The organism is Stenotrophomonas sp. YJH_SMC_37, from assembly GCF_059370035.1.
Map to the genome: position 1 here is coordinate 114603 of NZ_JCAFTG010000007.1, position 55865 is coordinate 170467.

The 55865-nt window shown below is 67.9% G+C and carries 50 protein-coding genes, 1 tRNA gene and 1 pseudogene (2 of these 52 cut by a window edge); 22 read left to right on the plus strand and 30 right to left on the minus strand.

Annotation, left to right across the window (positions count from 1 at the left end):
* The 3 genes from hemB to AC5P8J_RS11860 form a co-directional block, all read right to left on the minus strand.
* On the minus strand, nt 1-418 hold the 5' portion of the coding sequence (hemB, locus tag AC5P8J_RS11850; protein ID WP_010482215.1) for a porphobilinogen synthase. The gene continues 572 nt to the left of window position 1, outside the view; only the first 418 of its 990 coding nucleotides appear in the window; its start codon is at nt 416-418; its stop codon lies off the left edge, out of view.
* 19 nt (nt 419-437) lie between these two features.
* Nucleotides 438-1355: a bestrophin family protein gene (locus tag AC5P8J_RS11855; RefSeq protein ID WP_495216830.1), complete on the minus strand. Its 918-nt coding sequence runs from the start codon at nt 1353-1355 to the stop codon at nt 438-440.
* Nucleotides 1356-1477: 122 nt separating this feature from the next.
* Nucleotides 1478-1726, minus strand: a complete 249-nt coding sequence (locus AC5P8J_RS11860; protein WP_006475755.1) for a hypothetical protein — start codon at nt 1724-1726, stop codon at nt 1478-1480.
* Between the two features lie 184 nt (nt 1727-1910).
* Between AC5P8J_RS11860 and AC5P8J_RS11865 the strand changes: the two genes are divergently transcribed.
* A complete protein-coding gene (locus tag AC5P8J_RS11865) occupies nt 1911-2369 on the plus strand; it encodes a hypothetical protein (RefSeq protein WP_010482223.1) in 459 nt (152 codons plus the stop codon).
* Between the two features lie 84 nt (nt 2370-2453).
* On the opposite strand, the gene AC5P8J_RS11870 is transcribed toward AC5P8J_RS11865, so the two are convergent.
* From AC5P8J_RS11870 to AC5P8J_RS11885, 4 genes are all read right to left on the minus strand, one after another.
* Nucleotides 2454-4256 (minus strand): DUF885 domain-containing protein, encoded by a 1803-nt coding sequence (locus AC5P8J_RS11870; protein WP_495216831.1) that lies wholly within the window; start codon nt 4254-4256, stop codon nt 2454-2456.
* A gap of 236 nt (nt 4257-4492) precedes the next feature.
* The gene (locus AC5P8J_RS11875; RefSeq protein WP_019661666.1) at nt 4493-5008 is read right to left on the minus strand and encodes a cytochrome c oxidase assembly factor Coa1 family protein; all 516 of its coding nucleotides are present in this window, start codon (nt 5006-5008) and stop codon (nt 4493-4495) included.
* 25 nt (nt 5009-5033) lie between these two features.
* Nucleotides 5034-7259: a S9 family peptidase gene (locus AC5P8J_RS11880; RefSeq protein WP_111099157.1), complete on the minus strand. Its 2226-nt coding sequence runs from the start codon at nt 7257-7259 to the stop codon at nt 5034-5036.
* A gap of 186 nt (nt 7260-7445) precedes the next feature.
* The gene (locus tag AC5P8J_RS11885) at nt 7446-8135 is read right to left on the minus strand and encodes a glutathione binding-like protein (protein ID WP_164144050.1); all 690 of its coding nucleotides are present in this window, start codon (nt 8133-8135) and stop codon (nt 7446-7448) included.
* 110 nt (nt 8136-8245) lie between these two features.
* On the opposite strand from AC5P8J_RS11885, the gene AC5P8J_RS11890 reads away from it, so the two are divergent.
* Together AC5P8J_RS11890 and AC5P8J_RS11895 are read left to right on the plus strand one after the other, a co-directional pair.
* The gene (locus tag AC5P8J_RS11890; protein WP_019661669.1) at nt 8246-8887 is read left to right on the plus strand and encodes a TIGR00645 family protein; all 642 of its coding nucleotides are present in this window, start codon (nt 8246-8248) and stop codon (nt 8885-8887) included.
* Between the two features lie 201 nt (nt 8888-9088).
* Nucleotides 9089-10090, plus strand: a complete 1002-nt coding sequence (locus tag AC5P8J_RS11895) for an energy transducer TonB (protein WP_019661670.1) — start codon at nt 9089-9091, stop codon at nt 10088-10090.
* Between the two features lie 83 nt (nt 10091-10173).
* Here AC5P8J_RS11895 and AC5P8J_RS11900 read toward each other — a convergent pair whose 3' ends face one another.
* Nucleotides 10174-10428 carry a hypothetical protein gene (locus tag AC5P8J_RS11900; RefSeq protein ID WP_134730910.1) on the minus strand — a complete coding sequence of 85 codons (255 nt, stop codon included), beginning with the start codon at nt 10426-10428 and terminating at the stop codon, nt 10174-10176.
* Nucleotides 10429-10506: 78 nt separating this feature from the next.
* Between AC5P8J_RS11900 and AC5P8J_RS11905 the strand changes: the two genes are divergently transcribed.
* Nucleotides 10507-11292, plus strand: coding sequence for a helix-turn-helix domain-containing protein (locus tag AC5P8J_RS11905; RefSeq protein WP_495216841.1), 786 nt, complete (start codon nt 10507-10509; stop codon nt 11290-11292).
* 67 nt (nt 11293-11359) lie between these two features.
* On the plus strand, nt 11360-11788 hold the full coding sequence (locus tag AC5P8J_RS11910; protein WP_495216833.1) for a DUF7832 domain-containing protein: 429 nt from the start codon (nt 11360-11362) through the stop codon (nt 11786-11788).
* Nucleotides 11789-11860: 72 nt separating this feature from the next.
* Here the strand turns inward: AC5P8J_RS11910 and AC5P8J_RS11915 are convergent, their stop codons facing one another.
* Genes AC5P8J_RS11915 through AC5P8J_RS11925 form a run of 3 tightly spaced genes read right to left on the minus strand, consistent with a single transcriptional unit; the run spans nt 11861 to nt 15311 of the window.
* Nucleotides 11861-13045: an ABC transporter permease gene (locus AC5P8J_RS11915; protein WP_019661674.1), complete on the minus strand. Its 1185-nt coding sequence runs from the start codon at nt 13043-13045 to the stop codon at nt 11861-11863.
* On the minus strand, nt 13042-13788 hold the full coding sequence (locus AC5P8J_RS11920) for an ABC transporter ATP-binding protein (protein WP_111099161.1): 747 nt from the start codon (nt 13786-13788) through the stop codon (nt 13042-13044). The genes AC5P8J_RS11915 and AC5P8J_RS11920 overlap by 4 nt, the downstream gene beginning before the upstream one ends.
* On the minus strand, nt 13785-15311 hold the full coding sequence (locus AC5P8J_RS11925; RefSeq protein WP_111103944.1) for an alpha/beta hydrolase: 1527 nt from the start codon (nt 15309-15311) through the stop codon (nt 13785-13787). Before AC5P8J_RS11925 ends, AC5P8J_RS11920 begins: the two co-directional genes overlap by 4 nt.
* A 296-nt stretch (nt 15312-15607) precedes the next feature.
* Between AC5P8J_RS11925 and AC5P8J_RS11930 the strand changes: the two genes are divergently transcribed.
* The 3 genes from AC5P8J_RS11930 to AC5P8J_RS11940 all read left to right on the plus strand — a co-directional run bounded on the left by AC5P8J_RS11930 (nt 15608) and on the right by AC5P8J_RS11940 (nt 18850).
* Nucleotides 15608-16135 (plus strand): DUF1203 domain-containing protein, encoded by a 528-nt coding sequence (locus tag AC5P8J_RS11930; RefSeq protein WP_021203316.1) that lies wholly within the window; start codon nt 15608-15610, stop codon nt 16133-16135.
* 191 nt (nt 16136-16326) lie between these two features.
* Nucleotides 16327-17499: a lytic polysaccharide monooxygenase auxiliary activity family 9 protein gene (locus AC5P8J_RS11935; RefSeq protein ID WP_021203315.1), complete on the plus strand. Its 1173-nt coding sequence runs from the start codon at nt 16327-16329 to the stop codon at nt 17497-17499.
* A gap of 178 nt (nt 17500-17677) precedes the next feature.
* Nucleotides 17678-18850, plus strand: a complete 1173-nt coding sequence (locus AC5P8J_RS11940; RefSeq protein WP_111103948.1) for a lytic polysaccharide monooxygenase — start codon at nt 17678-17680, stop codon at nt 18848-18850.
* A gap of 113 nt (nt 18851-18963) precedes the next feature.
* Here AC5P8J_RS11940 and AC5P8J_RS11945 read toward each other — a convergent pair whose 3' ends face one another.
* Nucleotides 18964-19713 carry a ferredoxin--NADP reductase gene (locus AC5P8J_RS11945; RefSeq protein WP_019661680.1) on the minus strand — a complete coding sequence of 250 codons (750 nt, stop codon included), beginning with the start codon at nt 19711-19713 and terminating at the stop codon, nt 18964-18966.
* Nucleotides 19714-19797: 84 nt separating this feature from the next.
* On the opposite strand from AC5P8J_RS11945, the gene AC5P8J_RS11950 reads away from it, so the two are divergent.
* The 4 genes from AC5P8J_RS11950 (at nt 19798) to AC5P8J_RS11965 (ending at nt 23802) form a co-directional block, all read left to right on the plus strand.
* Nucleotides 19798-20766, plus strand: coding sequence for an ABC transporter ATP-binding protein (locus tag AC5P8J_RS11950; protein ID WP_019661681.1), 969 nt, complete (start codon nt 19798-19800; stop codon nt 20764-20766).
* On the plus strand, nt 20763-21554 hold the full coding sequence (locus tag AC5P8J_RS11955; protein WP_005411568.1) for an ABC transporter permease: 792 nt from the start codon (nt 20763-20765) through the stop codon (nt 21552-21554). Before AC5P8J_RS11950 ends, AC5P8J_RS11955 begins: the two co-directional genes overlap by 4 nt.
* A 386-nt stretch (nt 21555-21940) precedes the next feature.
* Nucleotides 21941-22879 carry a 2-dehydropantoate 2-reductase gene (gene panE / locus AC5P8J_RS11960; protein WP_021202554.1) on the plus strand — a complete coding sequence of 313 codons (939 nt, stop codon included), beginning with the start codon at nt 21941-21943 and terminating at the stop codon, nt 22877-22879.
* 29 nt (nt 22880-22908) lie between these two features.
* Nucleotides 22909-23802 carry a Rossmann-fold NAD(P)-binding domain-containing protein gene (locus AC5P8J_RS11965; protein WP_180832799.1) on the plus strand — a complete coding sequence of 298 codons (894 nt, stop codon included), beginning with the start codon at nt 22909-22911 and terminating at the stop codon, nt 23800-23802.
* 78 nt (nt 23803-23880) lie between these two features.
* On the opposite strand, the gene AC5P8J_RS11970 is transcribed toward AC5P8J_RS11965, so the two are convergent.
* Complete coding sequence (locus AC5P8J_RS11970) at nt 23881-24678, minus strand: TatD family hydrolase (protein WP_329842343.1); 798 nt, start codon at nt 24676-24678, stop codon at nt 23881-23883.
* Between the two features lie 67 nt (nt 24679-24745).
* Between AC5P8J_RS11970 and hrpB the strand changes: the two genes are divergently transcribed.
* Nucleotides 24746-27250, plus strand: a complete 2505-nt coding sequence (gene hrpB / locus AC5P8J_RS11975) for an ATP-dependent RNA helicase (protein ID WP_494540071.1) — start codon at nt 24746-24748, stop codon at nt 27248-27250.
* A gap of 120 nt (nt 27251-27370) precedes the next feature.
* Nucleotides 27371-27760 (plus strand): hypothetical protein, encoded by a 390-nt coding sequence (locus AC5P8J_RS11980; protein WP_019661686.1) that lies wholly within the window; start codon nt 27371-27373, stop codon nt 27758-27760.
* Between the two features lie 90 nt (nt 27761-27850).
* Here the strand turns inward: AC5P8J_RS11980 and AC5P8J_RS11985 are convergent, their stop codons facing one another.
* From AC5P8J_RS11985 to AC5P8J_RS11995, 3 genes are all read right to left on the minus strand, one after another.
* Nucleotides 27851-28390 (minus strand): pseudouridine synthase, encoded by a 540-nt coding sequence (locus AC5P8J_RS11985; RefSeq protein ID WP_026347220.1) that lies wholly within the window; start codon nt 28388-28390, stop codon nt 27851-27853.
* A gap of 107 nt (nt 28391-28497) precedes the next feature.
* Complete coding sequence (locus AC5P8J_RS11990; protein WP_224329425.1) at nt 28498-28749, minus strand: hypothetical protein; 252 nt, start codon at nt 28747-28749, stop codon at nt 28498-28500.
* Nucleotides 28750-28860: 111 nt separating this feature from the next.
* Nucleotides 28861-29718 carry a class I SAM-dependent methyltransferase gene (locus AC5P8J_RS11995; protein WP_483017071.1) on the minus strand — a complete coding sequence of 286 codons (858 nt, stop codon included), beginning with the start codon at nt 29716-29718 and terminating at the stop codon, nt 28861-28863.
* A 169-nt stretch (nt 29719-29887) separates the two neighbouring features.
* Here AC5P8J_RS11995 and AC5P8J_RS12000 point away from each other — a divergent pair, with 169 nt between their 5' ends.
* The 4 genes from AC5P8J_RS12000 to AC5P8J_RS12015 all read left to right on the plus strand — a co-directional run bounded on the left by AC5P8J_RS12000 (nt 29888) and on the right by AC5P8J_RS12015 (nt 34324).
* Nucleotides 29888-30844 (plus strand): aldo/keto reductase, encoded by a 957-nt coding sequence (locus tag AC5P8J_RS12000; RefSeq protein WP_227853730.1) that lies wholly within the window; start codon nt 29888-29890, stop codon nt 30842-30844.
* A gap of 649 nt (nt 30845-31493) precedes the next feature.
* Nucleotides 31494-31565: transfer RNA gene (locus AC5P8J_RS12005), tRNA-Gln, on the plus strand.
* 357 nt (nt 31566-31922) lie between these two features.
* Nucleotides 31923-33047: a slipin family protein gene (locus AC5P8J_RS12010; protein WP_227853729.1), complete on the plus strand. Its 1125-nt coding sequence runs from the start codon at nt 31923-31925 to the stop codon at nt 33045-33047.
* A 56-nt stretch (nt 33048-33103) separates the two neighbouring features.
* The gene (locus tag AC5P8J_RS12015; RefSeq protein WP_019661691.1) at nt 33104-34324 is read left to right on the plus strand and encodes an RtcB family protein; all 1221 of its coding nucleotides are present in this window, start codon (nt 33104-33106) and stop codon (nt 34322-34324) included.
* Nucleotides 34325-34433: 109 nt separating this feature from the next.
* Here the strand turns inward: AC5P8J_RS12015 and AC5P8J_RS12020 are convergent, their stop codons facing one another.
* Both AC5P8J_RS12020 and AC5P8J_RS12025 read right to left on the minus strand, forming a co-directional pair.
* Nucleotides 34434-35339, minus strand: a complete 906-nt coding sequence (locus tag AC5P8J_RS12020) for an NAD(P)/FAD-dependent oxidoreductase (protein WP_021203479.1) — start codon at nt 35337-35339, stop codon at nt 34434-34436.
* Entirely contained in the window at nt 35329-35784 is a 456-nt protein-coding gene (locus tag AC5P8J_RS12025; protein ID WP_021203480.1) for an Rrf2 family transcriptional regulator, read from the minus strand. The genes AC5P8J_RS12020 and AC5P8J_RS12025 overlap by 11 nt, the downstream gene beginning before the upstream one ends.
* Before the next feature lie 183 nt (nt 35785-35967).
* On the opposite strand from AC5P8J_RS12025, the gene AC5P8J_RS12030 reads away from it, so the two are divergent.
* Together AC5P8J_RS12030 and dkgB are read left to right on the plus strand one after the other, a co-directional pair.
* Nucleotides 35968-38088, plus strand: a complete 2121-nt coding sequence (locus AC5P8J_RS12030; protein WP_134730890.1) for a methyl-accepting chemotaxis protein — start codon at nt 35968-35970, stop codon at nt 38086-38088.
* A 246-nt stretch (nt 38089-38334) separates the two neighbouring features.
* Nucleotides 38335-39144 (plus strand): 2,5-didehydrogluconate reductase DkgB, encoded by an 810-nt coding sequence (gene dkgB / locus AC5P8J_RS12035; RefSeq protein ID WP_227853728.1) that lies wholly within the window; start codon nt 38335-38337, stop codon nt 39142-39144.
* Between the two features lie 73 nt (nt 39145-39217).
* Here the strand turns inward: dkgB and AC5P8J_RS12040 are convergent, their stop codons facing one another.
* Entirely contained in the window at nt 39218-39919 is a 702-nt protein-coding gene (locus AC5P8J_RS12040; RefSeq protein WP_227853727.1) for an alpha/beta fold hydrolase, read from the minus strand.
* A 136-nt stretch (nt 39920-40055) separates the two neighbouring features.
* Between AC5P8J_RS12040 and AC5P8J_RS12045 the strand changes: the two are divergent.
* Nucleotides 40056-40252 (plus strand): annotated as a pseudogene (locus AC5P8J_RS12045) (heavy metal-binding domain-containing protein); the annotation flags it as partial.
* A gap of 73 nt (nt 40253-40325) precedes the next feature.
* Here the strand turns inward: AC5P8J_RS12045 and AC5P8J_RS12050 are convergent.
* Together AC5P8J_RS12050 and mgtE are read right to left on the minus strand one after the other, a co-directional pair.
* Nucleotides 40326-43046 (minus strand): bifunctional acetate--CoA ligase family protein/GNAT family N-acetyltransferase, encoded by a 2721-nt coding sequence (locus AC5P8J_RS12050; RefSeq protein WP_227853726.1) that lies wholly within the window; start codon nt 43044-43046, stop codon nt 40326-40328.
* Nucleotides 43047-43175: 129 nt separating this feature from the next.
* Entirely contained in the window at nt 43176-44546 is a 1371-nt protein-coding gene (mgtE, locus tag AC5P8J_RS12055) for a magnesium transporter (RefSeq protein ID WP_021203486.1), read from the minus strand.
* A gap of 344 nt (nt 44547-44890) precedes the next feature.
* Here mgtE and AC5P8J_RS12060 point away from each other — a divergent pair, with 344 nt between their 5' ends.
* Nucleotides 44891-46669 (plus strand): monovalent cation:proton antiporter-2 (CPA2) family protein, encoded by a 1779-nt coding sequence (locus AC5P8J_RS12060; RefSeq protein ID WP_180876357.1) that lies wholly within the window; start codon nt 44891-44893, stop codon nt 46667-46669.
* A 134-nt stretch (nt 46670-46803) separates the two neighbouring features.
* Here the strand turns inward: AC5P8J_RS12060 and AC5P8J_RS12065 are convergent, their stop codons facing one another.
* The 9 genes from AC5P8J_RS12065 to AC5P8J_RS12105 form a co-directional block, all read right to left on the minus strand.
* Entirely contained in the window at nt 46804-50142 is a 3339-nt protein-coding gene (locus tag AC5P8J_RS12065; RefSeq protein ID WP_197575335.1) for an ankyrin repeat domain-containing protein, read from the minus strand.
* Entirely contained in the window at nt 50135-50395 is a 261-nt protein-coding gene (locus AC5P8J_RS12070) for a YcgL domain-containing protein (protein WP_014648833.1), read from the minus strand. The genes AC5P8J_RS12065 and AC5P8J_RS12070 overlap by 8 nt, the downstream gene beginning before the upstream one ends.
* A gap of 160 nt (nt 50396-50555) precedes the next feature.
* A complete protein-coding gene (locus AC5P8J_RS12075) occupies nt 50556-50996 on the minus strand; it encodes a hypothetical protein (protein ID WP_005420284.1) in 441 nt (146 codons plus the stop codon).
* Nucleotides 50997-51057: 61 nt separating this feature from the next.
* Entirely contained in the window at nt 51058-52296 is a 1239-nt protein-coding gene (locus tag AC5P8J_RS12080; RefSeq protein ID WP_134735283.1) for a beta-ketoacyl-ACP synthase, read from the minus strand.
* Complete coding sequence (locus AC5P8J_RS12085; protein WP_021203490.1) at nt 52296-53027, minus strand: 3-ketoacyl-ACP reductase FabG2; 732 nt, start codon at nt 53025-53027, stop codon at nt 52296-52298. The genes AC5P8J_RS12080 and AC5P8J_RS12085 overlap by 1 nt, the downstream gene beginning before the upstream one ends.
* Nucleotides 53024-53479: a hotdog family protein gene (locus AC5P8J_RS12090; protein ID WP_111102288.1), complete on the minus strand. Its 456-nt coding sequence runs from the start codon at nt 53477-53479 to the stop codon at nt 53024-53026. Before AC5P8J_RS12090 ends, AC5P8J_RS12085 begins: the two co-directional genes overlap by 4 nt.
* Nucleotides 53476-54660, minus strand: coding sequence for a beta-ketoacyl-ACP synthase (locus AC5P8J_RS12095; protein WP_021203492.1), 1185 nt, complete (start codon nt 54658-54660; stop codon nt 53476-53478). The genes AC5P8J_RS12090 and AC5P8J_RS12095 overlap by 4 nt, the downstream gene beginning before the upstream one ends.
* Nucleotides 54657-55214, minus strand: coding sequence for a DUF3261 domain-containing protein (locus AC5P8J_RS12100; protein ID WP_021203493.1), 558 nt, complete (start codon nt 55212-55214; stop codon nt 54657-54659). Before AC5P8J_RS12100 ends, AC5P8J_RS12095 begins: the two co-directional genes overlap by 4 nt.
* Nucleotides 55202-55865, minus strand: partial view of an NAD(P)/FAD-dependent oxidoreductase gene (locus AC5P8J_RS12105; protein WP_021203494.1) — the 3' portion only. 587 nt of this gene lie beyond the right edge of the window; 664 of the gene's 1251 nt are visible here — the last part of the coding sequence; its start codon lies off the right edge, out of view — the gene reads right to left on this strand; it ends in the stop codon at nt 55202-55204. The genes AC5P8J_RS12100 and AC5P8J_RS12105 overlap by 13 nt, the downstream gene beginning before the upstream one ends.

Genomic DNA, 55865 nt, shown 5'->3' on the forward strand with positions numbered 1-55865 from the left:
CATAGCCCTTGTCATCGATGATGCCGTCCTGGCCGTGGGTGGTGTATGGGTCCAGCGCCACGTCGGTCATCACCCCCAGCTCCGGGAAGCGCGACTTCAGCGCGCGGATCGCACGCTGCGCCAGACCGTCCTCGGCCCACGCCGCCGACGCATCCAGCGACTTCAGCGACGGGTCGATCACCGGGAACAGGTCGATCACCGGAATGCCCAGCTCCAGCGCTTCTTCGGCCACCTTCAGCAGCTCTTCGATCGACAGCCGCTCCACGCCCGGCATCGACGGCACTGCGGTGCGGCCGGCCAGTTCGTGCACGAACACCGGGTAGATCAGGTCGTCGGTGGTCAGCGTGTTCTCGCGCATCAGGCGGCGCGAGAACTCGTCATGGCGCATGCGGCGCGGGCGGTAAAGCGGGTGGGACATGGCAGGCTCCGAGGAGTGGCTATTGCAACAGGTAGCCCTGCGGCAGCAGGGGTTCGGGCAATGGGCGTTCGCCGAGCGCGTCGAGCTGGTCGATCTCGATCGTGCGCACCAGCGCGTCCAGCGGCAGGTCGTTCGGCTCCAGGCCGAACGGGTCTTCCATTTCTTCGCCCAGCTGGTCCAGGCCGAAGAAGGCATAGGCCAGCACCGCCGACAGCACCGGCGTGCCCCAGCCCAGCGAACTGGCCAGGCCGAACGGCAGCAGCACGCAGAACATCCACGCGCAGCGGTGCAGCAGCAGGGTGTAGGCGAACGGCAGCGGGGTGGTGAGGATGCGCTCGCAGCCGGCCTGGATCGACGACATCGCGTGCAGGCGCTCTTCCAGCTGGGTGTAGAGGATCGGATCGAGCTCACCGCTGCGCAGCGCCTGGGCCAGTTCGGCGGCGATCATCGCCAGCAGCGCGTCGGGCACGTTCTCGCGCTGGCCCAGCTGTTCGCGCTGGCGCTTGTCCAGCCACGGCAGGGCCATCAGCGCCACGATGCGCCCGCGCAGGCGACCGGCCAATGCATGGGCGAAGGCGGTGGTGAGATAGGCGATGCGGCGACGGCGGCCGGTGTCATCGGCCAGCAGCAGGTTCACCTGGCGGGCCAGCGAGCGTGATTCGTAGACCAGCTGGCCCCACAGCTTGCGGCCTTCCCACCAGCGCTCGTAGCAGGCGCTGTTGCGGAAGCTGAGGAAGATCGACAGCACCAGGCCAAGCAGGGTGAACGGCGTGACCGACACGCGTTCGATGCCGGTGGGCGGCGCCAGCTCGACCACCGCGGCCACGGCGATGGACAGGATCAGGATGGCCAGCACCTTGGGCGCGATCGCTTTGACGATCGAACCGCGCAGGATGTACAGCAGTTGCCAGCCGTGGGGACGGGGTCGGATGATCATGGGGCAGCCGCGCCGGGCGCGGATTCACAGGCACGCGTGGGGCTCGCGCAGCCATTCATTGTACGCCCCTGCCCGGCCATGGACCGTGCGCCTGCGACGCCCTGTCGCACCCGGGCGCGGGCTCAGATCACGCCGCCACCCAGGCCGAGGCGGAGGATGCCCACCACCACCACGATGCCGTTCAGGACCAGGCCGGCCCAGGCCCGGCCACGCTTGCTCGGGTGGGTGAACAGAATGCCCAGCGCGGCGATGACCGCGCCCACCGCAGCGAACGGGATCAGGAACCAGTTGCCCCAGCCGAGCAGTGGAATCAGCGCCAGGATCATCCACAACAGCGCCAGTACGCCCCACAACAGACTGATCACGCCCATGCCACTCTCCCGCAGTTGGTTCCTGCCCCAACCATAGACGTTCCCGCTGCCGTCGCCTACTGCCGTTGGCGGGGCTGTCACCCCCGGCGTGCTAGCGTGCTGCCGTGCGTGCCCTGGCCCGGGTGTTGGCGCCGATTCAGAGTGGCCCGCCGATGATCGCAACCAGTCCTACAGGGGTCGTGCCATGAACATCCGTTGGGCCGCGTTGGCGGCCATCCTGCTGGTCGCCGCTGGCTGTGCCAGCACCTCCAAGGTGATGCTGGGCCGCGCCCGCGCACCGATCGATCCGGCGCTGGTGCAGATCTACTCGACGCCACCGGCCGGTTCCCAGGAAATCGCCCAGCTGGAATCGGCGTCCGCCGTCGGCTTCGGCACCCAGGGCCAGACCGATGCCGCCGTGGCCCGCCTGAAGCGCGAGGCCGCCGCGCTCGGCGCCAATGGCGTGGTGCTGATGGGTGTGGGCAGCAGTGGCTCGCCGGTGGGCATGTCGGTGGGCGCCGGCACGTTCGGTTCGCACGTCGGTGGCGGCGTCGGCATCGGTATTCCGACCACGCAGAAGCGCGCCGCCGGCGTCGCGATCTGGGTGCCGAATCCGGCACCGCCGGCGCGATTGCCGACACAGGTGATTACCCCGCAGCGGTGACGCGGCAGCGTCACCGCGGGTAGCGCCGGGCCATGCCCGGCGTCTCTCCCGCTGCGCTCGCCGGGCATGGCCCGGCGCTACCGATTATTTCTGCCGGTACTTCGGCACGAACACCTTGTTCACCGCATCGGCCAGCTGGTCCGGCGGCAGCAGGCCCTGGTCGAGCAGGAAGTTGTTGAACGCAAGGCGGTCAAACTTCGCGCCCAGTGCCAGCTCGGTCTGCATGCGCAGTTCCAGGATGCGGGTGTAGCCGTAGAAGTAGCTGCCGGCCTGGCCCGGCATGCGCACCATGTAGCGGTCCAGTTCCTGGGTGGCCATCGCCTTGGACAGGCCGACCTGCTCCATCAGCACGCGCTCGCCGTTGGCGCGATCGGTCAGGCCGAGGTTGAGCATCGGGTCCAGCATCGCGCGCGCGGCACGAAGCAGGCGGAACTGCAGGGCGATCATCTGACCGTCCAGCGGTTCGTAGGGCACCATCTCGGCCTCGGCATACAGTGCCCAGCCTTCCACGTTCACCGAATTGAACGCGAACATGGTGCGTGCCAGCGACACGCCACGCTCGACCATCGCGGTGAACTGCAGCTCGTGACCGGGGCGGCCTTCATGCGCGCTCAGCGTCCATGCCGCCGCACCGAAGTTGAAGTCGTCGTACTGCGCGCCCGGGCCCGCTGCCGGGTTGCCCAGCGGCAGCACGAAGGTGCCCTGCTGCCCGGTGTTGTTGACCAGCGGTGCCGGCAGGAAGTGCGGGGCCGGGCTGGCCGCGCTCTCGGCGGCCGAGCCCAGGCGCATCTGCATGGCGCGCTGGGGCACGTCGACGATGGCATGCTCGCGGATCAGCGGATCGATCGCGTCGATCACCTTGCGGTAGTGGCCTTCCAGATGGTCGTCGGCGATCTTGTCGGCCTTCAGCGCGCGGATCACCGCCACCGGGTCGCTCGGGTCGGCCACCTTCAGGCCCTTGTCCTTCACCACCAGCGGCGCCAGCTGCTGCATCGCCGAGCGGGTTTCCATGAACTCCAGCTGCGCGCGCTGCATCAGCAGCTTCGGGTCGATGTCGATGCCGACCTGCTTGAGCTGGTAGGCGTACAGCGGCGCTGGCAGGCGCGCATCGGTGCGTGCCTTCGGCAGCACGTCCTTGCGGGTCCAGGCGGCGTAGTCCTTCATCTGCCCGGCCAGGGCCTTCATTGCTTCATCGGTGCCGGCGATCTGGTACTTCTTCAGCAGCGACTCGATGCCGGTGATGTAGGTCTCGACGTTGTCCAGCGACTGCTGCACTTCGATCCTGGTCGGCTGCAGCAGGCTGTCGTCCTTCAAGCGTTCTTCGTAACGCTGGCGGGCCAGCGTGGTGAAGGCGGTGCCGCCCGGCTGCAGGCCGGCATAGGCCTTGAGGCGGTCGATCGCCTTGGCCCGGCGCTCGGCCGGCACCTGGTCGGACAGCAGCAGGTTGAGGCCGCTGAACACGGTCTGCGGCGCATCACTCCACGGCAGCAGGTATTTCTCGTTGAGCTCGCTGCCTTCGATGTTCTGGCTGGCGGCGTGGATCATGATCTCCAGGTCCTGGCGGACGTTGGGATCCTTCTCGGTGGCCAGCTTTGCCTTGAGTTCATCGCGGGCTTTGGCCATCGCGGCGCGATAGCGCTTGCCGTTGTCCGGGCCAAGGTCTGCGACCTTGTCGTCGTAGCCGGGAACGCCGAAGAAGCCGGTTTCCTCCGGCTGGAACGGGCCTTGTGCATCAAGCAGGATCTGCGCCAGTGCATTGCTGCGGGCAACCCAGGCCGGGCTGGCCGGGGTAGCGGCCTTGGCGGCGGGTGCGGCCAGCGCCGGTGGCGCAGACAGCAGCGGTGCGGCAGTCAGGGCCAGGGCAACGGCGAACGCAATCGGCTTCATGGTGCACTCCAGGACGGGGTTGCCCGCACCCTACGCGCTCACGGCGATGGCGACAATCGGCGGGAAGTCATGGCGGCTGGTTGTGCAGCCGGGGCTCCGCGGAAGCCTGCCGGCGTAGAGTCGACTGTCAGTCGACTATCGCGCGCAGCGCGGGGGTTTCGCTATCTGACCGAAGAGCAGTCGACTGACAGTCGACTCTACCCGGTCGACGTCCCGCAGTCGCCTGCCCGGGGAGGTCACAACGCGGCGGTCAGCGGGCATTCGCCGCGATCACGGCAGGCCTGCAGCTCGCACTCCTGCGCAGCCTCATCATCATCCAGCGCCGTCAGGTCGAAGGTCTGCTTGTCTTCGGCCAGCACGTACATCACCGGGTAGTCCCAGACATCGTCACGACGGATGCCCTGCACGAACAACCGCCCGCGTGCCTGCGGCCCTTCCAGCGCAACGGTCAGGCCAACGTCGCGCTGGCCGTTGATGGCGGTCTGCATGCTGCCCAGCGGCATCGATTCGATATGCAGCGGCTCGCCGAAGGCTTCCACCAGTTCGATGCTGCAGCCCGCGCGGCGCAACGCTTCGCGCATCGGTGGACTTTCGCGTGCCGCCTCGCTCCAGCGCAACAGGCTCCAGGTCACCACGCCACCGGCGCCACCCAGCACCAGCACCACCGTCAGCGGCATCGCCCAGCGCCAGTGGCGGCGCCACCATCCGGTGGACGTCTGGCGATGGGCGGGAATCGGCGGTGGCAGGGTCATCGGCGGGCTCCTTCCCGGTTGCGGATCAGGGTTTCAGGCAGCGTCCCAGGAAGGCTTCGGCCACGCGGTAGCGATGCAGGGCATCGGCGCCCGACAGGCCATGCTTGGCACCCGGGTAGGTCATCAGCTCGAACGGCTGTGCACGCTTCTGCAGCGCGCTCATCAGGCTGGTCGAGTTGGTGAACAGCACGTTGTCGTCGGCCATGCCGTGGATCAGCAGCAGCGGCGAGCGCAGGCCGTCGATATGGGTCAGCACGCGCGCTTCGCGATAACCGGCTTCATTGCGTGCCGGCAGATCCATGTAGCGTTCGGTGTAGTGGCTGTCGTACAGGCCCCAGTCGGTCACCGGCGCACCGGCCACTCCGCAGGCGTACTGGTTCGAGGCCTTGGCCAGCAGCATCAGGGTCATGTAACCGCCGTTGGACCAGCCCTGCACGCCAATGCGCGCCGGGTCCACCCACGGCTGCTGCTTGAGCCAGGCCACGCCGCGCAGCTGGTCGGTCACTTCCACCGTGCCCTGCTTCCCGTACAGCGCACCACCGAAGTCGCGGCCGCGACGCGGGGTGCCGCGGTTGTCCAGCGAGAACACCACGTAGCCCTGCTGGGCCAGGTACTGGTTGAACAGGTGATCACCGCGGCCGGGCCAGCTGTCGGTGACGGTCTGGCTGGCCGGGCCGCCATAGACATACACCGCCACCGGGTAGCGCCTGGACGGATCAAACCCGGCCGGCTTGATCAGGCTGTAGTTCAGTGGGGTCTTGCCATCGGCGGCGGTCAGCGTGCCGAACTCGACCGGGCGCTGCGCGTCGCGGTAGCGCGCATACGGGTGCCTGGGATCGGCCAGGTCGTTCTCCACCAGCGTAGCGATCTTCTCGCCATTGGCGCGGAACAGCTCGATCTGCGGCGGCGTGGTGCTGTTGGACCAGCTGTCGACATAGACGCTGGCATTGCGGGCGAACGTGGCGCTGTGCATGCCCGGTGCCTTGGACAGGCGCTGGGGCTCGCCGCCCTGCAGCGATACCGCGTAGATCTGGCTTTCGCGCGAGGTTTCGATGCCGGCGCGGAAGTAGGCCTTGCCGGCCTTCTCATCAACCGCCAGCAGTTCGTCCACCGGCCAGTTGCCGTGGGTCAGCGCGGTGGTCTTGCCCTTGCTGTCGATGCGGTACAGGTGCTGGAAGCCGGTACGCTCGGACGACCACAGCACGCTGCCGTCTTCCAGGAAGCGCAGGCTGTTATGCAGCGGCACCCAGGTCGGGCTGGTCTCGTGGGCGAGCACGCGCTGGCGGTTGGAGTCGAGCGCCACTTCCACCAGGTCCAGCTGCTTCTGGTCACGCGACTGGCGCTGGAAACTCAGGTGCTGCGGATCGCGCCAATCGACGCGGGCCAGGTAGATATCCTGTTCCCTGCCGAGGTCGACCCAGCGCGGCTGCGCATCGGCGGCCGGTGCGATCACGCCCAGCTGCACGCGCACGTTGGCGTCGCCGGCGGCCGGGTAACGCTGCTCGATCACGTCGGTGCGGTCGGCATAGACCTCGTAGCGCTTCTGTACCGGCACCGGCGATTCATCGATGCGGGCAAAGGCAATGGCCGAATCATCCGGCGCCCACCAGTAGCCGGTGTGGCGATCCATCTCCTCATCGGCGACGAACTCGGCCACGCCGTTGCCGATGGTGGTGCTGCCGTCGTGGGTCAGCTGCAGCTGCTTGCCATTGGCCAGGTCGATCACCCACAGGTTGCGGCCGCGGATGAAGCTGACGAAACCGCCCTTGGGCGACAGCTTGGCGTCGGTGGCGAAACCTTCACCGTGGGTCAGCTGGCGCACGGCCGCCTGGCCCTGCTGCTTGAGGTCGTACAGGTAGAGTTCGCCGCCCAGCGGGAACAGCAGGCGCTGCGCGTCCGGCGACCACTGGTAATCAACGATGCCGGTCATCGCGGCGATGCGCTGGCGCTCGCGGCGTGCCTTTTCCTCGTCGCTGAGGGTCTCGGTGCCGGGCAGCACCACCTTGGAATCAACCAGCAGCCGGGTCTGGCCGCTACCGATGTCGTAGGTCCACAGGTCCAGCTGGTTGCGGTCGCTGTCCTTGCCGCGCAGGAAGCTGACCTGCGATCCGTCCGGTGCCACCTTGGGCTTCATCAAGGTCGGGCCGGACAGCGGCAGCGGACCGGTGATGGCTTCCAGGGTCAGCTTTTCAGCGTGGGCAGCGGTTGTGGTGGCAAGCATGAGGGCGAGCGAAGCGAACAGGTGGCGCATGGAGGATCCCGGCAAACGGCAGGTCCGCCCCCGCGATGGACGCGGAGCGGTCGTCCCCCATCCTAACCAAGCCCGTGCGGGAAGGCAGCATGACCTTCTGCCCATAGCAGTGCGGACGAGTGCCGACCAAGGGTCGGCACCCACCACCCGTAGATCCACGTCACGCGTGAATGACGCCGTCCTGGTTCAACGCTGGCCGAACAGGTGCTTGCGCTCTTCGTCGCTGAGCGGCTTGCCGGCGTTGGGGTTCACCTGCTGGCGCAGGGCATAGGCGCGCTGGGTGGCCGGGCGTGCGGCAATCGCTTCATGCCAGCGCTTGAGGTTCGGGAACGCGGCGAAGTCCACCGGCAGCGTGTCGTAGGCGCCGACCCACGGATAGCTGGCCATGTCGGCGATGGTGTACTCATCGCCGGCCAGGAAGGCGTGCTGGTCCAGGCGCTTGTCCATCACCCCGTGCAGGCGGCGCACCTCGTTGTCGTAGCGCTCGATGGCATAGGGAATCTTCTCCGGCGCGTACACGTTGAAGTGGCCCATCTGGCCACTCATCGGGCCCAGGCCCGCCATCTGCCAGAACAGCCATTCCAGGGTGGTCACGCGGCCACGCGCGTCGCTGGGCAGGAAGCGGCCGGTCTTCTCGGCCAGGTACAGCAGGATCGCGCCGGACTCGAACACACTCTGGGGAGCACCGCCATCGGCCGGGGCATGGTCGACGATGGCCGGCATCTTGTTGTTCGGCGAGATGGCCAGGAATTCCGGCTTGAACTGGTCGCCCGAACCGATGTTGACCGGGTGGATGCGGTACTCCAGGCCGGCTTCCTCCAACAGCAGGGTCACTTTGTGGCCGTTCGGGGTGGGCCAGTAATACAGGTCGATCATGGCGGCGGCTCGGGGTGCGGAAAGGAACCTGAAGTCTAGTGCGTGAGTTGGGTTGGCACCGTCATGGCGGGCCGGTAACCTCGCGGCTCCCCCGAAACGCACTGTCCTGCATGAGCCACAGTCCTCGTCCCTTGTCCCCGTTGTCCTCGCTGATCTTCGCCTCGCGCTGGCTGCAGCTGCCGCTGTACCTGGGCCTGATCCTTGCCCAGTGCGTCTACGTGTTCCTGTTCGGCAAGGAACTGTGGCACCTGCTGTCCCACTCGGTGTCGATGGGCGAACAGCAGATCATGCTGATCGTGCTGGGCCTGATCGACGTGGTGATGATCTCCAACCTGCTGGTGATGGTGATCGTCGGCGGCTATGAAACCTTCGTCTCGCGCCTGCGCCTGGAAGGCCACCCGGACCAGCCGGAATGGCTGAGCCACGTCAACGCCAGCGTGCTGAAGGTGAAGCTGGCGATGGCGATCATCGGCATCTCCTCGATCCACCTGCTGAAGACCTTCATCGCCACCAGCGCGTTGAAGGGACTGCCGCTGTGCAAACCGGAACAATGGGCAGCGGCAGTGTCTTCGGCGTCGACCAGTTTCTACAACGCTGGCGTCGATACCTGCACGACCATGACCCAGGAAGGTGTGCTGTGGCAGACCATCATCCACTGCGTGTTCATCCTGTCGGCGATCGGCATCGCCTGGACCGACAAGCTGATGTCCAACGGCCACAGCAAGTCGCACGACAAGGCACACGACCACTGAGGTCGCCGCCGGCCACGACATGATCACTGCGGCCCCACCCGGCCACCACCCCTTGTGCGGGGCGGTGGCCGGGATGCTAGATTGCATCCTCGCCGTTGCCGGCGGTGGCGTCGGGAAACGCCACCCTGCCGCGCCTGGACCACGGGTCCCGGCCATGCATATCAATGATTTACGTCACGTCGTCTTCTAGAGGGGAGCAGGATGTCGCACGTCTCAACGATCACCGCCGCGCGCCGGTGGCTGCCGGTTGCTTTGGCACTGGCGCTGGCCGCCTGCTCGGGCAAGGAAGAATCCGCAGCACCGGCTCCGGCCGCCGCCCCCACCGCCGCTGCACCGGCCGCACCGGTGGTCGCCGCCAAGGTGCAGTCGATGGGCACCGAGCAGCTGCGTGAGTCGGCCAGCCAGGCCCTGCGCGAGAACCGCATGTACGCGCCGGCCGGCGACAATGCCATCGAGTACTACCTCGCCCTGCGCGACAAGACCCCGGACGACGCCTCGGTGAAGAGCGCGCTGACCGACCTGCTGCCCTACACCCTGATCGCCGCCGAGCAGCACCTGGGCCGCGAGGACTACACCGAAGCACAGCGCCTGGTGGCACTGATCGAGAAGGTGGATGCCTCCGCGCCCGCCCTGCCGCGCCTGAAGGACGGTCTGTCCAAGGGCGTGGAAAACGCGGCCAAGCGCACCGAGACCGAAGCGGAGAAGGCAAAGAAGGACGCCGAGGAGCGCAGCAAGCAGCAGATCGAACAGCAGCGCCTGGCCGAACAACGCGCCAAGGAAGCCGACGCGGCCAAGCAGATCGCTGCCCAGCAGGACGCCGCACGCCGCGACAACGAACGCCAGGAAGCCGAGCGCCAGGCCGCCGCACGCCGCGAAGCCGAACAGAAGCAGCAGCAGGCCGCGGCCCAGCAGGCCAGCGCGGCGCGCCAGGCCGCGGCTGCCGCCGCGCCCACCCTGCGCCCGATCAGTACGCCGGCGCCGCGCTATCCGGCCGAGGCACTGCGTTCGGGAACGTCGGGCGAAGTGCTGGTGGAGATCACGGTCGGTACCGATGGCTCGGTGGTCAACGCCCGCGTGCTGCGCGCAACCTCCGGCCGCACCTTCGACCGCGAAGCCCTGAACGCAGTCAAGCGCTGGCGCTTCGAGCCGGTCAGCGCGCCGGTCACCACCCGCCGCACCCTGGTGTTCGCGCCAGGCGGCTGACCGCAGAAAAGGGGACGGAGGGGATTAAGTCGTTTCCGCCCCAAAATGACCACACGGCCCGGCATCTCCGGGCCGTGTCCGCTTCAGGAGAGGCTGTCAATCAGGCGTTGCAGTGCCGGATCGCGCGCGGCCAGCACCTGGAACAGGCCCAGCGCATGCAGGCCCGGCAGCAGCCCACGCAGATCTGCTTCGGCGGTGGCGCGGGTGGCGTCATCGCTGGCGGGGTCCTGCCAGTCACGGACGCTGGCGAGGAAGGCGCCCACGCTGCCCTTGCGCACGATGAGGCCGTTTACCTGCACGTCGTTCTGATGGTCGGGAAGAATGTCCTGGGGCTGCATCGGGGCGGCTCGTGTTGGAATGGGCGCCCAGTGTGGCGCGCGCGGATCGGCGCTTCTGCCGTATAACTGCCAATGGATATGGCAGATCAGACACCGACCGGCTTGATTGATCCGGCATTGGCGGACGCCGACGACGGCCCCATCGTGCTGGCCGGCCAGCTGCGCGTGCCCGGAAGGCGGCGCACCGCGCGCCACCAGCACATGCGCGGCCAGTTGCTGGGTGCCCACCACGGCCTGCTGCGGATCGAGGCCGGCGACCTGCACTGGCTGCTGCCGGCGGGGCATGTTGCCTGGATACCGCCCTTGCTGCCCCACGCCCTGGTAGGGGCAGACGCATTCGATGGCTGGAGCCTGTACGTCCGCGCCGATGCCGGCCTGGATCTGCCGCCGCTGCCCCGCATTTTCCAACCCGATGTGCTGTTGCAGGCGGCGGTGACGCGGGCACTGCGCTGGCCGCATCAGGCACTGGACGCTGCGCAGGCACGCTTGGCCGGCGTCATCGCCGATGAGATCCGTGCCAGCACTCCCTTGCCACTTGCCCTGCCACAACCGCAGGATCGACGGTTGCGGCGGATCGCGGCGGCGCTGGCACGGTCGCCGGACGACCTTCGCAGCGTCGAAGCGTGGGCAGCCACCAGCGGACTGTCCAGCCGCAGTCTCGCCCGCCGTTGGCAGGCCGAAACTGGCATGACCTTGAGCCAGTGGCGGCAGCGCCTGCGCGTGCTGCTGTCACTGCCACGCCTGCTGGCAGGCGAACCCGTGATCAGCGTTGCGCTGTCAATGGGCTACGACACGCCCAGTTCGTTCATCGCCGTGTTCAAGCGCGAGATGGGTGTGACGCCTGCGCGGTATAGAAGAGGCTGATGCATTCGGCACTTCCGCCGCCTTTCCGCACCTCCTAAGCTCGCTGTCGATCTCAAGGAAAGAACAGATGAAGTACGACGACGCCAGCTGGCATTCCGGCGGTGATTTCCCCGCGGATCTTCCTGCAGAGGCTGGGGCTACTCACATCGGCATGTACCTGGCGTGGCTGCTGCTACAGGGAATGGCAAGCGCGGAACTCGCAGAAGACGCAGAAGAAGACCTGCAGGCGCTGCGGGAACGCAGAATGACGCCGGGCCTGTTCCTGCTTCATTGCAGCGACGGAAAATTCGTCGATGACCTGATCAGTGATGAAGCCAACTCGTTCACTGCTGTGTACTACGACCTCGAGAATGGCCAGTATCTCGAAGACTATGAGGCACAGCTGGGGGCCGACGTCATTTCGCTGTACCACGTCGCCGATACCTGGGAAAACTTCGATCGACTGGCACCGGTGATCGCCCAGCGCTTCGCCGCTTGGCAGGCAACACAATCCTGAAAACAACGAGGCCCGGAATGACCGGGCCTCGTTTCATATCCGCCGGGCATGGCCCGGCGCTACCCGTGGCGGTCAGCCGGAGATGGCCAGGCGCTCGTTGTGGTAGCGGCGCACGGCGGCGAACCACAGCATAGCGGCCAGACCGAGGCTGGCACCGAGGTAGATCGCCCAGACCGTCGGGGTGATGGTCTCGTGGCGGATCACCTTCAGCAGCATCTGGTTCTGCGACAGGAACGGCACGGCGTACTGCCACATCTCGCTCTTCAGCGGATAGGCCACCAGGGCGTAGCCAGGCAGCATCGGCAGCAGCATCAGCCAGGTCATGTGGCTCTGCGCTTCCTTCATGCTCTTGGCCGCAGCCGACAGGAAGGTCAGCAGCGAGGTGCCGATCAGCAGCATCGGCAACATCACCAGCAGCATCTGCAGCATCGAGCCGACGTTCATGTTGAACTGGCGGCCGATGTTGCCGGGGGCGATCTGCGCGCTCACCTTGAACGCGACCAGGGTCAGCAGCAGCGACACGAAACCGACCACGCAGGCGGCGGCGATCTTGCCGCTGACGATCGCACTGCGCGAGCCCGGCGTGGCCAGCAAGGGTTCCAGTGACTGCCGCTCGCGCTCGCCGGCCGTGGCGTCCATCACCAGGTAGGCGCCACCGATGAACGAGGTCAGCGTCAGCAGTACCGGCAGCAGCATCGACAGGATCATGCCGCGCTTGGCCTCGGCACTGGCCAGGTCCTGGCGCGCCACGTCCAGCGGGCGTGCCACCTGTGCGTCGATGCCGCGTGCCATCAGGCGCAAGGCACCGACCTGGCCGTTGTAGGTGGCCAGCGCCGCCTCCAGGCGTGCACTGGGTACTTCGGCCGCGCGACGCGTGCTGTCCTTGATCACCTCCACCAGCGCTGGCTTGCCCTCGGCCCAGTCCTTGCCGAACTCATCGCTGATGCGCAGCGCCACATCGATGTCCTGGGTGCGGATGGCCTCGGCCAGGTCCTTCGGTGCCGGTGCGGTGTTCAGCCCCTGCGCGGCGAGGAAGCGCACCAGGTTCGGCGCGTTGTCCGCACCGATGGTCGGAATCTGCAGCGGTTGTTCGATCTGGGTGCGCACCCGGCTCTCGGCCAGCTTGCCCATGCCCAGCAGCAGCACCGGGTACAGCAGTGGCCCGAACAGCAGGGTCAGAAGCAGCGTGCGGCGGTCACGCGACAGGTCACGCAGCTCCTTGCGCATCACCGTCATCAGGGTCGACATCATGCTCATGCGTGCAGGCCCTCTTCGCTGCCGATCAGTTTCACGAACGCATCTTCCAGGTTGGATTCGCCGGCCTGCGCACGCAGTTCGTCGGCGCTGCCGGCGGCCATCACCGTGCCCTTGGCGATGATCACGATGTGATCGCACAGCGCGGCCACCTCCTGCATGATGTGGCTGGACAGGATCACGCAGCGACCCTCTTCGCGCAGGCCCAGCAGGAAGCGGCGCAGCGCGCGCGTGGTCATCACGTCCAGGCCGTTGGTCGGTTCATCGAGAATGACGTTGCGAGGGTCGTGCACCAGCGCGCGGGCAATCGCGGTCTTGGTGCGCTGGCCCTGCGAGAAGCCATCGGTCTGGCGGTCGAGGATGTCACTCATGTCCAGCGCATGCGAGAGCACCTCGATGCGTTCGCGGATGCGCTCGGCCGACAGGCCATGCAGTTCGCCGAAGTAGGCGATGTTCTCGCGCGCAGTCAGGCGCTTGTAGACGCCACGCGCATCAGGCAGCACGCCGAGGTGGCGACGCACCTCCACCGGATTGCGCGCCGCATCGATGCCGTCGACAGTGATGCTGCCCTGATCGGGCGTCATCAGCGTGTACAGCATGCGCATGGTGGTGGTCTTGCCGGCACCATTGGGCCCCAGCAGGCCGGTGATGCGGCCATCCTCGGCGCGGAAGCCGACGTTGGACACTGCCTGGATACGGCCGGTGCGGGTGTCGAAGGCCTTGTGCAGGTTGTCGGCGACGATCATGGTTCCCATCCGTTGAACGAGGTGAACGCCGGCACGTAGCTCAGCGTATCCAGGCAGCCGGCATCCAGCGCCTTGGCATCGGTCGTGTCGATGAACTGGCCGAGCAGCCGCGGCATGCAGCCAGCGGTCAACGTGCCATGGCCCTGCCCACGGGCGACCAGCGCGCGGCCATTGGGCAGGCCCTTGAGGACCTGTTCGGCGTAGCGCGGCGGGGTCACCGGGTCCAGCTCGCCGGACAGCAGCAGTGCCGGCACGTCGCTGCGCAGCGGCACGGCATCGGTTGCCGGCGCCGGACGGTGCGGCCACACCGGGCAGGCCGCGAAGAACGCACTGGCCACCTCGTTGCCAAACAGCCGCTCGGGATCCTCGGCCGGCGCGTGGTAGCGCGGCGCATCTTCGCTACAGATCACCGACCAATGCATCCCGCGGTTGATCTGGAAATCCATGCTGCGGTTCGCACCGCGTGCCAGCGAGGCGAGCGGCGCGTAGCGGCCGTGCGCGGCTTCATCAAGAACCAGCGGCAGCAATGAGGCGTACTGGGGTACGTAGGAAAACGCAAAAGCCAGGCCCACCACGCTGTCCGGTGTCAGCACATCCTTCCGGGTCCCGTAGGTGCCGGGGTCGCGATACTCGACCGGAACCGGTGCACGGCGCAGGGTCTCGACCACGCTGCGCAGCTGCGCACGGGTATCGGTCGGGAAGCGCTTGCTGCAGGTAACGTCCTTGCGGCACTGCGCCGACTGCAGGGCGATCGCGTCCTCGAATGTCCTGGCGAAATCGCCGCCCACCACCAGCTCATTCGGCACCACGCCATCGATGACGATGCTGCGGGTGTGCTGTGGATAGGTACCCGCATAGCGCTGGGCCACGCGGGTACCGTAGGAGCCGCCAACCAGGTTGAGCTGGTCCACACCGAGCGCCGCACGCACCGCATCCAGATCGGCGATCGCCTCGGTGGTGGTGTAGAAGCGCGCATCGGCACGCCCCTGCAGCGATGCGGCACAGCGCTGGGCGTAGTCGCGCAGCGATGCCTCGGAAGGCGCGGCATCCTCGTCCATCGGCAGCTCCTTCCCGTCCGCGCCCAGGCAGCTGAGCGGGTTGGAACCGCCGGTGCCGCGCTGGTCGATCAGGAACACGTCGCGCTGTTTGCGCACCTGGCGCAGTGCAGTATCGACGATGACCGCCACCTCGCTGGCCGCCTGGCCGGGGCCGCCGGCCAGGAAGAACACCGGATCCGGCTGGCTGGCGCCGCTGCTGCCCGATTCCAGCCAGGCGATACGCAGGCCGATCCGGCGACCGTCAGGCTGGGCCCGGTCCTCCGGCACCTGCAGGGTGGCGCACTGCGCCTCCACGTTGGCGCTGGCACCTACCGTGGACAGCGTGCAGGGCTGGAAATCGATCGTGCCGAAGCGGCGGCCGGGTGCGTCAGTGGCGCCCTCGGCGCCGGGTGACGGCGACTGGCTGCAACCGGCAAGCATCAGGCTGGCCAGCATCCCGGCCAGCGCGAGGAGGTGTCTTTGCATCGTGCTCGTTTCCCCTGGAAGACGTTCCTGGCAACCACGACGGGCTGCCGCGGAAGATGTGACCCAACTTACACGGGCAGCGCGCCGACGGCGATGGGCAATGACGAATCCGCCGCCAACGGCGCGCAGACCGGACGGTCCTGCCCCTCGGCCTTGGTCGGCACAGGGCGGCATCGGCGGCGACCCGCAGCGCCCCACGGGCCAGTGCCCCGGCCTGACGGCGATGCGGGGTCTGAAAACGGCGAGCACGGCCGCCGGCGCACGCGCAGAATCCGCCGCAGACCCAGGAGACACCCATGCACACGTGGTACCTCGGTGGCATCGACCATCGCCCCTTCCTGCACCTGTTCGAGATGAGCGACTGCGCGCTCGCTGCGCTCGGCATCCAGCGTCGCTGGGTCGGCGCCAGCGGCGGACATCCCTGCCGGATCAGCCTGAGCGATCCCGCGCCTGGCAGCGAGCTGCTCCTGCTGTCCCACGCCCACCTGCCGCTGCATTCGCCGTACCGCGCCGCCGGCCCGATCTTCGTGCAGCGCGGCGTGACCCGTTGCGTCCTGCCGCCGGGCGAGGTGCCCCCGTATGTGCAGCGCCGGATGATCTCGATGCGTGCCTATGACCACGCCGCGCTGATGTGCGGTGCCCAGGTCTGTGCGGGCACCGAGGTGGGCGGCCATCTGGATGCGCTGTTTGCCGACCCGTCGGTGGCGTTCGTCCAGCTGCACAACGCCGCGCATGGCTGTTTCTCGTGCCAGGCAGATCGGGTGGGTACCGGGACTGCGTCGCGTGATCTCCATGACGTGATCGATGCCACGCCGGTCACGTGACGTCCAGCGCATCCGTTCAGCCCTGCGTGAAGCCTGCGGGAAGGGCTTCACATGCGCAGTCACGGATCGGCACTGCGATGGTTCCGCCGCCTGCAGTGCGACTCGATACTCGCCCTGGTGCCGCCGAAAGTCCGCCGCCCAGCGCAGCGCCTGCGGTCACCGTTCCCTTTCGACGACCACAAGGATGCGCCATGTCATTCCGACCCACACCGCTGTTGCTGGCCACCTCGTTCGCCGCTGCGGGCCTGTGCCTGGCCGGCAACGCGTTCGCCCACGGCACGATGACCACGCCGGTCAGCCGCGTCTATGCCTGCTTCCAGGGCAATCCCGAGAATCCGACCAACCCGGCCTGTGCCGCTGCAAAAGCGATTGGCGGTTCACAGGCGTTCTACGACTGGAACGGCATCAACCAGGCCAACGCCAACGGCAACCATCAGGCCGTGGTGCCCGACGGCAAGCTGTGCAGCGGCAACAACCCGACCTTCCGCGGCCTGGACGTGAACCGCAGTGACTGGCAGACCACGCCGATCCACGCCGATGCCAATGGCAGGTTCACCTTCGTGTTCAAGGCAACCGCGCCGCACGCCACGCGCGACTGGCGCTTCTTCGTCACCCGCGACGGCTGGCAACCGGGCAGCCCGTTGCGCTGGGCCGACCTGCAGGAGTTCTGCACGCTGGGCAATACACCGCTCTCCGCCGATGGCACCTACAAGCTGCAGTGCACGCTGCCGCAGCGCACCGGCCAGCATGTGATCTACAACACCTGGCAGCGCTCGGATTCGACCGAGGCGTTCTACACCTGCATGGACGTGCGCTTTGAAGGCGGCGGCGGTGGTACGACGCCGGCACCGCAATGGCAGGATGCCGGCCCGGTCACCGCCCGCGGTGAATTGCCGGTCGGTACGACGCTGGCACTGCGCGTGTTCAATGCCAGCGGCAACGATGTCGAACGTGTGGAAGCGACGCTGGCCAGCGGCCAGACCTCGGCCGCGCAATGGCCCTTGGCGCTGGCCCGCAAGGTCAATGCCAGTGCCCAGCATGCGCGCGTGGGCGTGCTGGCCAATGGTGCAATCACGCCGACGGCCTCGGCCACCGCCAACCGCGTGTACCTGAAGGATGGCAACCGCTTCCAGCTCGACACGAAGGTGCCGGACCCGGGCACGCCGTCGCCGGGCGGTGATTTCGACCATGTGTACCCGGCCGGTATCGGCGGCTATGTGCCGGGCCAGACCGTGGTGAAGGGCACCGACGGCAAGCTGTACGCCTGCCGTCCGTTCCCGGAGGGTGCATGGTGCAACGTCAATGCCGAGGCCTACCGGCCGGGCGTGGGCGCGGCCTGGCGCGATGCGTGGATCGCGTACTGAGGCAGTGATGCGGGAGGCGGTGCACAATGCACCGCCTTTCGCCCGGATGACGGCACAGTAAGCACCGTGTTGCAGATCGAACACAGCCGCCATCGATTTCAAACTTGTCCGATGTTGCCGGCGCATCTGCATGTGAAGACTCCTTGAGGTTTCCCACACCTCGCAAAGGAGTCTCTGCATGCACCTGTCCCATCGGGCAGTCTTCGCACTGTCCGTCGTCGCCGGCCTGGCCTTGTCCGGCAGCGCCTTCGCCCACGGCACCATGACCAAGCCGCTCAGCCGCGTGAAGCAGTGCCACGAGGGCAATCCGGAAAACCCGACCAACCCGGCCTGTGCCGCAGCCAAGGCCATTGGCGGCGCGCAGCCGTTCTACGACTGGAGCGCGATTGCCCACGGCAATGCCAATGGCAACCATCGCGAACTGGTGCGCGATGGCGAACTGTGCAGTGCCAGCATTCCCAAGTACCGCGGCCTTGACCTGAACCGTACCGACTGGCCGACCACACCAATCCGCGCCGACGCGCGTGGCCGCTACACCTTTGAGTTCTATGCCCCGGCCCCGCATGCCACCCGCGAGTGGAAGTTCTATGTCACCCGTGATGGCTGGCAGCCGGGCAGCCCGCTGCGCTGGGCCGACCTGCAGGAATTCTGCACACTGGGCAACGTGCCGGTGGACGGCAAGACCTACAAGCTGGACTGCCCGCTGCCCAAGCGCAGTGGCCAGCACATCATCTACAACACCTGGCAGCGTTCGGATTCGGGTGAAGCGTTCTACACCTGCATGGATGTCCGCTTCGAAGGCGGCAACGGCGTGATTCCGCCGCCGCAGTGGCAGGATGCCGGCCCGGTCACCGCCCGCGGTGCGCTGGAGGCAGGCACCACGCTGACCCTGCGCGTGTTCAATGCCAACGGCAACGATCTGGAGCGCCCGGAAGTGACCCTGGCCGCCGGCCAGACCGCTCCGGCGCAGTGGCCGATGGCGCTGGCCAGCAAGGTCAATGGCAGCGCCCAGCACGCCCGCGTCGGCGTGATGAAGAACGGCGTGATCACGCCGGTGGCGTCCGCCACCGAGAACCGTGTCTACCTGAAGCCGGGTCATCGCTTTGAACTGGAAACCCAGATTCCGGGTCCGGGCCCGGTCGATCCGGTCGATCCGCCGGGTGGCGATTTCGACTTCGTGTATCCGGCAGGCCTCGGCAGCTACAAGCCAGGCGAGACCGTGGTGAAGGGCACCGACGGCAAGCTGTACGCCTGCCGCCCGTTCCCGGAAGGTGCGTGGTGCAACATCAACGCCGATGCCTATCGCCCAGGCACCGGCTTTGCCTGGCGTGATGCCTGGATCGCGTACTGAGGCATGGCACCGGGGGCGGCGTGATGCCGCCTCCGATTTGCGGGATTGCCGGCCAGCGGCCGGCATTACCAGGGTTCGTGGGGTTGCCGGCCAGCGGCCGGCACTACCCTGGCTTACTTGCTGCTGACGTACTTCTCGCGGCGGATCTGCGGGTTGCCCAGGCCGGCGGCCTTCAGCAGCTCGGCGCAGGCATCGACCATGTCCGGGTTGCCGCACAGGTAGGCGATGTCGGTGGCCGGGTCCGGCGTGAAACCGGCCAGCGCCTGCTGCACGTAGCCGTGCTGTACATCCGGGTGCGGTTCGGCCGGCAATTCGCGCGACAGGCACGGAACATAGCGGAAGTTCGCGTGCTTTTCGGCGAAGCTGTAGAAATCTTCGCTGTACAGCAGCTCGCCCGGGCTGCGCGCGCCCTGGAGCAGCACGATCTGCACATCGCGTTCGGCCATGGCCTTTTCCAGCAGCGGCAGCATGGAACGGTACGGGGTAACGCCGGTACCGGTGGCGATCAGCAGGTAACGGGCGTTGTGGTCACCGGGATTCAGGCAGAACCGGCCATAGGGGCCGGACGCACTGATCTGGCCGCCCGGCTCCAGTGCCTCGAACAGGGCCGTGGCAGCACCACCGGGCACGAAACTGACCGCGATGTCCACCGCCTCGCCCGGGCCCAGCGCATGGTCGTGGATGGTCGCCAGCGAGTAGCTGCGCTTGGTTTCGGTGCCGTCGGCGTAGCTGAAATGGACCTGGATGAACTGGCCGGGCTGGAAATCCAGTGGCTGTCCATCATCACGCACGAACTGGTAGTGGCCGACGGTCGGGGCCAGCATGCGGCAGCCGACCAGCTTGAGGGGGAATTGAACAGGCACGACTTTTCGGGACAGTGTGTAGCCGGGGCAAGCCCTCGGGGTCTTCTATAATAGCCCCTCCCCGCCCCTCTCCAGCGCCAGCCCATGGGCGCGAAGGCTTCGAGCTTGGCATCCCAGAACGATACGGCGCCCGCCCTGCGCGTGCGCGACCTGCGCAAGACCTACGACAACGGCACCCAGGCCCTGAAGGGCGTTTCCCTGGAAGTGGCCCCGGGCGACTTCTTCGCCCTGCTCGGCCCCAACGGGGCCGGCAAGTCGACCCTGATCGGCATCATCAGCTCCCTGGTCAACCTCAGCGAGGGCCAGGTGGAGGTGTTCGGCAGCGACCTGGTGCGCAACCGCAGCGCGACCATGCGCCTGATCGGGCTGGTGCCTCAGGAAATCAACTTCAACCTGTTCGAGAAGCCCTTCGACATCCTGGTGAACTACGCCGGCTTCTATGGCGTGCCGCGCGAGGAAGCCGAGCAGCGCGCCGAAGAGGAACTGAAGCGCGCGCACCTGTGGGAAAAGGCACAGGTGATGAGCCGCACACTGTCCGGCGGCATGAAGCGCCGGCTGATGATCGCCCGCGCGATGATGACCCGCCCGCGCCTGCTGATCCTGGACGAACCGACCGCCGGCGTGGACATCGAGATCCGCCGCGACATGTGGCGCGTGCTGAAGGAGATCAACGGTGCCGGCACCACGATCATCCTCACCACGCACTACCTGGAAGAGGCCGAGTACCTGTGCCGCCACCTGGCGATCATCAACCATGGCCAGATCGTCGAACAGGGGCCGATGCGCACCCTGCTGGCCAAGCTGGACGTGGAAGGCTTCCTGCTGGACATCGACGGTGACCTGCCGGCGCAGCTGCCGGTGATCGAGGGCGCGACGCTGACCGCCCCGGACCCGCACACGCTGGACATCGATATGCCACGCGCGATGGACCTCAACCGCGTGTTTGCGACGCTCAACGCGTCCGGTATCCGCGTGCGTTCGATGCGTACCAAGAGCAACCGCCTGGAGGAGCTGTTCGTGCGCCTCACCGGCAACATGGAGAAGCCCGCATGAGCACCACCGAGCTGACCGACGGCCAGCGCAACCGCATCGCGCTGATGACCATCGTGCGCCGCGAAGTCGCCCGCATCATGCGCATCTGGGGCCAGACCCTGGTGCCGCCGGCGATCACCATGACCCTGTACTTCCTCATCTTCGGCAACCTGATCGGGTCGCGCGTGGGTGACATGGGCGGCTACACCTACATGCAGTTCATCGTGCCGGGCCTGGTGATGATGAGCGTGATCCAGAACAGCTACGGCAACATCAGCTCCTCGTTTTTCGGCGCCAAATTCGGCCGCCACGTCGAAGAGCTGCTGGTCAGCCCGATGCCGAACTGGGTGATCCTGTGGGGCTATGTGGCTGGCGCGGTGCTGCGCGGCCTGATGGTGGGCGTGATCGTGCTGATCATCGCGATGTTCTTCACCCCGGTGCGCATCCCGCACCCGCTGGTGATGCTGACCACGGTGATCCTGGGCGCGACGATCTTCTCGCTGGCCGGTTTCATCAACGCGGTGTATGCGAAGAAGTTCGATGACGTGGCGATCGTGCCGACCTTCATCCTGACCCCGCTGACCTATCTGGGTGGCGTGTTCTATTCGGTGAAGCTGCTGCCGGGCTGGGCCGAGGCGGCCACGCACGCCAACCCGATCTTCTACATGGTCAACGCGTTCCGCTATGGCCTGTTGGGCAGCAGCGATGTACCGCTGCCGGTGGCCTACGGTCTGATGATCGGTTTCGTGGTGGTGCTGACGGCGCTGGCGCTGTGGCTGCTGCGCCGTGGCGTGGGCATGCGCAGCTGAGTTTTGCCTGCAGGGCCTGCGGCCCTGCACCCGCTGAATCAACGTCAACGTCAACTTCAACGGCAAAAGCTGACTATCCGGGGGATGGCGGGGTGGGTCCGGTTGCGGGGGACGCCGTGAATCCGTCCATGGAGGCTCGGTCGCGCCATCCATGGCGCTCACGCCCCCGCAACCGGACCCACCCCGCCTTCGACAAATTCCTGCGATCTGCCGGGGAGCCGTTCTGCGCTGCTGTTGGTAGGTGTCGACCTTGGTCGACACGATGGATCCAAGCCATGCGTGGATGAAGCGATCTCTGTAGAGCCAAGCCGATGCTCGGCTCTTTTTTGCCCGCAATCTCCGGCACAATCGCAGATCTGATTCCCCCAGAAAGCGGTGAACGTGCAATGCGCATCCTGATCCTCGGCGCCGGCGGTACCGGCGGTTACTTCGGTGGTCGCCTGGCCCAGGCCGGCGTGGACGTGACCTTCCTCGTGCGCCCCGCGCGCGCCGCCCAGCTGGACCGCGACGGCCTGGTGATCCGCAGCCCGCTCGGCGATGCCAGCTTCCCCGTGCAGCATGTCACCGCTGATGCACTGCCCGCATTGGCCGCGCAGAAGCCGTTCGATCTGGTCATCCTCAGCTGCAAGGCCTACGACCTCGACAGCTCGATCGACGCCATTGCTCCAGCCGTGGGTGCGAACACCGCCGTGCTGCCGATCCTCAACGGCCTGCACCACTACAACGCGCTGGACCTGCGCTTCGGCCGCGACGCCGTGCTCGGCGGCCTGTGCTTCATCAGCGCCACCAAGGCCCCCGACGGTGCGGTGCTGCACCTGGGCAAGCCGGCCAAGCTCACCTTCGGCGAGCGCGATGGCGGCGCGGCGTCCGCACGCGTGCGTGCCTTCGCCGCTGTCTGCGCGCAGGCCCATCTTGATCACCTGGCGAGCGAACACATCGGCCAGGAACAGTGGATCAAGTACACCTTCCTGACCGCGCTGGCCGCCGCGACCTGCCTGCTGCGTGCGGATATCGGCACCATCGTCGCCACCGATGATGGCGAGGCGATCGTACGTGGCCTGTACGACGAGTGCCTGGCCGTGGCCGAAGCTGCCGGTGAGCCGATTCCCGATGCCGCGCAGGACACCGCGCGCGGCACCCTCACCCAGGCCGGCTCTGCATTGAAGGCATCGATGCTGCGGGACCTGGAGGCTGGCCAGCAGGTCGAGGCCGAGCAGATCGTCGGCGACATGCTGGCGCGTGCACGCAAGGCCGACCAGGAAGCCCTGCTGCTGCAGGTCGCCTACAGCAGCCTGCAGGCCTACCAGGCACTGCGCGGCGCGTGAGCCTCCCGTTGCAGGCCAGCGCGCTGCCTATGCGGGTGCTGATCCTCGGTATGGGCTGGAGCGGATGCGTGCTGGCCCCGCATCTGCAGGCGCGGGGCGTGCACGTCGTCGGCACGGTGCGTAACCCCTCGTCGGCGCCCGACGATGGCCTGCTGCGGCATCAGCTGCACGCTGACTCCCCACCGTCGCCCGCCCTGCTCGATGAGGTCGCGCAGGCCGAGGCCGTGCTGTGCAGCGTGCCGCCAGATGCCGCGGGCGACCCGGCACTGCGCCTGCTGCTGCCGGCTCTGCGGGCCAGCCCGGCACTGCGATGGCTGGGCTATCTGTCGTCCACGTCGGTGTATGCCGATCGGGCCGGCGGCTGGGTTGACGAGCGCAGCGCAGCCGATGCCACCGAAGCAGCCGGCGTGCAGCGCCTGCGTGCCGAAGCGCAATGGCGTGCGCTTGCAGAGGTACGTGGCATCGCTTCGGCGGTGTTCCGCCTGCCCGGCCTGTACGGGCCGGGGCGCAATGCGTTGCTGCAGCTGTCACAGGGCCGTGCCCGCCATGTGATTCGGCCGGGCCTGGCGTTCAACCGCCTGCACGTAGAGGATCTTGCGGCAGTGATCGTCGCGGCGATGCAGCGACCGGTTGCGCAGGGGATATACCTGCCCAGCGATGACGAGCCGGCACCACCGCAGGATGTGCTGGCCTTCGCCGCGAAGCTGGGCGGGTTTGCGATGCCACCTGCCGTGGCGTGGGACGACCCTGCACTCAGCCCGACGCTACGGCGCTTCTACGAGAGCAACAAGCGCATCGACAGCCGTGGCACGCGTGAAGCGCTGGGGTGGGCACCGCGGTTTCCAACGTATCGGGAAGGGCTGCAGGCGCTGGCCGCTTCGCTCGCCGGGCATGGCCCGGCGCTACCGGACAGCGCTTTGTAGAGCCGAGCCCATGCTCGGCTGCTCTTTGCGTCTTTCGCGCTGCGCGCGATAAGCCGAGCATGGGCTCGGCTCTACGGATCAACCGGCGTTGGGCAGGCGGAAGAACGCACGCGTCGCCGCAGTCGCATTGGCCGCCGTCACTGCAACGTCCTCGCCACGGTCACGTGCCAGTTCTTCCACGATATGCGAGAGGAACATCGGTTCGTTGCGGCGGTCCTTCGGCATCGGCTTCAGCGTGCGCGGCAGCAGGTACGGTGCGTCGGTCTCGATCATCAGGCGGTTGGCCGGGATGTTCTTCACCAGTTCGCGCAGGTGCGCGCCACGGCGCTCGTCACACAGCCAGCCGGTGATGCCGATGTACCAGTCCTGATCCAGGTAGTCGAACAGTTCGTCGCGTTCGCCGGTGAAGCAATGCACCACCGCCGGGCCGATGCGGCCTTCGAAGTTCTTCATCTGTGCCATGAAATCGGTATGCGCATCGCGCTGGTGCAGGAACAGCGGCTTTCCATTCTCAGCGGCCAGCTGCAGCTGTCGCTCGAAGGCACGGTGCTGCGCCGGGCGCGGCGAGAAGTCACGGAAGTAGTCCAGCCCGCACTCACCCACCGCCACCACTTCCGGGTGGTCATGCAGCGCGCGCATCTCGGCATCACATTCCTCGGTGTACTCCACCGCGTGATGCGGGTGCACGCCGGCCGTCGCGTACAGGAAGCCCGGACGCTGCTGGGCCAGCTGCACCGCCAACGGCGAGTGCTCGCGGCTGGCGCCGGTGATGACCATCTGCACCACGCCGGCCTGGCGCGCGCGGTCCAGCACGGCGTCACGGTCGCGGTCGAAGGAATCGTGGGTCAGGTTGGCGCCGATATCGATCAGGTGCATGGTCATCGCGGGGGAAAAGTGCCCGCGCATTGTACCTGCGCCCGCCGTGGCCCCTTATCCTTTGCACATGAACGCCCCGCTCTTCCCGATTTCCCCGCTGCTGCCGCAGATCCAGCAGCACCTGGCCGTGCAGCCACGGCTGGTGCTGGAAGCCCCGCCCGGCGCCGGCAAGACCACCCAGGTACCACTGGCCCTGCTCGATGCACCGTGGTTGCAGGGCCGGAAAATCATCCTGCTGGAGCCGCGCCGGGTGGCCGCGCGCAGCGCCGCGCTGTTCATGGCGCGGCAGCTCGGTGAAGAGGTGGGTGGCACCGTCGGCTATCGCATCCGCTTCGAGAACAAGGTCTCGGCGCGCACACGCATTGAAGTCGTCACCGAAGGCATCCTGACCCGCATGCTGCAGGACGACCCGATGCTGGAAGAGGTCGGTGCGATCCTGTTCGATGAGTTCCACGAGCGCCATCTCAGCGGTGACCTCGGCCTGGCGCTGGCGCTGGACGTGCAGGCGCAGCTGCGCGATGACCTGCGCCTGGTAGTGATGTCGGCCACGCTGGATGGCGAGCGCCTGGCACGCTTCCTCGATGCGCCGCGGCTGAGCAGCGAGGGCCGCAGCTACCCGGTGACGGTCAGCCATTTCCCGGCGCGCCGCGATGAGACGCTGGAACTGCAGGTGCGCCGCGCGGTGCAGCAGGCCCTGGCCGATCACCCCGGTGACCTGCTGGTGTTCCTGCCCGGCCAGCGCGAGATCGCGCGCGTCCAGGCCGGCCTGCAGGAGTCACTCGATGGCAACGTCGAGGTGCTGGCGTTGCATGGCGAGCTGCCGGTGGAACAACAGGCGCGCGTGCTGCAGATGGCCAGCGATGGCCGCCGTCGCGTGGTGCTGGCGACCAACGTGGCCGAGTCGTCGGTGACCCTGCCCGGCGTGCGCGTGGTGATCGACAGCGGCCAGGCGCGCGAACCGCGCTACGACCCCAACAGCGGCTTCACCCGGCTGGACGTGGTGTCCATCGCCCAGGCGTCGGCCGACCAGCGCGCCGGTCGCGCCGGTCGCGTGGCCGAAGGCGTGGCCTGGCGGCTGTGGCCGCAGTCGCAGCGATTGGAGCCGCAGCGCCGCGCCGAGATCGACCAGGTGGAACTGGCCGGACTGGCGCTGGAACTGGCCGCGTGGGGCAGCAGCGACCTGCGCTTCCTCGACCCGCCACCGGCCGGCCCGATGGGTGCGGCGCGCGAACTGCTGCAACGCCTGGGTGCACTGTCCAGCAGTGGCGCGATCACCGCACTTGGAAGGCGTGTACTGGCACTGGGTACGCACCCACGGATGGCGGCGATGCTGCTGGCAGCACCCGATGCCCGCGCGCAGGCGCTGGCCGCCGATCTGGCCGCCCTGCTGGAAGCGCGCGACCCGCTGCGCCAGGGCGGTGACGCGCTGGCGGCACGCTGGCGCGCACTGGCCGCGTTCCGCAATGGCCGCATACCGGGCGATGCCAACCGCAGCGGGCTGGCCGCCATCGATGCCGCCGCCAGGCAGTGGCGTCGCCGCCTGCGCTGCGAAGCCACGCCGCCGGCCAGCATCGAGGCCCATGAGCTGGGCGACCTGCTCGCGCACGCCTTCCCAGACCGGATTGGCGTCCAGCATCCCAGCGATCCATTGCGCTACCTCCTGGCCAATGGCCGCAGCGCGCGCCTGCACGAGCTGAGCGACCTGCGCGGCGAGCCGTGGCTGGTGGCCAGCGAACTGCGCTTCGAGGCGCGCGATGCGCTGCTGCTGCGTGCCGCACCGGTGGATGAAGGCCAGCTGCGCAAGGCATGGCCGGAGCGCTTCGTCACCGAAGACGTGGTGCGCTGGGACAGCGAGCGCCGCGCCCTGGTGGCCCTGCGCGAGACCCGTTTCGACCGGATCGTGTTGGACAGCCGCTCGGCCGGCCGGGTCGATCCGCAGCACGCCGCGCAGGCGCTGACCGATGCGGTGGCCGAGCTCGGCCTGCAGGCGCTGCCGTGGACCGAAGGCCTGCGCCAGTGGCAGGCACGGGTGGAATCGCTGCGGCGCTGGATGCCCGAGCTCGGCCTGCCCGACTGCAGCGACGACGCCCTGCTGGCCACGCGCGCACAATGGCTGCAGCCCGCGTTCGCCGGCAAGACGCGACTGGATGCGCTGGACGAATCCAGCTTCGGCGAAGCGCTGAAATCGCCACTGGAGTGGCCACAACGGCAGCTGGTCGAGCGTCATGCGCCGACCCGCATCACCGTGCCGTCCGGACTGGAGCGGCCGATCACCTATGCGCTGGACAGCGAGAGCGGCGACCCGCTGCCGCCGGTGCTGGCGGTGAAGCTGCAGGAACTGTTCGGCCTGGCCGACACGCCGCGCATCGCCGATGGCCGCGTGCCGCTGACCCTGCACCTGCTCTCCCCCGGCGGCCGCCCGCTGCAGGTCACCCAGGACCTGCGCAACTTCTGGGAAAGCACCTACGCCGAGGTGAAAAAGGAAATGAAGGGCCGTTATCCGCGCCATCCGTGGCCGGATGACCCGTGGACGGCCACGGCCACGCATCGGGCCAAGCCGCGCGGGACGTAGCCGGACCCTGCCTGATCCTGAATGGCTGCGGTAAAGTCACACCGCGTGCCACCTCGACTGACATACCGTTTACGGACAACACGCGACACTGGACTTCGACCCGAGGCAAAGGACCCCCGCATGAGCAAGCTGACCGTAATCACCGACCGCGCTCTGGAGCGCGCCCTGGACCTGGCCCACAGCGCCGGCGACGGCCTGAAGAGTGCCGGTGGCAGCCTGCGCCACCTTGGGCCGCAGGCCAGTGACTGGATCAAGACCGGCGCGGCGCTGGGTGCCGTCAAGACCGGTGGCAAGGTGGCCACCAAGTTCGCCCGGCGCAACCCGGCGGTGACCATTGCCGCCGCTGCGGTGGGTGTCGGCCTGCTCGGCTATGCGCTGTACCGCAAGCAGCAGAAGAAGAAGGCCGCCAACGGCCACGTGGTGAATGGCCAGGCGCAGCGCATCAATGCGCGTGACCGCCGCAACGACACCGTGGTGGACGAGCACAGCGATATCGGCAGCGACGCCTAAGTCTGCCGGGGTCGGCTTCCTTCCGCAGGAACTGAGCCCATCAGCCCGCTATGAGGGCCGGATACCGTAGGGTATCCGGCCCTTCCTGTTTCAGCCGATCTGCCGCCACTGCCCCGGCTGCAGGTCGTCCAGGCGGTAGGGTCCCATCGACACGCGGACCAGCCGCAGCGTCGGCAGGTTCACCGCCGCGGTCATCCGCCGCACCTGGCGGTTGCGGCCCTCGCGGATCGTGATCGCCAGCCAACTGTCGGGCACGGTCTTGCGGAAGCGCACCGGCGGATCGCGTGTCCACAGCGACGGCGCCGGATCGAGGCGCTCGATCTTCGCCGGCAAGGTCGGTCCGTCATTCAGCTCCACCCCATCGCGCAGCCGTTGCAGCTGCTCATCGCTGGGCGTGCCTTCCACCTGCACCCAGTAGGTCTTGTCGGCCTTATGCCTGGGATCGGTCAGCTTGTGCGCCAGCGTACCGTTATCCGTCAGCAGCAGCAGGCCTTCGCTGTCATGGTCCAGGCGACCGGCGGCATACACGCGCGGCGGCAGGCCGAACCCGGCCAGCGTCGGCCGCGGCGGTACGCTGCGGTCGGTGAACTGGCAGAGCACGTTGAAGGGCTTGTTGAAGGCGATCAGCATTGCGGGCACGACGGGCGGCAGATGGCGCATTGTCCCATGCCGCGCAACCTCGGCCGAGCGCGGCCCCGGTGCTGCCGGGCATCACGCCGGCCGAGGCTGCGGCGCGATCAACCGAAGACCTTCCACTCCAGCAGGAAAGAGCCCAGCACCAGTGCGATGCCGCACGCCGCGATGACATTGGCCCGGCGCCGCAGGCGAACCGGCGGCGGATTCATGGCACGCGCACGCTCCTCCAGCAGCGCACCGGCAAACAGCACGGCAAACCCCACGGTCGCCACCAGGTCGTAGGCATGGCCACCGTAGAACACGAAGTCAATCAGCCGCGCCAACACCAGCACTGCAACAGCGATATAGAACACCTTCTTCAACTGTCCACTCCATTGGCAGCAGGGCCGGGCCACGCCCGGCGGATACACGTTACGTCCATTGTGACGCCGCAGCGCTCACCGGGCGCAGCCCGGCGCCGCCCGCTACGGCTTGATGAAGCGCAGGGTCATGCGGTCGCTTTCACCGATCGCCTGGTACTTCGCATCATCGGCCTTGTCGTGCTGGTTGGTCGGCGGCAGCGTCCACACGCCGTTCGGGTGGTCCTTGGTGTCGCGCGGGTTGGCGTTGACCTCGCTGCGTGCATCCAGCTTGAAACCAGCCGCCTCGGCCATCGCGATCACCTGCTGCTGGCCGACATAGCCGGTGTCATCATCGTCGGCTACGTCGGCCTTGGCACGATGCTCGACCACGCCCAGCACGCCGCCCGGCTTGAGCACGTTGAAGAAGCCCTGGAACATGCCCTGCGCCTGGCCGGCCTTGCGCCAGTTGTGCACGTTGCGGAAGGTCAGCACCACATCGGCTGAATTGGCCGGGCCGAACACCGGCTTGGCCGGATCGTAGGCGACCACGGCAGTCTTGCCGAACTGTGCCGGCGCACCGGCGTACTTCTTCTCCAGGCTGTCGCGGCTGCGCTGCTGGTAGTCACGGCCGCGGCCTTCGGGCACCGCCATCGGGTCGACCACGGCGGCAACGTAGTGGCCCTTGTCATGCAGCAGCGGCGCCAGGATCTCCGAGTACCAGCCGTTGCCGGGGGTGATCTCGATGACGGTCTTTTCCGGCGTCACCTTGAAGAACGACAGCGTCTGCGCCGGATGACGGAAGCCATCGCGCTTGACGTTGTTGGCATCACGGGTCGACGCCTTCACCGCCGCATCGATGGCCGGCGACACCTCGATCTTCGCCGGCGCGACCGTGGCCGGTGCGGCGAACGCGGGAACAGCAGCAAGCAGGGCCGAAGCAAGCAGCAGTCGGCAACCACGCAGGGACGAAGCAGGCATCATCGGAGTGACTCCAGCGGAAGATGCGGCGAGACTAGCAGCCGCGGCGTCCCAGGTGTTCACAAAACGTTAGCGGCGTGCGCGGCGCGGAACACTGTTTTGTGGTCACCGCCGCAGCACGGTCACACTACGCGTTCTATTCTGGAGCACTTCCCCCAAGGAGTCCGTGCCCATGACGGTAACCCGCGAACTGGGCCGTTCCGGCCTGCATGTACGTCCACTCGCCTTCGGTGGCAACGTGTTCGGCTGGAGCGCCGATGAAAAGGCCAGCTTCGCCCTGCTCGATGCCTTCGTCGACGCCGGCTTCAACCTGGTCGACACCGCCGATGTGTATTCGGCCTGGGTGCCGGGCAACGCCGGCGGCGAATCGGAAACGCTGATCGGCAAGTGGTTCGCGCGCAGCGGCAAGCGCGACAAGGTGGTGCTGGCGACCAAGGTGGCCAAGTGGGCCGAACGCCCCGGCCTGACCCCGGACAACATCAATTCGGCGGTCGAGGATTCGCTGCGCCGGCTGCAGACCGACGTGATCGATCTGTACCAGGCCCACGAGGATGACGAGTCGACGCCGCTGGAAGCCACGCTGGCCGCGTTCGGCCGCCTGATCGAGGCCGGCAAGGTGCGTGCGATCGGTGCTTCCAACTACAGCGCCACGCGCCTGGCCGATGCGCTGAAGGTGTCCACCGACTACAAGTTGCCGCGTTACGAAACCCTGCAGCCGGAGTACAACCTGTACGACCGCGCCGGCTACGAAAAGGAACTGGAACCGCTGGTGCAGCGCGAGCAGATCGGCGTGATCGGCTACTACGCGCTGGCCAGTGGCTTCCTCAGCGGCAAGTACCGCACGCCGGCCGATGCGGCCAAGAGTCCGGCACGTGGCGAGACGGTAGTGAAGCGCTATCTGAACCCGCGCGGCCTGCGCATCCTGCAGGCGCTGGATGACGTGGCCAGCAAGCACGGCGCCAGCGCCGCACAGATCGCGCTGGCGTGGCAGATCGCGCGGCCGTCGATCACTGCGCCGATCGTCAGCGCCACCAGCGTCGAACAACTGCACGATCTGCTGGCAGTAGCCAACGTATCGCTGAGCGTGCAGGATGTCGCGCAGCTGGATGCCGCCAGCGCGGAAGCCTGAGGGCCGGTAGTGCCGGCCGCTGGCCGGCATTGCACGCATACCGAAGAAAATAATTGAACAAATTGGTTGCGCGCGACTAAATCGTGGTTTATCGTGCGCACCTCGTTTCAACAACCACTGGAAACTTCCCTTGAACGCGCATTCCGTCGCCACCGCCAAACTGCTGCCATGCCTGCGCATGGACGTGCTGGCGCGCGCGTTCGGCAAGGAAGACCAGCTTACAACGGCCTGATATCCGCCCTGCGGAGATCGGCCACCCCGATCTCCGAGGCCTGACGACGCCCTCGGAACGCAAGTCCCGGGGGCGTTTTTTTTGCGTCGGCACAAGGACCCGCGATGCCAGAACTGCACCCCGCGCGGCAACCCGCCGCTCACTGACCCAGGCCTTTCCTGCCCCGCCGAAGGATTTACTTCGCGCGACCGGCAGCGCCTGGACATTATCTGCATCGCACCCAAACATTATCGCTCGCCGATAATGTCGGTGGCCTGCACCCTCGATTCTCCAACGGTCCCGTTTCCACCACGGGCTGGTGCGCGCGGCGTTGCCGTGGCGTATGCCGGAGGTCGCGGACATGCCATCGCCTGGATCGCCTGCTGGAGGCAGGCGCCGGTTCGCCGGTACGCGGTTCGATTCCGCGCGGTCCCCAACTGGATAGCTCAGCTTGGTCAGAGCAACGGATCCTGATTCCGTCTGTCGTGGGTTCGACTCCCACTCCAACCACATGACCTGTCACGTCATGACTTGAAGCAACACCCGGGGCGCAAGCCCCAGCGGCCATCGTCGCCATCCACGGACATCGCCTTCGGGCAGGAACGTGGAAGGCAACGGAGCGCACGCCGGGCTCCGGCCCGCCGCCACTGCCAGCCACGTTCCGCACCGGTGCTGCCTGCCGGGAACGACGATGGCAGCACTGCCGGTGCGCCGAAGGCTCCGCGCGCGGACCGTCCGCCGATGGCCGCCCTCTTCCGCTGCCTGCACGCGGTGTGCAGGCGGCCGCGCCACGACCTGATCGACCCGGGTCATGGCGATTCATCCGCAACGGGTCGAACCACCAGAGCCATACAAGGAGAGACTCCCATGTTCTGGACCATCAAGGTCGTGATCGGCGACGGCGAGCGCGGCCTGGTGTATCGCAACCGTCGTTTCCAGCAGATCCTGCTGCCGGGCGTGCACCGCCTGTCGCCGTTCGGCGGCCGGCCGCACGTGGACCTCCACAACGCATCGAAGGGCGCGGCCTACACCGGCAGCGACCAGGACAGCCTGATCGAAGCGCTGGGCGCACAGCTGGACACGCACTTCGTGCTGGCCAACGTCGGCGCCGGCGAGGTCGGCCTGTTGCTGCGCAACGGCCGCATCGATGAAGTGCTGCCGCCGGGCAGCCGCCGTCTGTACTGGCGCGGTTCGGTCGACACCCAGGTACGCGTCATGGCGCTGGGTGACGATCCGCGCATTCCGGCGGACGTGCAGCAGCGCCTGGGCCAGTTGGGCGTGCTGCCGCGTGTGGCGGTGATCAGCACCGTGCCGAGCGAGTCGGTGGGCCTGCTGTTCATCGACGGCACGCTGCGGCAGACGCTGGATGCCGGCCTGCACGCGTTCTGGAACTTCAACGGCAACGTGTCGGTGGAGCGTGTGGAACTGCGTGCACGTTCACTGGACGTGTCCGGCCAGGAGCTGCTCAGCCGCGACAAGGTGACCCTGCGGGTGAACCTGGCCGCGACCGTGCAGGTGGTCGACCCGGTGCGTGCACACCGCACGCTCAGCAATGCCGATGAGTTCATCTATCGGCAGCTGCAGTTCGGCCTGCGCCAGGCGATTGCCGTGCGCAGCCTGGATGAGCTGCTGGGTGACAAGGCGGCGCTGGACGGCGAGATCGCCTCACATGTGCAGGCGGCAATCGAGGGCCACGGCGTGCGGTTGCTCAGCGTCGGCATCAAGGACGTGATCCTGCCGGGCGAGATGAAGGAGATCCTCAACGGCGTGGTGCTGGCCGAGAAGCAGGCCCAGGCCAGCGTGATCCGTCGCCGCGAGGAGGCCAACGCCACGCGATCACAGCTCAACACCGCAAAGCTGATCGAGGACAACCCGGTGCTGATGCGCTTGAAGGAGCTGGAGGCACTGGAGAAGGTCACCGAGAAGATCGACACGCTCACCGTGTTCGGCGGCCTGGATGGCGTGCTGAAGCAGCTGGTGACGATCAGGTAGGGGGTAGCGGCGGCGCAGGGACGCGCCGCCGGCCCATCAAGGACATACACGAAGACATGGACACTCAACACAACTATCAATGGCTGCACGTCGAGGGCACCACGCCGATCAAGGGCTGGGTCAACGGTGTGCCGCTGGAAGCGCAGGCGCATGAGCAGCTGCGCAACATCGCCGCGATCCCGTTCGTCGGGCCGTGGGTGGCCGTGATGCCGGACGTGCACCTGGGCAAGGGCGCGACCGTCGGCTCGGTGATCCCGACCCGCGGTGCGATCATCCCGGCCGCGGTCGGCGTTGACATCGGCTGCGGCATGGCGGCGGTGCGCACCACGCTGCGCGCCAACGACCTGCCCGACGACCTGCGGCAGCTGCGCAACAGCATCGAGCGCAGCATTCCGGTCGGCAACGGGCGCGGCGGCGAGCATCACCGCATGCCCGACAGCATCCACACGCGGCTGGTGCAGTCCGGGCTGGCCGACGGCCTGGAGAAGATCAAGGACAAGCACCGCAGGATCCGCACCGATAAGCTGGACCGCCAGCTGGGTACGCTGGGCGGCGGCAACCACTTCATCGAACTGTGCCTGGACGAGACGGATACGGTGTGGGTGATGCTGCACAGCGGCTCGCGCGGCACCGGCAACCTGATCGGTACCTACTTCATCGAGAAGGCGCGCGAGGAACTGGCCCGGCGCGTGCTGGGCTTCCACCTGCCGGACAAGGACCTGGCGTTCTTCATGGAAGGCGAGCCGCTGTTCGATGACTACGTCGAAGCCGTGTCGTGGGCGCAGGACTACGCCCGGCAGAACCGCGAGGCGATGATGTCGCGCGTGCTGGCCGAGATGCGCCACCGGCTGCCGAAGTTCCAGCTGGCGGCAATGGCGGTGAACTGCCACCACAACTATGTACAGAAGGAAACGCACCACGGGCAGGAGCTGCTGGTGACCCGGAAGGGGGCCGTCAGCGCTCGCGAGGGTGAGCTGGGCATCATTCCCGGCAGCATGGGCACGCGCAGCTACATCGTGCGTGGCAAGGGCAACGCGGACAGCTTCCACAGCTGCAGCCACGGTGCCGGCCGGGTGATGAGCCGTGGCGCCGCGCGCCAGCAGATCACGCTGGCCCAGCATCGCGAGGCCACCGCGCACGTGGAATGCCGCAAGGACAGCGGCGTGCTGGACGAGTCACCGGCCGCGTACAAGTCGATCGACGATGTGATGGCCGCGCAGCTGGACCTGGTCGACGTGGTGCACACCCTGCGCCAGGTGTTGTGCGTGAAGGGGTAACGGAGCGGTGCCGGCCAAGGCCGGCACCCACCGCACCCGATTGCAGTAGATCCACGCCATGCGTGGATGGAACAGCGCCGACCAAGGTCGGCCTCTACCTGTGCAACGTTCAGCGCGCGATGCTGTCTTCGGCCACCAGCGCGTGGTGCACGCCGATGCCCGCGCGCACGCCTTCGGCCATGGCCAGGGTGATGTTGCCGACCGTCGTCGCATCGCCTGCGGCATACACGTTCGGCACCGAGGTCTGCTTCATCGCATCGACCTCGATCAGCACGCCCAGCGGGCTCTCGACCAACGTGCAGCCCAGCTGCTGCACCAATGGCGTGGCCATCACCTGGGCGGCCGGCACGAACAAGGCACGCTGGGCGATTCGGCGGCCGTCGGCCAGCTCCACTTCCAGCCAGGTCGGCTGGTCGCCCTGCACGCCCAGCACGGGTGATGTCTCGATCTGCACGCCGCGCTGCTGCATGGCGGCGCGTTCCTCATCCGTGATGTCCAGTCCCATGCTGAAGAACGTGACATTGCCCCAGTCGGCGAACAGCGGCGCCTTGCTGGCGGACATCGGATGACCGCCAAGCAGGCCAATGGCACCACCACCCACTTCATAGCCATGACAGTACGGGCAGTGCAGCACGGTGCTGCCCCAGCGCTCGGCGAGGCCCGGCAACGCCGGCAACTGGTCGGCGATGCCGCTGGCCAGCAGCAGCTTGCGCGCGGCCAGCACCTGGCCATCGGCGGTACGCACTTCCACGCCTTCGGCGCGGGCGGTGGCCTGCACGGCTTCGGCATGCACCCAACGCACTGTGGGGTAGTCCAGCAGCTGCTGTCGCGCGGTCTTCAGCAGCTCGGCGCCGCTGATGCCATCCAGCCCCAGCACGCCGTGCGAATGGCCGGCGAAACGGTTGCGCGGTGAACCGGCATCGATGACGGTGACCGGGCGACGGGCGCGGGCGAGGATCAGGCCGGCGGCAATGCCGGCATAGCTGCCGCCGACGATGAGCACATCAGGATTCATGATGACCTTCCAGGGAACGGTGATGGGCGAGATGGCGGGCGAAGTCGGCGCCAAGCTGGTCCAGCGTGGTCGCCTGCAGCCGCGCTTCGAGCAGGCGCTGCGCTTCGCGCGCCCCATCGAGCAAGGCGCTGTTGACCAGCCGCTGGATCGGGCAGCCACCGCCGGAGTCGCGGGCGCCGACCTGCACCAGCGGTGGTGCGCCCACAGCCAGATAGATGTCATGCAGGGTGATCGTTGCAGCATCACGGGCCAGGTGGCTGCCACCGCCATGGCCACGGGCGCTGCGAACCAGGCCCGCCCTGTGCAGCTGCGCCAGCAGACGGCGGATCACCACCGGATGGGTCGGCAGGCAGGACGCCAGCTGCTCGGAGGTGCGCGGGCCGTCCTGGCCGACCAGATGCGCCATCACGTGAAGGGCGTCGGAGAGCGGGTTCGCGGTCTTCATGTAACTACGATAGTTACATTTATATCCCCTGTCCAGGGTCCACATTTGTTCCATACGGACACATTTGTCCTATGAAACAGTTCCTTCACATCACTAAACGAAACGCTAATGTGATTTATGTCGCACTTCAGCGGGAGCTTGGCGGGTCGATACCGCAATGCCCCTTCCCGAGAGTGCTTCCCCATGAATGCGTCTGTCCGTGCTCCGCGCCTGCAGTCCAAGCTGCTCGGCGCGGTGTCTGTTGGCTTGGCCGTGGTCCTGCTGTGCGCGCTGGCTGGCCTGGCCTCCGCCTGGTTCAAGTTGTCCACCGAGGTTCCGCCCGAAGTCACGCACAGCCGCGACGCCGAACGCCTGCAGCGTGAGTTCCGCGGCCAGGTGCAGGAATGGAAGAACGTGCTGCTCCGCGGCCACGACGACGCGTTGCGTCAGCGCCACCTGGACGCTTTCGACAACGAAGGCCGCCTGGTCGAACGGCTGGCCAAGGGCCTGGTGACCAGCCCGGACGCGCGCACGCGTGAACTGGCGCAGGCGTTCGTTGGCCTGCACGCGCAGCTGCAGCAGGACTATCACGCGGCGCTGCAGGCATTTGCCGCGGCCGGCTACGATCCCGCCGCCGGCGACAATCTGGTGCGTGGCAAGGACCGCCCGGTGGCGACCGCACTGGATGCGCTGAGCACGCATGCCACGCAGGTGGCCGAAGCAACCGTAGCGGCGCGGTCGCAGCAGGCCCGGCAGACCCTGCTGCTGTGCGCGGCGCTGACCGTGCTGGCCGCCGTGTTGCTGCTGATGGGCCTGGCCTGGTGGCTGCGGCGCGCGGTGGTGCAGCCGGTGCTGGCAGTGGAAGCCGCTGCGCGTGCCGTGGCCGCCGGTGATCTGCAGCACGTGGTGCAGGTGCGCAGCCGCGACGAGATCGGTCGCCTCGCGCAGGCGATGCAGGCGGTGCAGTCCACGCTGCGCGGCGTACTGGACGCACAGGCGACGATGGCGCAGGCGCATGACGCCGGCAGCATCAGCCATCGCATGGAGGCCAGTGCGTTCCCGGGCGCGTTCGGCACCATGGTGGCCGACTGCAACACGCTGGTTGACGCGCACATCCAGGTGAAGATGCGCGCGATCTCGATCATGGGCCGCTATGCCGTCGGTGACCTCAGCCAGGACATGGAACGCCTGCCCGGCGAAAAGGCCGTGATCACCAACGCATTGGATACGGCCAAGGCCAATCTCGGCATGATCAACGGCGAGATCCGCCGCCTGGCCGAAGCCGCCGCCGCCGGTGACTTCAGCCAGCGCGGCGACAGCGCACGCTTCGAGCATGATTTCCGCGCAATGGTCGACGGCTTGAACCGATTGATGCAGACCACTGAACTGAACCTCGGCGAGGTCTCCAGCATGCTGCGCGCGATTGCCGATGGCCGCCTCGGCGCGCGCATGCACGGTGATTTCCAGGGCGTGTTCGCGCGTATCGCCGGCGACGCCAACACCACCGCTACGCAGCTGGCAACCATCGTCACCGACATCAAGCACGCCTCCGGCAACATCCACACGGCGGCGGCGGAGATCGCCGCCGGCAACAACGATCTGTCGCGCCGTACCGAACAGCAGGCCGCCAACCTGGAAGAGACGGCGGCATCGATGGAGGAACTGACCTCCACCGTGCGCCAGAACGCAGAGCATGCGCGCCAGGCCAACCAGCTGGCGATCGGCGCGCACACCGTTGCCTCTCACGGCGGCAGCGTGGTCGGCCAGGTGGTGGCAACGATGGATGCCATCGAAACCTCGTCGCGGCAGATCGCCGAGATCATCAGCGTGATCGACGGCATCGCCTTCCAGACCAACATCCTGGCGCTGAACGCCGCGGTGGAAGCGGCACGCGCCGGCGAGCAGGGCCGCGGCTTCGCGGTGGTTGCCAGCGAAGTGCGCACCCTGGCACAGCGTTCGGCGGCAGCCGCGAAGGAGATCAAGGCGTTGATCGAAGCGTCGGTGGAACAGGTCGGCCACGGTGCACGGCGCGTGCGCGAGGCCGGTGACACCATGGCCGAGATCGTGGCGTCGGTGCAGCGCGTCACTGACATCATGGCCGAGATCTCCGCCGCCTCGCAGGAGCAGAGCGCGGGCATCGAACAGGTCAGCCAGACCGTGATCCAGATGGACGGCACCACCCAGCAGAATGCCGCGTTGGTGGAGGAAGCCAGCGCCGCCGCGCGCAGCCTGGAACAGCAGGCGAACCGCCTGATCGACGCGGTGGATGTGTTCGACCTGTCGACCACCGCCGCAGCGAAGGACGCGCTGATGCGCGCGGCCTGATTGATCCGGTTGCCGGCCAGCGGCCGGCACTACCGTGGAGCGCAGACAGGGGGAGTGCCGGCCGCTGCCCGCCAGCTCCCAACGCTGCATGGGTGGCGGCATGAACAGCGCGGACCAACGGTCCGCACCCACCACCACCTGCCGTCGTACGCGTCGATGCAATGCACCGTTGCCGGCATGCACACGGCCGCTGGCCTACCCTTTCGTGGATATTCCCGCCTCCCTCCCCCTCTGCTGGAGCCCCCCATGACTGTCCCCGCCTTCGGTCTCGGCACCTTCCGCCTGAAAGACCAGACCGTGATCGATTCCGTGCGCAACGCGCTGGAGGTCGGCTACCACGCCATCGATACCGCGCAGATCTACGGCAACGAAGCCGAGGTCGGCCAGGCCATCGCCGATTCCGGCGTGCCGCGCGAAGAGATCTACCTGACCACCAAGGTCTGGATCACCGCGTTCAAGCGCGAAGCGCTACTGGCCAGCCTGCGTACCAGTCTGGAAAAGCTGCGTACCGATCATGTGGACCTGACGCTGATCCACTGGCCGTCGCCGAACGACAAGGTCGACGTGCCGATGGAGGAGTACCTGCCGGCGCTGGCCGAGGCCAAGGCACAGGGCCTGACGAAGGCGATCGGCATCTCCAACTTCACCATCGCCCAGACCCGCAAGGCCATCGAGATCCTTGGCGCCGATGCCATCGCCACCAACCAGATCGAGATCCATCCCTACCTGCAGAACCGCCTGCTGGTGAAGTTCCTGCAGGACAACGGCATCCACGTCACCGCCTACATGAGCCTGGCCTATGGCGAGGTGACCAAGGATCCGGTGATCCAGGCCATTGCCGGCCGCCACCAGGCCACTCCGGCGCAGATCGCGCTGGCCTGGGCGCTGCAGCAGGGCTTCTCGGTCATTCCGTCCTCGACCAAGCGCGAGAACCTGGCCAGCAACCTGGAAGCGGCAGCGATCCGCCTGACCGACGAAGACATGGCGCAGATCGCCAAGCTGGATCGTGGGCACCGCCTGGCCAATCCGGAAGGCATTGCGCCGGCCTGGGATTGAAGAGCGGCCGCCGGGCATGGCCCGGCGCTACCGGATACGCGTGGGTAGCGCCGGGCCATGCCCGGCGGATCCATCAGGTCTGCAACAACCAGCCTCGCATTGCCGCACTGACCTCATCCGGCTTTTCCATCGGTGCCAGGTGCCCGCAGTCCGGCACCACCACCAGCTGCGAGTGCGGCACCAGGGCGTGCATTTCCTCGCTCACCGCCAGCGGCGTGATGCGATCGTTGGCGCCGCACACGATCAGCAGCGGATCGCGATAACCAGCCAGCACATCATGGCCATCACGGCGTTCCAGTGCGCTCTGGCGCAAGAATACTTCCGCGCCCAGGCGAGCGGTCATGTCGCGCACGCGTTGCACCAGCACGTAATCGTCCAGCCGCGAGGCATCGATGTAGCTGCGCATCAGCGCATCACCAAAGCCATGGAACCTGCCGGGCAGGCGCACGCTGGCGCGCTGGCTGCGGCGCTGCTCGGCACGTTCCGGTGAATCGGCGTGGATCGAGGAATCGATCAACGCCAGCTGCAGCACGCGTTCCGGTGCGATGCGCAGGATCTGCTGGGCGACGAAACCGCCCAGCGAGAACCCGGCCAACGCAAAGCGCTCCGGCGCCTGTGCCAGCACGTCCTCGGCCACCGCCTGCAGGGTTTCGCCACGGGTCTGGTCGCCTACCGTGCAATCGGCGATGTCGGCAAGATCAGCCAACTGTGAGCGCCACAGCTCAGCGTCGTTGAGCAGGCCAGGCAGCAGCAGCAGGGGGATACGGTCGGTCATGGGGGTATTGTCGCGCCAGCACGGTGACGGAACCATGCCGCAACAGGGGGCGGATTGTAGCGTCGAGCCACGTTCGACGGCTGCATAGCCAGTGGCGCATGGCTCGACGCTACAGAAGACAGCGGCGGAGCCGCTCTTTGGCGACACCATCACCATCTACACCGCGCTGTGCGAACAGGCCGCGAGGAAACCTGGCGCAGCAGAGACAAGCAAGCACGGCAGCTGGCTGCCAACCCGATCATCGGCATGCGCTACGACGCCATCTATGTGATGACCGGGCTGACCGTGCGGCTGTGCTATGGCACGGCGGTGGCGGTGGAGCCGCAGCGGTGACCCTGTAGAGCCGAGCCCATGCTCGGCTCAGGCGTGCCCGTGAGATGTAAGGCAGCCGAGCGCAGGCTCGGCTCTACAACGGGGTTCCGGGCACTTCGACCTGCTGCACCGGCAAGGTCACCATCATCACCGTCGGGTCATCCGGGTCCAGCTTCGTCTTGAAGCCCAGGCTCTGGCACATCGCCAGCATGGTACTGTTCTCGCGCAGCACCTGGCCTTCGACCACGTCCAGGCCCAGCCACTTGGCGTACTCGATCATGATCGCCATCAGCCGCCAGCCGATGCCATGGCCCTTCAGGTCCGAGCGGATCAGGATGCCGTACTCACCGCGGTGGTAATCCGCATCGGCGTGCAGGCGCACCGCGCCAAGCATTTCGCCACTGCGCGGTTCGATCGCCACCAGTGCGATCGAGCGTGCGTAGTCGAGCTGGGTCAGGCGCGCGATGAACTCGTGGCTGAAGTGCTTCACCGACTGGAAAAAGCGCAGGCGCAGGTCCTCGTCGCTGACGCGGGCGAAGAACGCACGGAACAGCGCGTCGTCCTCCGGCCGCACCGGACGCACGAAGGCACGGCCGCCATCGGACAGTTCGATGGTGCGCTCCCACTCCTTCGGGTACGGGAACACCGAGAAGCGCGGATGGCCACGGCCCTTGTGCAGGATGCGCGACGGCGCCACCGCCACGCGTGCGTCGAGGGCGAGGATGCCCTTGCCGTCGACCAGCAACGGATTGATGTCCAGCGTACGCACTTCGGGGATGTCGGCGGCCAGCTGTGCCAGCTTGACCAGCGCCAATGCCAGTGCGCGCTCGTCGGCGGCAGGCACATCGCCATAGGCCTTGAGGATGCGCGAGGCGCGCGTCTGGCCGATCAGCTCGTGGGCCAGGCGCAGGTCCAGCGGCGGCAGCGCCAACGCCTTGTCATTGATGACTTCAACCGCGGTACCGCCACGGCCGACCACGATCACCGGGCCGAACGTCGCGTCATCGGCAATACCGACGATCAACTCGCGCGCCTTCGGGCGAACGATGGTCGGCTGCACAAGCAGACCATCGATGCGCGCATCCGGCCGCAGCTGGCGTGCACGCGACAGGATCGCGTTGGCCGCGCTCTGCACCGCCGGCAGGGTGGACAGGTTCAGGCGCACGCCGTCCACTTCCGACTTGTGCGGAATATCCGGCGAGAGAATCTTCAGCGCGACCGTGGCACCGCGTTCCAGCAGCGGCTGCGCCAGATCCATCGCCTCGTGCGCGTCACGCGCATGCATCACCGGCGCGGAGAGAATGCCGTAGGCCTTGAGCAGTTCATGCGTAGCCAGCGGGTCCAGCCACTGCTGGCCGTTGGTCAGCGCGGCATCGACCAGTGCGCGCGCGGCGGCCGTGTCGACGCTGAAGTCCTGCGGCAGGCTGGGCGGCGTTTCCATCAACGCGTTCTGCGCTTCGCGGTAGCGCACCAGATGCTGGAAGCCACGTACGGCTTCGGCCTCGGTCGGATAGGTCGGCACCCGCGCCGCGTTGAGCGTGGCGGTGGCCTGGTCATCGTTGCCCAGCCACACCGCGAACACCGGCTTGTCGCGATGATGGCGCGGGCGCAGGCCGAGCGTGCGGGTGAGTGCCTGCGCGGCGTCCGCCGATGAGGTGAACGCGGTCGGCACGTTGACCACCATCACCGCGTCGTTCTCGTTGTCGGCCAGCAGCGCTTCGATGGCCGCGGCATAGCGGTCACCATCGGCGTCGACCACGATGTCGACCGGATTGCTGCGCGACCAGCCCTGTGGCAATACTGCATCGAGCTTCTGCACCGTGCTGTCGGACAGGGTGGCCAGCGTGCCTTGCAGCGCGATCAGCTGGTCCACGGCAAGGCGACCGACGCCGCCACCATTGCTGAGAATGGCCAGGCGGCGGCCAGGGAAGGTGCCCAGCCGCCCCAGTGTTTCGGCGGCGGTGAACAGCTCGTCCAGCGCACCGACGCGCAGCAGGCCGGCGCGGTTGAAGGCGGCACCGTACACATCATCGGCACGGGCCAGGGCCTGCACATGGGTATCGCGGCTGCCCGGCTGCACGCGCTCGGCGCGCCCCGACTTCACCACCACCACCGGCTTGGCGCGGGCGGCGGCACGCGCGGCCGACATGAACTTGCGCGCGTCCTTGATCTGCTCGACGTAGAGCAGGATGGCGCGGGTACGGTAGTCGGTGGCGAAGTAGTCGAGCAGGTCGCCGAAGTCGACGTCCATCGTATCGCCCAGCGAGACCACGGCGGAGAAGCCGACCGAGCGCGCTACGCCCCACTCCACCAGCGCGGCGGCGATCGCCGAGGATTCGGAAATCAGGGCGAGGTCGCCTGCCTGCGGGAAATGTGCGGCGATACTGGCATTGAGTCGCGCGTGCGGTGCAATCACACCCAAGCAGTGTGGGCCGAGGATGCGCAGGCCATGCTTGCGCGCCACCGCCTCCACCTGCGCCGACAGCGAGCCCGGGCCTTCACCCAGGTGCGCGGTGAGGATGATCGCCGCCTGCACGCCACGTTCGGCGGCAGTGCGCACCACCTGCGGCACGATGGCCGCTGGTGCGGTGATCACCGCCAGGTCGGGGACCCAGTCCAGGTCCTTCAGCCGCTTGACCGTGCGGATGCCATCGATCTCGGCATGCCGCGGATTGATCCACGCCACCTTGCCGGGGAAGCCGGTGCCGCGCAGGTTGCGCATCACCGCGCGGCCGGCCGAACGCTCACGCGGACTGCCGCCGATCACCGCGACCGACTGCGGACGGAACACGGACTGCAGGTGGTAGGTACTCATGCGCCTACGGTACACGGACTGGCGCGGCAACGGCATGATCGTGCGCAAGGTCCTGACACCGCACCCACGCATGACGTGGATCTACCGCCGGGACCAGTAGATCCACGTCATGTGTGGATGACGCTCCCGTTACAACAGCGTGCCGTGCAGGATCATGGCGGCGATGCTGAAATAGATCACCAGGCCGGTCACGTCCACCAGGGTGGCCACGAACGGGGCCGAGGCGCTGGCCGGGTCGAAACCGAGCCGCTTGAGGATGAAGGGCAGCATCGAGCCGGACAGCGAACCGAAGGTGACGATGCCGACCAGCGCGGCACCGATGGTGATCGCCAGCAGGATCCAGTGCTCGCCGTAGTCATGCAGGCCACCCAGCTGCCAGATCACGATGCGCACGATGGCCAGGCAGCCGAGGATCGCGCCCAGCACCATGCCGGTGGGCACTTCGCGCAGGGCCACCTTCCACCAGTCGCGCAGGCGCAGCTCGCGCAGCGCCAGGCTGCGGATCAGCAGCGAAGTGGCCTGCGAACCGGAGTTGCCGCCCGAACTCATGATCAGCGGAATGAACAGGGTCAGCACCACCGCGCGCGCCAGTTCGTCCTCATAGTGCTGCATCGCGCTGGCGGTCAGCATCTCGCCCAGGAACAGCACGCTCAGCCAGCCGGCGCGCTTGCGCAGCATCTCCAGGAAGCCGATCTGCATGTAGGGCTTGTCCAGTGCCTCCATGCCGCCGAACTTGTGCGCGTCCTCGGTCGATTCCTCGATCAGCGCGTCGAGCACGTCGTCCACGGTGACGATGCCGAGCATCTGCTGCTGTGCATCGACCACCGGGATCGCCAGCAAGTCGTGGCGACGGATCAGCCGTGCCACTTCTTCCTGGTCCATCAGTGCGTCCACCGTCACCGGTGGATTGACCTGGGCCACGTCCAGGATCGACTCCTCCGGCAGGCCGGTGATCAGCCGGCGCATGGTCACCACCTGCTGCAGCTGCTGGCTGGACGGCTCCAGCACGTAGATCGCGTACACCGTTTCACGGGTGCGCTCGACCTGGCGGATGTGCTGCAGGGTCTGCGCCACGGTCCAGCTGGCGGGTACCGCCACGTACTCGGTGGTCATCAGCGCACCGGCGGTGTTCGGCGGGTAGCTGAGCAGCTTCTGGATGGCCTGGCGGGCGTCGGTGCCCAGCAGCGGGATCAACCGCGCGCGTTCTTCCTCATCCAGCTCATGGACGATGTCGGTGGCGCGGTCGTCGGCCATCAAGCCGAGCAGGGCGGCAGCGCGCGCCGGTGGCAGCGCTGCCACCAGCTCGCCACTGCGGTGCAGTTCCGGCGCTTCCAGCATTTTCACTGCACGCGGCAACGGAAGGGCAGCCAGCGTTTCCGCGCCGCGGGTCAGCTCCAGCGTGTTGAGGAATTCCACCGCATCGGCAGTGTTGAAGTTCGCCAGCGGCGCGGCCAGTGCGGCGGCATCGGCCACCGGGCGCAGCAATTGCTTCTGGTTCATCGGGTTTGCCTTGTGGGGGTGCGACCTCGCGCAACGCCAACGCAGGCAAACCGTCCCGATGTCAGGCGGTGGCCATCGCTGGCGTCGAACGAGGTCGACTTCTACTGTCGCTGGACATGGGTTGGGGACTCCGGGATGCGTGTGCCGGCGGACGCGCCGCCAGCGGCGGGCAGTCTGGACCCGTGGACCATGCAGGTCAACCCGGTTCCGCCGCGGCAGCACCCTGCCCGCAGGTTGTTCTCGTGCATGCACAGGCCGGCGCGCATAATGGCGCGGTGGTGTTCGCCACGCTTTTCCCAACCCGAACGGACGCACAGCGGCTCCCCCGATGACCAGGTATTCCCATGCATAGCGGTGGTCTGGAACTGGCGCTGGTGCTGCTGCTGGCGGCGGTCATCGCCGTGCCGGTGTTCAAGAAGTTCGGCTTCGGCGCGGTGCTGGGCTACCTGGCGGCCGGTGTGGTGCTGGGCCCGGACGGGCTGGGCTTCGTGCAGGACGCCGACCGCATCCTCGGCGCCGCCGAGATCGGCGTGGTGATGCTGCTGTTCGTGATCGGCCTGGAGCTGTCGCCGGCACGCCTGAAGGTGATGCGGCGCTCGGTGTTCGGCGCCGGTGCGGCACAGGTGGCGCTGTCCGGGCTGGTGCTGGGCGGCCTGCTGCTGCTCGACCACTTCCAGTGGAAGAGCGCGCTGGTGGTAGGTGTGGCGCTGGCGCTGTCATCCACGGCGGTGGGCCTGCAGCTGCTGTCCGAGCACAAGGCGATCAACAGCGACCATGGCCGGCTCGGGTTCGCCATCCTGCTGTTCCAGGACCTGATCGCGATTCCGCTGCTGGCGGCCATCCCGCTGCTGGGCGGGGTGAAGAACGAGACTCTGCGCTGGGAAGACGCCGCCGTGGCCCTCGGTGCGCTGGCAGTGGTGATCCTGTGCGGGCGACCGGTGCTGCGCAAGGTGTTCAGCATCATCGCCCGCACCCGCAGCCCGGAAGTGTTCACCGCCACCGCACTGCTGGTGGTGCTGGGCACCGCCTGGTTCATGCAGGAAGCCGGCCTCAGCCCCAGCCTCGGCGCGTTCCTGGCCGGCGTGCTGCTGTCCGATTCGGAGTTCCGGCATGAGCTGGAAGCGCAGATCGAGCCGTTCAAGGGCCTGCTGCTGGGCCTGTTCTTCATCGCGGTGGGCATGGGCATCGACCTGGACCGCATCGCGGCCGAGCCGTGGATGATCGCGGCTGGCGTCGGCATCCTGCTGGTGGTCAAGTTCAGCCTGCTGTACGCGATCGGCCGCATCGCCCGGCTCAGTCCGCGGCAGTCGCTGCTGCTGGGCAGCGTGTTGTGGCTGGGCGGCGAGTTCGCTTTCGTGGTGTTCAACGAAGCGCAGCGCGCGCACCTGCTCGGCAATGCCAACCACGACCGGCTGGTGGCGATCGTGGGCCTGTCGATGGCGATCACGCCGCTGCTGATGATCGCGCTGCTCAAGCTGCTCGGCCAGGAGAAGGCCGCACCGCGCGAGGCAGCCGAGGCCGACAAGGTGGCGCCGGACAACCGCCCCAAGGTGCTGATCGCCGGAATGGGCCGCTTCGGCCAGGTCATCGCACGCCTGCTGACCGCGCAGAAGGTGCCCTTCGTGGCGCTGGAGGCGAACCCGGACACCGTGGCCGACCTGCGCCGTTTCGGCAACCAGCTGTATTACGGCGACCCGACCCGGCCGGAGATGCTGCGTGCGGCGGGCGGCGAGCACATCGATGTGTTCGTGATCACCGTGGACGACCCGGAGACCAACCTGCGCGCGGTGCGCATGGTGCGCCGGCTGTACCCGGACGCGAAGGTGCTGGCGCGTGCGCGCAACCGCCAGCATGCCTGGCGCCTGATGGACATGTCGGCCGAGCCGTTCCGTGAGGTGTTCGGCACCAGCCTGGAGATGAGCGGGCGCGTGCTGACCGCATTGGGCGTGGCGCCGGACGTGGCCGAACGCCATGTGCAGCGCTTCCGCGAGCATGATGAGCAGCTGCTGCGTGACCAGTATCTGGTGTACGACGACGAAGCGGCCGTGATCCAGACCTCGCGCGATGCACGCAACGACCTGATGCATCTTTTCGAGGCCGACGCGGAAAGGGACGGCGAGTAGGTGTGCCGACCAACGGTCGGCACCCACCCAATCAATGGCGGACCCGGTAGTGCCGGCCGCTGGCCGGCAATCCCGTGTTCCCGGAGATGTCATGAGGTAGCCGGCCAGCGGCCGGCACTACCGTTTTCCAGCGATCAGCCGTTGTCGCGCAGGAACCGCGCCATCGACGAAACGCCCGGCACGCGCGGTTCGAACTCACCGGCCACGTCGATGAAGCCGCGCATCACGGCGATCTCGCGCGGACTGCGGTTGAGGCTGTCGCGCACTTCCGGATCGGCACCTGCGCGCAGCAGGCGCTGCACCAGCAGCGGCAGGCCATGCAGCGCGGCCAGGTGCAGCGGACCGAAGCCGCGCGGATCGCGTACGTCCAGGCTCACGTCCTCATCCAGCAGGCGTTCCACCGCCGCCATCACCACCTGCTCGTCGCAGGCGGTACCCGGCTCGGCGCGAGCGCCCAGCAGCAGCAGCAGGGGCGTGACCGAACCGGCGGCGGCCTGGTCCGGCTCGGCGCCCGCCAACAGCAGGGTGTCGAGCAGGGCCAGCAGGCGCGAGCGGTCGCGGGCACTGAAACCGTACAGCGCGGCACAGTGCAGCGGGCCCAGCTGCTGCGCGTCACCGGCATGCACGTCGGCACCGGCAGTGAGCAGGCGCGCGACGATGTCCGGCAGACCCAGCGCCGAGGCCAGCATCAGCACGGTCACCCCGCCCGGCAGGCGATGTTCCAGCTTGGCGCCGGCATCGAGCAGGGCCGAAACGATGTCCACCTGGCGCATGCTGACCGCCGCCGACAGCGGCGTCGCGCCACTGGCCGCGGCGTGCTGCGGATCGGCGCCGCGCGCCAGCAGCAGGTCGGTCACCGCCAGGTGGCCGCCACCGGCTGCACGCAGCAGTGCGGTGCAGCCCTGTGCGTCGACCGCGTCGACGGCAAATCCCAGATCGATCAGGCGGCGCACGGCGTCTACATCACCGGCCATCGCAGCGGCCGGCAGATCGGCCTCGCGCAGGGTACGGCGCGGCAACGGCCACACCCGCCAGTCCAGCCAGTCGGCCAGATCACGGCGACCGATCGACAGCGCCACGCCCAACGGCGTCTGGCCGTCGGCGGCGCGGGCTTCCGGCGAGGCACCGTGCTGCACCAGCAGCTTCAGTGCGCCTTCGCGGGCCAACGCGGTGGCCAGGTGCAATGCGGTCATGCCGTGGCTGTCGCGCGCTTCACGATCAACACCGGCCTTGAGCAGGGCCTGCTGCAGGCGCAGCCAGCCCAGGCGCACCGCGAGCGACAGCGGCGGATCGCCGGCCGGCGAGGCGGCGAACGGATCGGCGCCACGTTCCAGCAGTTCCAGTGCCAGCTGTTCCAGGCCACGGGCGGCCTGGTCGTGCTGCGCACACGCTGCGAGGAAGCGTGCCAGGCCACCGCGTCCGGCCGGCGACAGGCCACGCTGCAGCATGACCTGCAGCGCCGGCACCGCGTCGATGCCGCGCGACAACAGCGCGAACATCGGCGTGTCGGAACAGGCGTCACGCACGTAGGGATCGGCACCGTGGGCCAGCAGCCAGTCGACCGCACGCGGCTCCAGCGCCAGCTCCGGATCGAGCAGCAGGCCACCCAGCTCTTCCGGCTGGCACAGCTTGGCCAGCGCGGCCATGCCTTCGGTGTTGCCGAAGCCCAGCGCTTCGCGCAGCAGGGTCAGCGGCGGGCGGTCCGGCAGCAGGCCACTTGCGCCGGCGGCTTCGCCACGCTCGGCCAGTCCATCGCTGACCGCAGCCGGCAATGGATAGGACGGGTCCAGCAGAGCCACGATCGCCCAGCGGCCGGCTTCGGCGGCATAGTCCACCGCACGGCGGCCGACCGGATCGGTGGCATCGGCGGCGATGCCGAGTTCGACCAGGCGCTTGATCAGCAGCGGCGAGACATCCTCGGCCATCGCCGCCAGCTGCACCGCATTACGGCCTTCGCCGTCCACCGCGACCAGGTCCGGCTTGTGCGGCAGCAGATGCTCGATCACGGCGGCGCGACCTGCACGGGCCGCTTCCAGCCACGGCGTACGGCCCAGCGCATCGCGCGCTTCCAGATTGGCGCCGGCAGCCAGCAGCACGCCGATGATCTCGACGTGACCGGCCAGCGCCGCTTCATGCAACGCGCTGCGACGCTGGCGATCACGCGCGTCGGCCCGCGCCTTGTGCTTGAGCAGCAGCTGCACGCCCGCCGGATCGTCGTCCTCGGTGGCGGCGGCGGCCAGCAGCACCGGGGTGCCATCGGCCGGTTCGCAGCGTGCACCGCGTTCGAGCAGGAAACGGGCCAGGCGCCAGTTGCCGACCTGGCAGGCCACGGCCAGCGGCGACCAGCCCTCGTTGTTCAACGCATCGACTTCGGCGGCGGCATCGCGCAGCAGCGCCGCCACACCCGGGTCGGAACTGCGCGCGGCATGGTGCAGCGGCGTGTTGCCATCGCTGTCGGTGGCACGCGAGTCGGCACCGTTGGCGAGCAGGGTCATCACCGCCTCGGGGCGGCCATGCCAGCTGTCACGGGTGGCGGCCAGCAGCGGGGTCATGCCCCGGTGCGGTGCGTTCACATCGACGCCGCGGGCGATCAGCTCGCGCAGCAGGCGCAGGTCCGGCAGCACCGCTGCCAGCACCGCCAGGCTGCGCTGGTCGCGCCAGTTCGGGTCCGGCAGCGCATACGGATCGGCACCGGCCTGCAGCAGTTGCAGGCCCCGGTCGATGCGGCCATGGCGGGCGGCTTCATACAGCGCCGGGGTCAGCTCCTGCGGCGCCATCGCCTCCAGCGGCGTGGTTTCGACCGCAGCGGAGAACATCGGTTCGCGCTCGTCGCTGGCCGTGGCCAGTGGGCCTGCGCGCAGCGACACCAGCGGTGCCGGCGCCACCCGCTGCAGCAGCAGGTGCAGCACGGGAGACAGCAGCACCACCGCCAGCGCGGCGGGCCAGTGTGCGCTTTCCGGCAGCAGCCCCGGCCAGGCCGGCAGCACCACCAGCGCGGCCAGCGCGATCACCAGCGCGGCCACACCGAGGCCGCGCCAGGCGCCCAGGTCACGCCCCGCCAGCGCCTGCCAGTGCTGGGCCAGGCTGCCGTCGAGGCGTTCGACATCGTTCCACAACGGCCAGGTGCGCCAGGCGGCGAGCAGGCCGGCACTGACCAGCACGCTCAGGCCCAGCACCGCCGCAAGGCTGCCGCTGTCGCGCAGCGCCGCCAGCGGCCAGGCCAGCAACAGCGCCAGCAGCAGCGGCGCGGCCGTCCACAACGCCAGCAGCGCCGGCAGGTCCTGGCGAGCGACCACCTTCAGCGGCAGCAGCGCGCGGCTGCGACGCCACCATGAGATCGCCAGCGCGAACGCTGGCTGCGCCAGTGCGGCCAGGACGGCACCCGGGAAGCCGCCCACGGCGGCGCCCAGCGCCAGCACCGCGCCCGCGGCGAAGGCAATTGACACAAGGCGCGGACGGGAGGCGTCAGTCATAGTGGCGCGGCATCAGGCTGGCCACCGACGGCGGCACCTGCAGGTAGAACCCGCGCTCGCTCATTTCGCTGCGGACCTTTTCCGGGTCAGCCTGCGCCAGGCGGCGCTGGGCATCCAGGGCCACCTCCAGGACGAAGGCGAGCGTCCCCAGCGAGGTGAGCAGCGGCGCGGGCAGCGCGCTGAAATCATCGCGACGGGGAACGTAGACGTAGGTGTCCGGCTTGAGTTGGCTTTTATAGACGTAGGCGTGCATGTCCGCGGGACGATAACCCGGGAAGAGCCATGATTGTGTCGGAAAGCCGACACCGGGGAAAGCCGTCAGCCGACGTTGGCGGCGTGATCGACGGCGTTTCCCCGGCGAGGTTCAGCAATGTGGCGGCGTCGTTCAGCCACGGCTGCCACCACACGGGCGCTTACTTGACCTTGGCGTAGGTGCCCTTCAGCGCGACACCCGCGAGGATGGCACCGGCGTAGCACTCGTAGTTGGTGCTGCTCTTGAACTCGTTCTTCTTGTAATAGCTGACGATGTCGACCACGGCGTTGGCGCCGCGCGACTTGGCACCGTCCTGCAGCGCGCGCAGTGCCGACAACGCAACCCAGCGGCAGGCCTCGGCATCGCTCTTGTTGGCGGCGTTGGTCTTCTTGTTGGTCACGTCTTCGCCCAGGCGCTGCTGCACGCTGACCGGCTGGCCGGCCAGATAGAAGCGCACGCTGCCGTCGATGCCAGCGTCCTTGGCGGCCTGCGAATTGACCAGTTCCTGCAGGGACTGTTCGACACGCGTGTCGCGGGCAGAGGCGGTGGAGGTCAGGGCCAGCAGCGCGGTGGCAGTGGCGATCATGAGAGTGCGGCGCATCGAAACTTCTCCTTGTCAGGGGTGCGGGTGGGTAGCGGAAACAGTGCGGTGGGACGGTGGTTCACTCGCGCCAGCGGCGGAACACCAGCGAGGTGTTGATGCCGCCGAAGGCGAAGTTGTTGCTCATCACGTACTCGGCCTGCAGTTCGCGGCCCTGCCCGGTGATGAAGTCGAGCTGGCCACAGCGCGGATCGACCTCGGCCAGGTTCAGGGTCGGCGCGAACCAGCCGGTGCGCATCATCTCGATGCTCAGCCAGGCCTCGAACGCGCCACAGGCACCCAGCATGTGGCCGACGTAGCTCTTCAGCGAGCTGATCGGCACGCGGCTGCCGAACACCTGTGCGGTGGCCTGGGTCTCGGCGATGTCGCCGTGGTCGGTGGCGGTGCCATGGGCGTTGACGTAGTCGATCTGCGCCGGGTCCAGGCCGGCGTCCTCCAATGCCAGGCGCATGGCCTGGGCCATGGTGTCGGTGCTGGGCTGGGTGACGTGCTGGCCATCGCTGTTGGTGCCGTAGCCGACCACCTCGGCCAGGATGGTGGCGCCACGCGCCTGCGCGTGTTCCAGGTCCTCCAGGATCAGCGTGCAGGCGCCCTCGCCCAGTACCAGGCCATCACGGCCGGCATCGAACGGGCGCGGCGTGGTCTGCGGCGCGTCGTTGCGCACGCTGGTGGCGAACAGGGTGTCGAACACCGCCGCTGCGGTGGCATCGAGCTGCTCGGCACCGCCGGCCACCATCACCGTCTGCTTGCCACTGCGGATCGCTTCATAGGCCGCACCCACGCCCTGGCTGCCCGAGGTGCAGGCACTGGACGTGGTGTACACGCGCCCGGACAGGCCGAAGAACACGCCGATGTTGACCGGCGCGGTGTGGCTCATCATCTTCAGGTAGGTGGTGGCACTGATGCCATCGGTGGTGAACTCGTTGAGCATGCGCCCGAATTCACCGGTGGCCTCATGGCTGCCCGACGAGGAACCATAGGCCACGCCGGTACGGCCGCTGCGCAGCACCGGATGCTCGTGCAGGCCGGCTTCACGCAGTGCCACCTCAGTGGCGCGCACCGACATGATCGCGACCTTGCCCATCGAGCGGGTGGTCTTGCGGTTGTAGTTGGGCGGCAGCGCGAAATCCTGCGCCGGCGCCGCCAGCTTGGTGTTCAGCCCGGCATACACATCCCACTCGGGCATCGCACGCACCGCATTGCGGCAGCTGCGCAGGTGTGCCTCGATGGTCGGCCAATCGTGGCCGAGCGGACTGATGGCGGCGGCACCGGTGACCACCACGCGACGATTGGCGGCCATCAGAGCATGCCTCCGTTCACCGAGATCACCTGGCGGGTGATGTAGCCGGCCGGCTCGGACAGCAGGAACGCCACCGTGGCCGCCACTTCGTCGGGACGGCCGACGCGGCCGGCGGGAATCAGCTTGAGCGCGTGTTCAACCACTTCATCGTTGAGCATTTCGGTTTCGATCAGGCCCGGAGCCACGCAGTTGACGGTGATCTGGCGGCTGGCCAGTTCCAGCGCCAGCGCCTTGGTGGCACCGATGATGCCGGCCTTGGCAGCACTGTAGTTGACCTGGCCGCGGTTGCCGGCCAACCCGGATACCGACGACAGGGTGACGATGCGGCCCGGCTTGCGCCGCCGTACCATCGGCATGATCAGCGGATGCAGCACGTTGTAGAAGCCATCCAGGTTGGTGTGGATGACCTGGTCCCAATCGTCCTCCGACAGCGCCGGGAAGGCGCCGTCACGGGCGATGCCGGCATTGCAGACCACGCCGTAATACGCGCCATGTGCCTCGACATCGGCTTCCAGCGCGGCCCTCGCGGCCTCGCGGTCGGCCACGTCGAACACCAGCACGCGGGCCTGCTGGCCCAGTGCCTGGATCTCAGCCTCCACGGCCTGTGCCTCTTCCAGGCGGCTGCGGCAATGCACCACCACGTCGAAGCCATCGCGCGCGATGCGCAGCGCAATGGCCCGGCCGATGCCCCGGCTGGCGCCGGTCACCAGCACGCTTCGATTCCCTGTCATGCCTGTCCACTCTCCAGATAGGCCATCGCGTCGGCCGGTTCGTACACCGACACGTTGGCTGTCGCCCATTCGTCCTCACCTGCCAGGATGCGGCAGGCGAACATCCCCAATCCATTGTCACCCAACAGCTCGCAGCGCGCCTGTACGCGCAGCCGCGAACCGGCGGGGAAGCTGCTGCGCGCGCTGCTGTAGCGGCGGCTGCCGAGCAGGAAGCCCAGCTGCGGCGGCTTGCCGGCTGCACGCGCACGGCAGCCGGCCCAGGCCGCGATGGCCTGCGCCATGTACTCAATGCCGACCCACGCCGGGACCTGGCCATCCTCGACGAACAGGCCTGCCTCGGGTACCACCAGCTCGGCCTCGAGGGTGTCCTGGTCCCAATGCGTGATGCGCTGCAGCAGGCACATGTCCTGGCGGTGCGGCACCACCTCTTCGATTGCATACAGCGTGTTCATCGACGCTCCAGTGCCAGCACGGCGTTGCTGCCGCCGAAAGCGAACGAATTGCTCAGCACCCGCCGCGGTGGCTGCGCAAGGCGCGTGCCCGGTGCGACCAGCGGCAGCACCGGCAGTGCCGGGTCGGCCACGCCGTCCCACCAGTGCGGCGGCAGCAGCTGCTGCGGGTTCTCGGCCAGCACGATCCAGCACAGCGCCGCCTCGATGGCACCCGAGGCACCCAGCGTGTGGCCGGTCAGCGGCTTGGTCGAACTGGCTGGCACGCTGTTGCCCAGCACCTGCGAGACCGCCAGGCTTTCCATCGCATCGTTGTGGCCGGTGGCGGTGCCATGCAGGTTCACGTAATCCACTTCGTCTGCGCCCCAGCCTGCGCGCAGCAGCGCCTGCTGCAGCGCATCGATGGCACCCAGCCCCTGCGGGTCGGGCGCGGACATGTGGTGGGCATCGGCCGACTCACCCCACCCCGCCAGGCATACCGGGCCGGGTTCGCGGGTGAGCAGGAACAGCGCGGCACCCTCGCCGATGTTGATGCCGGCGCGGTGCTGCGAGAACGGGTTGCAGCGTGCCGCCGACACCGATTCCAGCGCGCTGAAGCCAGCCACGGTGAAGCGGCACAGCGAATCGGCGCCACCGGCGATCACCGCATCGACGATGCCGGCGCGCAGCATGCGCGCGGCTGACATCAGTGCCTTGGCACTGGACGAACACGCGGTGGACAGGGTCCACGCCGGTCCCTGTGCGCCGCTGCGCTGGCGCACGAACTGCGCGGCGGTGCCCATTTCCTGCTGGGCGTAATCGAAGCCCTGCGGCCACTGGCCCTGTTCAGCGTGGCTGCGCAGGGCCTGCTCGGATTCACCGATGCCCGAGGTGCTGGTGCCCAGCACCACCGCCACGCGCTCGGCACCATGGCGGGCAATCGCCGCGGCCACCGCCGGTGCGATCTGCGCCAGCGCCACGTCCAGCAGGGCGTTGTTGCGCCCGCGCAGGGCCACCGGCAGGTCTTCCAGCGCCGGCAGCGGCGTGCGGACCTCTCCCAGCGCCAGGGTGCGCCCCGGCAGCAGGCTGTCGTTGTCGCTGAGCCCGCCCGGCACATCGGCGAACATCGCCGACGCGACCGCAGTGCGGCCATCGCCGAGCGCGCAGACCACGCCCAGGTCGTTCAGGTAGATCGGTGCACTCATGGGTCCTGCCCGGCCATATCGATCGATTCGATGCGCAGCGCATAGCCTTCGGCGCGGTTGTCCAGCTGCACGCTGCCATCGTCCAGGCGCTGCAGCAGCAGCCACACCGTGCCGTCGCGCGACAAGCTGCGCTGGTGGCCGTCGTCGATGACCTCCCAGCCGGCCGGCAGCGCTGCGGCGATGGCCGCGGTCGGCCACAGCGCGAACTGCAGGTCATCCAGCACACGCTCGGCACGCACCTGCGGCGGCAACCACGGCGCACGCTGCTGGGTCAGCTGCTGGCCGTCCCACTGCAGGCGCACGCCGGTCTGGCCCATCGCCTGCACCGCCAGCTGCACCCGCTGTGCATCGGCTTCCAGCAGCGCATCGAGGTCGCGCTCATGGCTGCCGAAACGGAAGTGCAGCTGCTGCTGCAGCGCCAGCGGCGCCGGCAGGCTGGCCGGCGACAGGCGCAGCGGCGGCAGTTCCACCTGTGGCTTGGGCATGCGCCCGGCACAGGCGGCCAGCAGCAGGCACAGCAGCAGGGCCGCAGTACGGAAGATCAGGCGCTGCACAGTTCCTCCAGCACGCGCATGCGACGGCCGCTTTCGTCGGCCACATACGGGTTGTTGGTGTCCCAGGCGTAGCCGGCCAGGATGGAGCTGATCATGTCGCGCACTTCGGGCTGCTGCTGCGGGTGGTAGATGATCTTCTGGAAACCGCCGTCGTACCAGCTTTCGACGAAGCGGCGGAAGGTCTTCACGCCGGCGCGCAGCGGGATCGAGAATTCAGCTTCCCAGTCGACGGTTTCACCGGCATAGCGGCGCGCCAGGCATTCGCTGGCCAGCTGCGCGGACTTGAAGGCAATGGTCACACCGGACGAGAACACCGGATCGAGGAACTCGCCGGCGTTGCCCAGCAACGCGTAGCCGGGCCCCCACAGCGAACTGACGTTGGCCGAGTAGCCGGTGATGCGGCGCACCGGCAGCACCGCCCATTCGGCGTTGGCCAGCAGGCGGGTCAGGTTGGGGTCCTCGCCGACGATGGCCTGCAGCTTCTGCAGGTCGTCACCCTCGTAGCGCTCGAAGAACGACGGCTCGGCGACCACGCCCAGCGAGCAGCAGCCGTTGGAGAACGGGATCGTCCAGTACCAGACGTCGATGTGCTCGGGATGGGTGGTGATCAGGATCTTGTTGCGGTCGAAGTCCGCTTCGGCCGGAATGTTG

What these genes read in the sequence shown, in the direction of transcription:
- AC5P8J_RS11855 (WP_495216830.1), bottom strand. Translation starts at nt 1,355, where the DNA reads ATGATCATCCGACCCCGTCCCCACGGCTGGCAACTGCTGTACATCCTG.
- AC5P8J_RS11860 (WP_006475755.1), bottom strand. Translation starts at nt 1,726, where the DNA reads ATGGGCGTGATCAGTCTGTTGTGGGGCGTACTGGCGCTGTTGTGGATG.
- AC5P8J_RS11865 (WP_010482223.1), top strand. Translation starts at nt 1,911, where the DNA reads ATGAACATCCGTTGGGCCGCGTTGGCGGCCATCCTGCTGGTCGCCGCT.
- AC5P8J_RS11870 (WP_495216831.1), bottom strand. Translation starts at nt 4,256, where the DNA reads ATGAAGCCGATTGCGTTCGCCGTTGCCCTGGCCCTGACTGCCGCACCG.
- AC5P8J_RS11875 (WP_019661666.1), bottom strand. Translation starts at nt 5,008, where the DNA reads ATGACCCTGCCACCGCCGATTCCCGCCCATCGCCAGACGTCCACCGGA.
- AC5P8J_RS11880 (WP_111099157.1), bottom strand. Translation starts at nt 7,259, where the DNA reads ATGCGCCACCTGTTCGCTTCGCTCGCCCTCATGCTTGCCACCACAACC.
- AC5P8J_RS11885 (WP_164144050.1), bottom strand. Translation starts at nt 8,135, where the DNA reads ATGATCGACCTGTATTACTGGCCCACCCCGAACGGCCACAAAGTGACC.
- AC5P8J_RS11890 (WP_019661669.1), top strand. Translation starts at nt 8,246, where the DNA reads ATGAGCCACAGTCCTCGTCCCTTGTCCCCGTTGTCCTCGCTGATCTTC.
- AC5P8J_RS11895 (WP_019661670.1), top strand. Translation starts at nt 9,089, where the DNA reads ATGTCGCACGTCTCAACGATCACCGCCGCGCGCCGGTGGCTGCCGGTT.
- AC5P8J_RS11900 (WP_134730910.1), bottom strand. Translation starts at nt 10,428, where the DNA reads ATGCAGCCCCAGGACATTCTTCCCGACCATCAGAACGACGTGCAGGTA.
- AC5P8J_RS11905 (WP_495216841.1), top strand. Translation starts at nt 10,507, where the DNA reads ATGGCAGATCAGACACCGACCGGCTTGATTGATCCGGCATTGGCGGAC.
- AC5P8J_RS11910 (WP_495216833.1), top strand. Translation starts at nt 11,360, where the DNA reads ATGAAGTACGACGACGCCAGCTGGCATTCCGGCGGTGATTTCCCCGCG.
- AC5P8J_RS11915 (WP_019661674.1), bottom strand. Translation starts at nt 13,045, where the DNA reads ATGAGCATGATGTCGACCCTGATGACGGTGATGCGCAAGGAGCTGCGT.
- AC5P8J_RS11920 (WP_111099161.1), bottom strand. Translation starts at nt 13,788, where the DNA reads ATGATCGTCGCCGACAACCTGCACAAGGCCTTCGACACCCGCACCGGC.
- AC5P8J_RS11925 (WP_111103944.1), bottom strand. Translation starts at nt 15,311, where the DNA reads ATGCAAAGACACCTCCTCGCGCTGGCCGGGATGCTGGCCAGCCTGATG.
- AC5P8J_RS11930 (WP_021203316.1), top strand. Translation starts at nt 15,608, where the DNA reads ATGCACACGTGGTACCTCGGTGGCATCGACCATCGCCCCTTCCTGCAC.
- AC5P8J_RS11935 (WP_021203315.1), top strand. Translation starts at nt 16,327, where the DNA reads ATGTCATTCCGACCCACACCGCTGTTGCTGGCCACCTCGTTCGCCGCT.
- AC5P8J_RS11940 (WP_111103948.1), top strand. Translation starts at nt 17,678, where the DNA reads ATGCACCTGTCCCATCGGGCAGTCTTCGCACTGTCCGTCGTCGCCGGC.
- AC5P8J_RS11950 (WP_019661681.1), top strand. Translation starts at nt 19,798, where the DNA reads ATGGGCGCGAAGGCTTCGAGCTTGGCATCCCAGAACGATACGGCGCCC.
- AC5P8J_RS11955 (WP_005411568.1), top strand. Translation starts at nt 20,763, where the DNA reads ATGAGCACCACCGAGCTGACCGACGGCCAGCGCAACCGCATCGCGCTG.
- panE (WP_021202554.1), top strand. Translation starts at nt 21,941, where the DNA reads ATGCGCATCCTGATCCTCGGCGCCGGCGGTACCGGCGGTTACTTCGGT.
- AC5P8J_RS11965 (WP_180832799.1), top strand. Translation starts at nt 22,909, where the DNA reads ATGCGGGTGCTGATCCTCGGTATGGGCTGGAGCGGATGCGTGCTGGCC.
- AC5P8J_RS11970 (WP_329842343.1), bottom strand. Translation starts at nt 24,678, where the DNA reads ATGCACCTGATCGATATCGGCGCCAACCTGACCCACGATTCCTTCGAC.
- hrpB (WP_494540071.1), top strand. Translation starts at nt 24,746, where the DNA reads ATGAACGCCCCGCTCTTCCCGATTTCCCCGCTGCTGCCGCAGATCCAG.
- AC5P8J_RS11980 (WP_019661686.1), top strand. Translation starts at nt 27,371, where the DNA reads ATGAGCAAGCTGACCGTAATCACCGACCGCGCTCTGGAGCGCGCCCTG.
- AC5P8J_RS11985 (WP_026347220.1), bottom strand. Translation starts at nt 28,390, where the DNA reads ATGCTGATCGCCTTCAACAAGCCCTTCAACGTGCTCTGCCAGTTCACC.
- AC5P8J_RS11995 (WP_483017071.1), bottom strand. Translation starts at nt 29,718, where the DNA reads ATGATGCCTGCTTCGTCCCTGCGTGGTTGCCGACTGCTGCTTGCTTCG.
- AC5P8J_RS12000 (WP_227853730.1), top strand. Translation starts at nt 29,888, where the DNA reads ATGACGGTAACCCGCGAACTGGGCCGTTCCGGCCTGCATGTACGTCCA.
- AC5P8J_RS12010 (WP_227853729.1), top strand. Translation starts at nt 31,923, where the DNA reads ATGTTCTGGACCATCAAGGTCGTGATCGGCGACGGCGAGCGCGGCCTG.
- AC5P8J_RS12015 (WP_019661691.1), top strand. Translation starts at nt 33,104, where the DNA reads ATGGACACTCAACACAACTATCAATGGCTGCACGTCGAGGGCACCACG.
- AC5P8J_RS12020 (WP_021203479.1), bottom strand. Translation starts at nt 35,339, where the DNA reads ATGAATCCTGATGTGCTCATCGTCGGCGGCAGCTATGCCGGCATTGCC.
- AC5P8J_RS12025 (WP_021203480.1), bottom strand. Translation starts at nt 35,784, where the DNA reads ATGAAGACCGCGAACCCGCTCTCCGACGCCCTTCACGTGATGGCGCAT.
- AC5P8J_RS12030 (WP_134730890.1), top strand. Translation starts at nt 35,968, where the DNA reads ATGAATGCGTCTGTCCGTGCTCCGCGCCTGCAGTCCAAGCTGCTCGGC.
- dkgB (WP_227853728.1), top strand. Translation starts at nt 38,335, where the DNA reads ATGACTGTCCCCGCCTTCGGTCTCGGCACCTTCCGCCTGAAAGACCAG.
- AC5P8J_RS12040 (WP_227853727.1), bottom strand. Translation starts at nt 39,919, where the DNA reads ATGACCGACCGTATCCCCCTGCTGCTGCTGCCTGGCCTGCTCAACGAC.
- AC5P8J_RS12050 (WP_227853726.1), bottom strand. Translation starts at nt 43,046, where the DNA reads ATGAGTACCTACCACCTGCAGTCCGTGTTCCGTCCGCAGTCGGTCGCG.
- mgtE (WP_021203486.1), bottom strand. Translation starts at nt 44,546, where the DNA reads ATGAACCAGAAGCAATTGCTGCGCCCGGTGGCCGATGCCGCCGCACTG.
- AC5P8J_RS12060 (WP_180876357.1), top strand. Translation starts at nt 44,891, where the DNA reads ATGCATAGCGGTGGTCTGGAACTGGCGCTGGTGCTGCTGCTGGCGGCG.
- AC5P8J_RS12065 (WP_197575335.1), bottom strand. Translation starts at nt 50,142, where the DNA reads ATGACTGACGCCTCCCGTCCGCGCCTTGTGTCAATTGCCTTCGCCGCG.
- AC5P8J_RS12070 (WP_014648833.1), bottom strand. Translation starts at nt 50,395, where the DNA reads ATGCACGCCTACGTCTATAAAAGCCAACTCAAGCCGGACACCTACGTC.
- AC5P8J_RS12075 (WP_005420284.1), bottom strand. Translation starts at nt 50,996, where the DNA reads ATGCGCCGCACTCTCATGATCGCCACTGCCACCGCGCTGCTGGCCCTG.
- AC5P8J_RS12080 (WP_134735283.1), bottom strand. Translation starts at nt 52,296, where the DNA reads ATGGCCGCCAATCGTCGCGTGGTGGTCACCGGTGCCGCCGCCATCAGT.
- AC5P8J_RS12085 (WP_021203490.1), bottom strand. Translation starts at nt 53,027, where the DNA reads ATGACAGGGAATCGAAGCGTGCTGGTGACCGGCGCCAGCCGGGGCATC.
- AC5P8J_RS12090 (WP_111102288.1), bottom strand. Translation starts at nt 53,479, where the DNA reads ATGAACACGCTGTATGCAATCGAAGAGGTGGTGCCGCACCGCCAGGAC.
- AC5P8J_RS12095 (WP_021203492.1), bottom strand. Translation starts at nt 54,660, where the DNA reads ATGAGTGCACCGATCTACCTGAACGACCTGGGCGTGGTCTGCGCGCTC.